The organism is Bacillus sp. TE8-1 (assembly GCF_008368855.1).
GTDB lineage: Bacteria > Bacillota > Bacilli > Bacillales > Bacillaceae_G > Bacillus_A > Bacillus_A cereus.
In genome coordinates, this window is record NZ_QPET01000036.1 from 57672 (window position 1) to 114601 (window position 56930).

Genomic DNA, 56930 nt, shown 5'->3' on the forward strand with positions numbered 1-56930 from the left:
TAACACCAAACGGTGTAATCGATAAAGAGGCTACTTATGATGAGTTCTTAGAAAATGAGGAACTTCAAAAACAAGTAGATGCAATGTACAAAGGTCAATAATATATAATGAAAAAACTCGCTCTTTTTAGAGCGAGTTTTTTTGTCGAGAAAACGTAACATCGCTGGTCGGTCAAATGAATAATTATTCAAATATAATATTAATGAACAGGAGAATTTTTTCATGTATGAAGGGATGTAATGACTTTAAGATTTAAAGAGTTAGTTGAAGAAGGGAAATGTAAGTGGAGTAATATAATCAAATCGTATTATTTTGTCATGTGAAATATGTACCAAATTTGGAGATAGAATAGTTTGCGAATGAGTTTATAAAGGTATATAGTATGGGGTGTCATAATTAGTGGATGAATCTTGGGAGAAAACAGGAAATGTTACAAATTTATTTTGTTAAATAGAAACCAAGGTCAAAATGTCTAGAAAGAAATAGTTGAATAAATACTAGCTTCAAATTATAATTACTAATATTCTTCATATAGTTAAATAAAGATAATCTATTTGAAGAAGAAAATTTGAATAGAGAGACAGACTTATAAAAAAATAAGCCTTGGATGATCAAAAGAGGTGGAGAAATGAAACAGTTCTTATTAAAGAGCAAAAGTGTGTTAAGCAATCATTTTGGATTCTTTCTGTTTGCCGTTATTTTATTGTGGCTCAAAACATATGCAGCTTATGTAACGGAATTCAATTTAGGAATTTCAAACACAATTCAAAAATTCTTGCTGTTTTTTAACCCGCTTAGTTCAGCAGTTCTATTTTTAGGACTTGCATTATTTGCAAAAGGGAAACGATCTTATATTTGGTTAATTATCATTAATTTGTTATTGTCGATTCTTTTATACGCAAACGTAGTATACTATCGCTTTTTCAGTGACTTTATTACGTTCCCGACATTAACACAAACGAATAACTTTGGAGATTTAGGTGGTAGTATTCTTGCGTTGCTACATCTTTATGATCCATTATACTTCTTAGACACGATTATATTAATTGTGTTAGTCGCAACAAAATTTGCAAATCCAAAACCAATTCGTGTTGCGAAGCATAAATTATCTCTAGTATTTGTAGCAGGTATTTTATTATTCAGTGTTAACTTAGGTCTTGCAGAGTCTGACCGTCCTGAATTATTAACAAGAACGTTTGACCGTAATTATATTGTGAAATATTTAGGTGCATACAACTACACAATTTATGATGGAATTCAAAGTGCGAAAGCATCGACAGAACGAGCATTAGCTGATGGCGATAATATGACAGAAGTACGAAATTATTTAACATCAACTTATGCAAGTCCAAACCCTGAGTATTTCGGTAAAGGAAAGGGAATGAACGTAATTTACATTCATTTAGAGTCATTCCAAAACTTCTTAATTGATTACAAATTAAATGGTCAAGAAGTTACACCGTTCTTAAACTCATTTACAAAAGATGCGAATACACTTTATTTTGATAACTTCTTCCATCAAACAGGACAAGGGAAAACATCTGATGCGGAGTTTATGTTAGAGAATTCAATGTTTGGTTTACCGCAAGGTTCTGTCTTTACAACGAAATCTCATAATACGTATCAATCAGCACCAGCTATTTTAGGACAACAAGGATACACATCAGCAGTATTCCACGGTAACTACAAAACATTCTGGAACCGTGACGATATTTATAAATCATTTGGTTTTAATAAATTCTTTGATGCGTCATACTACGATATGAATGAAAAAGATGTAGTAAACTACGGATTAAAAGATAAACCGTTCTTTAATGAATCTATTCCGTTATTACAAACGTTGAAACAACCGTTCTATACGAAGTTTATTACGTTATCGAACCATTTCCCTTATCCAATCGATAAGGCAGAAGCAACGATTGAACCAGCAACAACAGGTGATTCATCAGTAGATACGTACTTCCAAACAGCACGCTATTTAGATGAATCTGTAAAAGGCTTCATCGATTACTTGAAACAATCTGGTTTATATGATAACTCAATTATTGTTATGTACGGAGACCATTACGGTATTTCAGATAATCATAACGCAGCAATGTCAAAAGTAATGGGTAAAGAAATGAACTCATTTGAAAATGCACAGTTACAACGTGTACCATTAATCGTTCGTGTACCAGGAGTGAAAGGTGGCGTACAACATCAATACGGTGGTGAAATTGACGTTCTCCCAACGCTATTACACTTACTAGGTACAGATACAAAAAACTATGTTCAATTCGGTTCTGATTTATTATCACCAGATCATAAACAAGTCGTTGCGTTCCGTAACGGTAACTACGTAAGCCCAACAGTTACTGCACTAAACGGCAAATACTATGATACAACTACTGGAAAACCTGTAGAATTTACAGATGAAATAAAGAAAAATGAACAAATGGTTCAAAACTCACTAAAATACTCTGACCAAGTCGTAAATGGTGACTTATTACGATTCTACACACCGGAAGGATTCACTCCAGTAGATCGTTCGAAGTATAACTATAACAACCGCGATAAAAACAAAACGAAGGTAAAAACGACTCCGGAAGGGGAAGCTAAATAAATAATAAAAGGCGCTATTCATATGAATAGCGCCTTTTATTTGTAAATATACCATCATTATGAGACAGAACCAGCTGTTGCTTTTTGTTTTGCCTTTCCGAAGAAAACTACACCGACGATGATAATAATGATAAATGCCCATTTAACGAAAGGGTTACTTTCGAAAAATCCAGCGAACCATTTCTCATCTACAATCATTTTCGCGGCAGTATAAGCTAAAACGGCTGCTCCGATCGTAATAATGACAGGAAAACGATCCACCCATTTTAAAATCAATGTACTGCCCCATACGACTACTGGAATAGACACTAATAATCCGATGATTACTAAAGAAAAGTTACCATGGGCAGCTCCTGCAACAGCTAGTACATTATCAATGCCCATTAACGCATCAGCAATAATAATGGTTTTAATAGCAGACCAAAATCCTTCTTCGGCTTTAATATCATGATTTTTGCCCTCAGCGATCAGCTTGTAAGCGATCCAAATAAGAAGTACACTACCAATTAGGAGTAATCCAGGTATTTTTAATAACCAAACGACAACTAAGGTAGCGAGAGCTCTAATAGCGATTGCTCCAATGGTTCCCCAAATGATAACTTTCTTTTGTTGGTCTTTCGGTAATCTTCTTGCTGCTAACCCAATTACGATGGCGTTATCTCCGGCTAACACTAAATCGATGACAATAATGGCAAGCAAGGCAGACAAATATTCAGATGAAAGAAAATCCATATACATATCACTCCTTAAGAGTAATATGTGCTAAAGTGTTGATAATATAAAAAAGGATTGAAATTGTATATTCAATCCTTTTTTGACTGTATTCTGACATGTATGCTTTTATTTTGAATAAGTCGCTTTTGTAGTTTTTTACTTATCGCGTTTCTTTTTTTAATTGATTCCAAGCTTCTTCAGTTTGCACTATAAATACGATTATATAACATCTACTTATTTAAACTAGGTTAAAGATAGCATGTGATATTTCAAAGTTAAATTTATCCCACAGTAACGGGCAGTAGGACCCCACCTCAAAATTCAGCGAAAGCGAAGAAGTTAGGTGGGGGATCAACTGCCCGTAAAAGCCCGATTGGTGAGGGCTGATAATCAGTGGGGGATGAACAAAACCCCCACTGATTAAAGTTTCACTTTATTGGATAAAAGGGAAGGGACGTATAATATTGATATGGTGCAAGCGTGTATAGGTTTTCTCTATAAGGAAATTCTAAAAACGATAAAAAAGACTTGATAACCTACTAGAGGGAATCAAGTCTTTTTATTACATACGATTATCATGCCAGAAGTTTAATGGGAAGTGTTCGTTCTCATTATATGCTTCTAATTCATATCCTTTTTCTTTCAGTCCTTTAATAATTCCAGGAACTGCTTTTACTGATTGTGGATGAATATCATGCATAAGGATAACTTCTGTTGGATTTGTAGCACCATGTAACACGTTTTCTACAATTTTAGCAGATGCAGCATCAACTTGCATTTTGTTATATTTCCAGTCTAAAGAATCAATTGTCCAATCCCAAACTTTTAAGCCATTTTCTACAACTTTGTTGCGAAGAGCTTCGTTTAATCCTGGCATAGAGCCGTAAGATGGACGAGTTAATACTGGTGATTTACCTAAAACACCAGCGATTAAGCCTTGGTCTTCCTTCATTTCATCTACGTAATGACCTTCAGTGTAAAGTTTCTTGTAGTTATGAGTCATACTGTGCATCCCAACGTAGTGGCCTTCAGCATCTTCGCGTTTTACAAGATCAGGGAAAGCTTTTACGTTTGAACCAATTAGGAAGAATGTTGCTTTTGCATTTTCTTTCTTTAACATATCTAAAAGCTCAGCTGTGTATTTTCCAGGACCGTCATCAAATGTTAAATAAGCGACTTTTCTAACTTGCCCGTTATAATGTTTTGGAGCTTCTTTCGGAGCAAGAGATGTTTGAATCTCACTTACAAGTTGAACAGATTTTGCTTCATCCTCTGTACTAGCTAGAGCAGTATGTACTGATCCAAAAGCTACTTCGTATGTAAATAATACCCCCGCACAAACTAACATAGCCCTTTTTACTAAAGTTGTCATTCGAATTCCATTGTGCATAATTTTCCTTCTCTCTATAAAAGTTCTACTCTACTATATTAGCAATTATAGGTAGGGAAATGCAAAAAAACTTTTTTACAAGTGTAAAAAAGTTTACTCAAAAGTATGCAAGATTTTATATCAATTGCAGTTTTGAAAAATAGGATGAATTTAAACTTTATTATTTAAACTTTCAATCACCAAATCATACTTTCGTATCACTTCGTTTTCGTTCCAATTATTGATTCGAATATTTTTGATTTTTATTAAAATATTGGTAAAGAAACAATTACATGAAAAAAGGAGTGGGAATATGAATAATTATATTTGCACTACATGTGGAGTATAGTATCCCGAAAATGAAGAAGCACCTTCTCGCTGTAAAATTTGTAATGAGGAAAGACAGTATGTTAATCCAATTGGGCAGTCATGGATAACATTAGAAACAATGCAAAATAGCAATTTATACTAAAGTCCTATTGTTTATTAACTAATAGTTCTTTCAACTTAGGAAGCTTACCCTAATGAGGGATGTTAAAGGGAATATAGTAATAAAGCTTTGGAAAATAAAAAGGAGGAGATTTGCATGAAGAATTGGGTTCAATTTAGAATTGCAAGACCAACAGATAAATTTGAAAAAGTGATAAGTTTTTATGAAACAGGATTAGGTTTAAAACGTATAGGGGAATTTCACAATCATGAAGGATATGATGGGGTTATGTTTGGCTTACCAGATGAAGAGTATCATTTGGAATTTACTACACATGTTAATGGAAGTCCATGTCCGGCACCGACAAAAGATAATTTACTAGTTTTTTATATGCCTATTAAAGATGAAATTGAAAAGATAGTGAATCGATTAAGTAATATGGGCTATCATGAGGTAGAACCTGAAAACCCGTATTGGATAGAGAAAGGAACCACAATAGAGGATCCAGACGGTTGGAGAATTGTGCTTATGAATGCATCTGAATAAGAAAACTATTTTCATATGAAATAGAGTGTAACAAAATGATTTAGACATAAATCCCTACAGTGTTTGTAGGGATTTTTATATAAGAAATTTTATTGAGAGAGTTATTAAAATGTAGAAAGTATTTTGGCTAAGAACAAATGTAATAAACATAATTTATGAAGGAGGTATAAAAGTATGATAGTAAACCATTTTGAAGAGTTTTCTAAACATGTTGGAAATACACATCTCATTAAAAGTTCTTTCGTAGTTTATATCTTATTCTACGGAAAATTGATACCATCAAAAAACTGTATGTTTAACATGTATAGTTTTTTGATGGTATAGCTGTGCAATGTTTAAAAATTTCACATACCGTATTTTAAAAATAAATATAGGAAAACCAAAAAGTAATGTAGAATATATCGTACATACATATATACAGTCAACATAAAAGATAAAGAGGTGGGTATATGTTACTTGAGGAAGTAATGCGGCAACTAGAGGAATATGGAACAGAACAAAATCGAAAAACGTATAAAAACCACGGAGCGAAAGAGCCGTTATTTGGAGTTAGTTTTGCGAATTTAAAATTGTTAAAAAAGAAGATAAAAAAAGATCACGATTTAGCAGTTGAATTGTGGGAAACGAAAAATATGGACGCAATGACATTAGCAACTTATATTTTAGACCCGAAAAAAATAACGACAGAACAGCTTAATAGTTGGATTCAGGATGTTGATTATTACTGTTTAATGGATGTTCTTATGACATCTATATGTACTTCGCCAATTGCAATAGAAAGAATGGAAGAGTGGACAAAGTCTAATGATGAATGGATTGGAAGAGCTGGCTGGTCTTTATTAGCAAATATAGCGATTAAAAATAAAACGTTACATGATGATTTCTTCTCTCCGTACTTAGAAGAGATTAAAGAAAATATACATAATGAAAAAAATAGAAAAAAAGAAGCGATGAATAGTGCTTTAATCGCAATAGGAATTCGTAATGAAGACTTAGAGCGACAAGCGATTGAAATTGCAAGTGAAATTGGAAAAATAGAGGTTGATCATGGTGCAACATCATGTAAAACACCAGATGCAGAAAGCTATATAAAAAAAGCGAGAGAAAGAGCTGAAAAAAAGAAAGTGAAATAAGAAAAGAGGATCGGTTATGAAACCAATTGAAGCAGCACAAAACATAATTACATTACAATTTCCGAATTGTGATGTAGCTTTACTCGGCGGAAGCGTTGCACGAGGAGAAGCGACGAAAACATCTGACCTTGACATTGTAATAGTCGATCAAAGTTTAACTTCTTGCTATAGAGAATCTTTCTATAGTAATGGATGGCCTGTTGAGGTGTTTGTTCATAATTTCGAAACATATAAAACCTTTTTCAAAATGGATTGTGATCGAGGGAGACCGTCGTTACCACAATTAGTTTCAGAAGGGATTGCCTTAAAAGGGGAACAGGAAATTGTTGAGAAATTAAAAAAAGAAGCGAATGATTTACTACATAAAGGACCGGCTAAATGGACCGAAGAAACGATTAAGCAGAAGCGATATTTTATTACGGATACTTTAGATGACTTTATTGGTGCAACAAAAAGAGAAGAAGAATTGTTTATCGCTAATTTATTAGCCGATTTAGTACATGAATATGTATTAAGAGTAAATGGTAAGTGGCTTGGGAGTTCAAAATGGTTTATTAGAGTGCTAAAAAGATATGATGAGCAATATGCAAACAAATTTGTAGCCGCTTTTGATCATTTTTATAAAACGGGAGGGAAAAATGAATTAATTCATTTTATAGAAAAGACGTTAGAACAGTATGGTGGAAGAGTGTTCGAAGGATTTTCTATTGGTAAATAAAGAGAGGAGAAAAAAATGAATGTACCATATGTTCAATTAAGAGAATTGACACTAGATGATGTAGAAGATCGCTATCAATGGTCATTAGATAGAGATGTAACAAAGCATTTAGTTGTACCAGATCAATATCCTCCGTTCACTCGTGGAGATACGAGAAACTGGATTGAAGCTTGTATAAGCCGAAAAAATGGTTATGAACAAAGGGCAATCGTTACTGAGACAGGTATACATATTGGATGGGTAGACCTTAAAAATTTTGATAAAACAAATAAAAATGCTGAACTAGGAATTGCGATTGGAAATAAAGACTATTGGGGTAAAGGATTTGGAATGGCAGCTCTAAACAGCATGTTACAAATAGGTTTTTCTCAGTTTGAATTGGAGAAAATTTGGTTACGTGTAGATGAAGATAATACAAAAGCTAAAAAGAGTTATGAAAGTGCCGGATTTGTATGCGAAGGGTTAATGAGAAATGATCGATTGAGACAGGGAAAGTTCATTCATCGCTATCGTTACAGTATATTAAAAGAAGAGTATGAATCAAAAAATAATAACCTATAAAAATATTATGTAAATTAAAAAGGGGAAAATAAAATGATTCGATTACTTACAAAAGCGGATGCAAAAAAATATTGGGAGTTGCGTTTACAAGCACTACAAGTAAATCCAGAAGCATTTATAACGACTTATGAAGAAGCAGTACGTCAAGAAAACCCTCTTGAACGAGTTGCTAGTAATCTTTCATCCAACAGTAGTTTTACATTTGGTGCTTTTAATAATGAAAATCGTTTAGTTGGGGTTGTTACTTTATTAACAGAAGAAAAAGACGCATATAAGCATAAAGGACATATCGTTGCAATGTATGTAGATACTGAAAATCGAAGAAGTGGTCTTGCACGTGATTTAATACGTAAAGCAATTGAAAGGGCAAAAGAGATGAAGCTAGAGCAATTGAATTTAGGGGTTGTGTCAACGAACGAACCAGCCAAACGATTATATGAATCAATGGGATTTAAAACATACGGAATTGAAAAAAGGGCTATAAAAATGAATGGTGTGTATAGTGATGATGAGCATATGGTGTTGTTCTTTTAAGAGAGGAAGTTTTGTATGAAAGATCTCCATTTAGAAAGAAAAATGGACCCTCAAGTAGCGATTTTGTATGCGACGGTTGCTGATACGTTTAATAGATTGCAAAGGTTAGTCGAAGGTACTGAAGAGAACGAACTATCCTATAAAGGGTCTGAAAATAATGAAAATAGTATTGGGCAGTTACTTCAGCATTTAGCAGTTGTTGATTTACATTGAGTGTATCGTTTCAAGGGAGAAGATGTTCCGCCAGCATTTGAAAATAAATATGGTCCTATGTTAAATGAAGTAGGAGAATTACCAAGTTTAAGAAAAAACACATTGCAAGAGTTAATGCAAGATTATGAAGCAGTGCAAAAATTGTTTTATGAAGAATGTATGAAACTAACAGAAACTGATTTAACGCGGGAAGTTTTGTATGAAAAAGGGGAAACCGCGACAATAAGATGGGGAATATGGCATATAGCAGATCATAATCGGTATCATCAAACCCATATAAGTCGATTGAAGAAATTATACAGAGAATATAAACTACATATTCTTTAATTTTTTAATGAACGAACGCCCCTAAATAATAATTAAAGGAGGCGTTTGTTTTTATTCGTTCGCTTTTCTTCCCAAGCTATCATTAAATTTTTATGATAATCTTTTGGTTTCTCAATAGAAAACCAGTAAATTGAATGTGCAATAGTTGGTAACCATCTTTTATAGCGGATGCGTATATTTTCATGGTGAGTATAGTGGGGCGAGATTAAAGTAGATTTTGACCCTTGAAAATTTTGACATGTAATGGCCTCGATTTCATACCAATGCACTTTATTCCCATGTAAATCTACTACAATTCCTTCATCATCACTAAAGTGAAATGTAAGTTTGAATGTAGATTTTTCATCGCGTATACTAAAATATATGTCATAGAGATAAAAAATTAAATATAAGGGGTTTTACAATGAAAGCAATTGTTATAGGGATACTGGCATCATTTTTCTTTGCCTTTACTTTTGTTTTAAACAGGGCAATGGACTTAGAAGGTGGAAGCTGGATTTGGAGTGCATCATTACGGTATTATTTTATGGTTCCAATGCTATTACTTATTGTTATGTATAGAGGGAACTTAAAGCAACTCTTTCAATATATGAAAAACAATCCGAAAGAATGGTTAGTGTGGAGTATCGTTGGATTTGGTCTCTTTTATGCACCGCTTAGTTTTGCTGGAGCGTTCGGACCAGGTTGGCTCGTTGCATCAACATGGCAAATTACAATCGTTGCAGGGATTTTGTTAACACCATTTTTTGCGGTGGATCCACTACATAAAAAACTTCCGATGAAGGAATTAGTAATGTCGGCCATTATTTTATTCGGTGTTGTTCTCATGCAAGTAGAACATGCTTCTTCATTAGGTATTCGTGAAACCGTTTTATGTGTAGTTCCTGTACTTATTGCAGCATTTGCGTATCCTCTTGGAAATAGAAAAATGATGCAAGTTTGTAAAGGGGAATTAGATGTATTTCAGCGAGTACTCGGTATGACATTAGCAAGTTTACCATTTTGGTTTTTATTATCTGGTTACGAAGTATCAACAGGCGGATTACCGTCAAGTAGCCAAGTTTTTCAATGTTTTATTGTAGCAGTTAGCTCTGGGTTAATCGCAACAGTATTATTTTTCTTTGCAACAGATCTTGTGAAAGATGATCCGCAAAAATTAGCAACAGTGGAAGCGACGCAGTCTGGTGAAGTTTTATTTGCGCTAGTAGGAGAGTTGATCTGGTTATCTGCACCAATTCCATCATCATTATCTTGGATTGGTATGAGTCTCGTTATTATTGGAATGATACTTCATAGTTATGTGGCTGTCGTTGTAAAAAAAGAAGAAAAAATAACGGCGTAATGAGATTAGCTCTTTTTATTAAGAGCTAGTCTTTTTTCATAGAAAGGGATGAAAGTATGAATTTACAGTGTGTTAAACAAATTGAGAAAGATTCAATATTAAATGTGCTACAATATGCCGTCGGTCCAAATGAAATAAGCTTAAAGAAGGCAGTAATATTTTATCAAAGTAATAAAGGGACTTTGTACAAATATGAAGAAAAAGCTTGTCTAGGTATTGAAATAATCGGAGAAACTAAAGCACGCATATGTCATATAGCAGTGGCTCCAGATTATCGTCAAAAAGGAATTGCACTGCAAATGATTAAAGAAGTGGTAAGGATATATCAATTGACTTATATAGAAGCGGAGACAGACGATGGGGCGGTAGAATTTTATAAAAGAATTGGTTTTCAAGTTAAAAGTTTAGGAGAAAAATATCCAGGGATAGAAAGATTTCATTGTTACATGGAAAAATAGTATAAAAATATGCATATGGAGTATAGTTTGAAAAAATAGGATTTACATTTTTCTTCATTTCAAAAAACTCTCGCTCATCATTATCTACGATTTTAATAGAGTTTTGAGGCTTCAGTATAATAATATACATATTTTTGTAGTAATGAATATGATTAAGTTAAAAATTAAGAAAAATATGATAATATATTTATATAAAAGTTTAAATTTACGTGGCTAGTGGGGGAACCAATATGAAAATGAATGAAATAGTAGCAAGTACACAATTTCCAAATACAATCGAAACAATAACAAAAGATTTAAAAGCATTAGGAGTCGAAAAAGGAATGACAATTATCGTTCATTCATCACTAAGTTCTATCGGGTGGATATCTGGTGGTGCCGTTGCTGTAGTAGAAGCATTAATGAAAGTTGTTACGGAAGAAGGAACGATAATAATGCCAACGCAATCTTCGGATTTGTCCGATCCGAAACATTGGTCAAGACCACCTGTACCGGAAGACTGGTGGCAAATTATCCGAGATAACGTCCCAGCATTTGATTCACGTATAACCCCAACAAGGGGAATGGGTGAAATAGTTGAATGTTTTCGTACATATCCGAATGTAGTACGTAGTAATCATCCGTTAGGAAGTTTTGCTGCATGGGGAAAACATGCAGTAGAAATAACAATGAACCATTCGTTATCAATGAGCTTTGGAGAAGAATCTCCATTAAGAAAAATATATGATTTAGACGGGTACGTATTATTAATTGGTGTTGGATATGATTCCAATACGTCTGTTCATTTATCCGAGGTGCGTTCTGGTGCATGTGAGTTAATACAAGTAGGAGCACCTATTATAGAAAACGGTGAAAGAGTGTGGAAAGAGTTTGTTGAAATGGATTACGAATCTGAGAAGTTTGTAGAAATTGGTGTGGAGTTTGAGCGAAAAGGAACTGTAAAAAATGGGAAGATAGGGAATGCAACGTGTCGTCTAATGAAACAGCGTGATATAGTTGACTTTGGAACAGAATGGTTTCGTAAGAAAAATTAGTAAGGGATGGTTACAATGAAGGGGAAAAAGGTATTAATTACGAGCGGTGGTTGTCTAGAAAAATGGGATCAAGTACGCGGGCATACGAATATGGCCAAAGGTACAATCGGAAGGATAATCGCAGAAGAACTTCTAGCTAAAGGGGCACATGTTATATATTTACACGGTTATTTTGCGGAGAAACCGAGTGATATACATAGAGGGTTAGAATTACATCCATTTGAAGGAATCGTTGATTTACAAGATAAAATGAAAAGTATCATATCACATGAAAAGGTTGATGCAGTCATTATGGCAGCAGCTGGATCAGATTGGATTGTAGAGAAAATTTGTGATCAAGATGGTAATGTTCTTAATATGAACGGAAAAATTTCAAGTGATATAGCACCGATTATTCACTTTCAAAAGGCTCCAAAGGTATTAAAACAAATAAAAGAATGGGACCCAGAAACAGTACTTGTTGGTTTTAAACTTGAAAGTGATTTAAATGAAGAAGAACTGTTTGAAAGAGCAAAAAATAGAATGAAAGAAGCAAGGGCGAATGTAATGATTGCGAATTCACCACATTCTTTATATTCGCGCGGGGCTGTGCATTATGTAATTGGACAGGATGGTAAAGGGAAGTTGTGTAATGGGAAAGATGAAACAGCGAAAGAAATTGTCAAAAGCTTAGAGGTATTATGTAATCGTGTCACTGCTTTTTAAAATTAAGTTTTTAGATGAGAATGAATCCGCATAGTATAAGTAAGCGAAACTTTAATTGGTGGGAATTTTACTTTTACACGAATGTGAAGCGTATACCAATCAAGAGCTATACACAGAATAATTGGTGAGGAGTGGATTCTATGGAACATTTATTAAAGCAAGCTATTAAACTTAGAAATGAAAAGAAATATGCGCAGTCTAAAGAGATGCTTATAGGATTAACAAACTTTACAAAGGATGCAGAAGTACTGTATCAGTGTGCGTGGATACATGATGTAATGGGGCTAGAAACAGAAGCAGTTCCGTATTATGAGCAGGCAATCGCAAATGGACTTGATGGCGAATCGCTTTGCGGTGCTTATATTGGTTTAGGAAGTACATATCGTTGTATAGGGGAATATGAAAAGGCAATTACAGTATTAGAAGCTGGGGTGAAAAAATTCCCAGAGAACGCTCCAATGAAAGTATTTTTATCATTAGCAAAATATAACGTAAACGATCACGAATCAGCGATGAAATTATTACTTGAAACTGTCGTGAAAGTAGAGGAAGTAAAAGAATTTGAACGTGCCATTTCATTTTATAAAGACCATTTAAATGAGGTTTTTAAATAAAGGAGTGAACGTATGAAGGTTACACTATCACGAAGGCGAAAAGGTACTTGGATTGGACTCGTCTCTTTAATTATGCTATCAAACTATTTATTGTATGCCCTTCCAATTGTATCAGTTGCGCCGAAAGAAGTTGTGCTTGGGTCATTATTAGATTGCATGTTTGTCATTCCAATCATCACGTATTTCTTCATTATTCGAAAAAGATACTCGTTAACATATATAGTTCCTGTTGTAATAGCTGGTTATATTTTTGCAAGATTTATTATTCCAAGTGACTATTTACAAGCTTTTTCATTCATCTCTTATATTATTGTTGCGGCTGAAATTGCATTTGTAGGTTTAGAATTATTCCTTCTCTATAAAATTGTTAGAGTGCTTCCTAAAATAATAAAAAAATATAAAGAATATAGAAGAGAAAATTATTCCTTTTCTTATGCAATTGATGCAGCGTTTGACGCTACTATGAAAAGAGGTAAGTTAATAGATGTCATTCTAACAGAGTGTAAGTTAATCTATTATGCGTTTTTATCGTGGCGTGAAAAAGTACCAACAGGTAAATCTGTATACTCATATCATAAAAAGACTGGTGCTATAGGTGTGTATATCATGATTATTCACGCAACAGCAATTGAAAGCATTGGTTTTCATTATTTACTACATCAGTGGAATCCAGTAATAGCATGGATTTTACTTATTTTAAATGTATACGCGATGATTTATTTTATAGCTGAAATACAAGCGATGCGCAAAAATCCACTTGTCGTAACAGAAGAACAAGTAATCATTCAAATCGGATTAGGAAAGAAAATTGTTATGCCATTTACACAAATTGATAATATTGCGTTCTACAAGGGTGAATTGCTAACGGCAAAAGAAGGGAGACAGGTATTGGATGCAACTGTTATGGAGTTCATAAAAGAACCTGCTACTTTTGAAATAACATTAAAAGAGCCAGTGAAAGCGCAGTTGTTATACGGCTTTTCTAAAACAGTAAGTCGTGTTTACTTAAATGTTGATGAAGAACGAAAATTTTATGGTGCGGTTAAGGAAAAGTTAAAACATGAGTAATAGTACTGTTAGTTGCATAAAAACAAATGAGCTTCCGTTAGAAGTGAAAAAATATGAAACATGGATAGTGAAAAACTCTTTCTAAATAAGAAGGAGTTTTTATTATGTATTTGTATAAATCATTATATAAAAAACTATATACTTCTTTATTACTACATAAATGGATATAATTGAGGATAGAACTAGCATAAGGGGAAACAAAATAATGAATAAGTTACTTACATCGAAAATTGAAATTATAGAAAGAAAAATCCGGTATAACTCAACAATAGTAGATCACAATTGCTTATTACTTGAAAAGCAATCACAAAGTATCGTTTTATTTCACGAGGTGCAGTATTCATTTACAATGACTGCAAATGATACTAAGTTAATAATCCCAAAAGGGAGTTATACAATCGCATATTACTGGAAAGATCGTCCGTACAATTTATACGTATGGAGAGATATAAAAGGAAAGTATTTAGGTTCCTATTTTAATATCGTAAAAAACACACAAATAAAAGATGAAGTGGTTTCCTTTGAAGATTTAATCATCGATATTATGGTACTTCCAAATGGAGAATACTTCATATTGGATGAGGATGAATTACCAGAACCATTAGGAAATTTCGAAGGTGGTTATGTGAAGAAAGCTCTTTATGGATTAAAAGAAATCATTCAAAAAGAGCTGCCACCAATAGTTTTGGAGACAGCCAGGGTGCAGAGGAAATAAAATTTAATTACATAAATATTTTGAATGGGAATGAGTAGTCTCAAGTTATATGATCTAACTTTTTTAATAAATCTAAGGTTAGTAGCATATCTCTTGAGATTACTCTTTTTTTGTAGAAATTTCGTCGCTTAGTTATTAAATCGATTTTAAATTTATGAAATAATATTGACTGAATCAAGTTCAGTCGTTTATGATTGAATCAGATTCAGTCGTGGTGAAAACATTGTAGGAGATGACGTATGAAAAGAATATCAAAAGAACCAGATGTAAGACGCCAAGAGTTAATGGATATTGGTTTTGAACTATATATGAAAAATGGTATGAAAGGATTTGGCATAAAAGATGTTGTGAATCATGCAGGTGTAGCAACGGGCTTATTTTATTATTACTTCAAGTCTAAAGAGAATTTTGTTGATGAAGTTTTAAATGACTTTATTGTGAAAAATATGGAGTTAATTGAAGAAATACTTATTTCAAATGAACGGTCTGTCATGCAAAAGATGAAAGATTCACTAGATATATTTTGGACATTTATTGAAAAGTTAGCACCCTATAAAAATGTGAGTTCGTTTCAGACGGAACAACATTTTCAACTGGAACAGAAATTATTCGCACGTATGCAACCGTTAATTAGACAAGTAATTGAAGAGGGAGTGAAAACAGGGATTTTTTATACTGATAACTCATTATTAGCTTCTGGGTTTATTTTATACGGTCTTAGCAGTATTGCTCATTCAGAAGTAAAGTTGAATCTAGATACAAAACAAGAAATGGTTAATTTAGTATTAACTACACTACGATACAATCAAAAGGAGGGAGAGAGTATATGAAGATTATTATCGATGGAAATAATATCTCACAAGAGCAACTTATAAAATGGAAAAGAGAACGGATAAAAAAAGTATTATATATATTAGGACATAAAGAGTCTGAAATAAATGATACAGACGTCATGATAAAACAGCTAACGGAAATAAAGTTGCGATATACATACAATGAAATGTACGAAAAGTTGAAATCAAAACTTAGATTAAGTGCAATAGGTATGCGTATCTGTACTCTTTTATCTGGCGATAGACGAAAATTTTCAAAAACTAGTATTTATTTAGACGGGATTACAGCAGAAGAAGCCATACATGGAATTGATAGTTTGATGCTTGAACAATCACGTGAAAATAACAAAGTGAATTTATCTGCTTGTCCTGATCACTATGTACTAAGGCCCTTTGGGGAAAATGAATTAGAGGTTATCGAAACTACTGGTAATTCTCCGTTTCCAGTTCAATTTTTCATTGTTTTTGGTGACGAAACTGGATTGAAAACACCAAGAGATAAATCTTATCAATATCAATCAACAGGTGTTGCACGTATGAAAGATGGTACTACTATTGGTGGAGTTCGACATCAATTTAAAGATACTGATACAGGGATAGAAGTAAGTCTAGTTGTTGAGTTCCCAGCCCTTTGTCCTAATAGTCTAATTAAATCCCATCAAATGCATTTAGCGTGTGAGTTTTCTTATTGGTTACAGTGGATTAAAGATCAGAAAAAATAGTAAGTAAACGATATCGTTAAAATAAACAAAAGTAAAATGTTCAAACAAATCATATGTATGTTTTAATAAAACCTAGTTGACTTATCGGAAATATTTGTATAATATGTACTTAATTCCATAACGTATTGCTGATTGGAGAAACCGAAGGCATTTTATCTATTGATAAAATGCCTTCGGTTTTTTTATTGCATAAATACTGAATCTGTTCATTTATATGAATCATTTCAAGGAGGCGAAGAAGTGACTGTTTCAATTGATGGAGTATCAAAATATTTTTCGAAACAAACTGCTACGGTTCAAGTATTAGAGAATATTAATTTTCAATTAGAAAAAGGGGATTTCGTTACAGTAATTGGTCCGAGTGGTTGCGGAAAAAGTACATTACTAAAAATCATTGCAGGTTTAGACAGCGATTTTGAAGGTGAGATCACTATTGATAGGGAGCGTATAACAAAACCGAGTAAGAAGCAAGGATTTATATTTCAAGAGCATCGATTGTTTCCATGGCTTACAGTGGAAGAAAATATTGCAGCTGATTTGTCGTTAAAAGATAAGTATGTGAAAGATAAGGTGAGAGAATGGGTTGAAATCGTTCGGTTAGATGGCTTTGAAAAATCGTATCCGAAAGAAATTTCAGGCGGGATGTCACAACGTGTTGCGATAGCGAGAGCGTTATTAAGAGATCCAAATGTATTATTACTTGATGAACCTTTTGGAGCGCTGGATGCTTTTACTCGAAGTCATTTACAAGAAGTATTGCTAAATATTTGGGAGCAGAAGAAAACAACAATGATATTCGTTACACATGATATAGACGAAGCGATATATCTTTCAAACCGAATCATCATTATGAGTGCAAAACCAGGGAAAATACATAAAGTGATTGAAAATAATTTGCCTTATCCGCGAAATAAAACTTCTCAATCGTTCCAACAACTTCGAACGAAAGTATTACAGCAGTTTGAATATGGAGGGTTGATTCAAACAAGTATATAGGAAAAGGGTGATTTTATATGTATAAAAAATTTAAAATTCTTTCTTTTGCTTTAGCTATATCAGTATGTTTAGTAGGATGTGAAAAAAGTACAGCAAGTAGTAAGAAAGAAGATGTAACAATACAAATTGGTATACAGCAAGGGTTAAGCCCGCTATTACTAGCAAAGAAAAAGGGGTGGTTTGAAGAGGAGTTTAAAAAAGAAGGAGTTAAAGTGAAATGGACAGAGTTCCAAAGTGGACCTCCTTATTTTGAAGCAATCGCATCAAACCGATTAGACTTTGGTGAAGTAGGGAATTCTCCAGTCATTTCAGCGCAAGCAGCAGGTATTGGATTTACCGAAATCGCCAATACAAGTTATGCAAGAAAAGGAACTGGAATTCTCGTTCAAAAAGATAGCAAAATTGCGAGTGTAAAAGAGTTAAAAGGTAAAAAAATTGCAGTAGCAAAAGGAAGTAGTGCCTTTAATTTATTGTATCGAGCACTTGATAAAGAAGGGATTGATGCAAAAGAGGTAAATATCATTCAATTACAACCAGATGAAGCGCAGCCTGCATTCGAATCAGGATCAGTAGATGCATGGGCGATTTGGGACCCTTTCATATCATTACATACGTTAAATAAAGGTGCGAAGGTGATTGCAGACGGTGAAACATTAAATGTCTCTTCGCCAGAATTTTTAATTACGAGAACAAAATTTGCGAAAGAACATCCAGAATTAGTTGAGAAATTTCTCGAAGTTTATGAGAAAGCACGTGTATGGCAAGATGCTAACTTAGATGAAGCAATAAAAGTATATACTTCTGTCAAAAAGATAGATGCGGAGATCGTAAAAGAAGTGTTTAATCACGACAAACCAATTTTAGTTCCGGTAACGAAGGAAATAATAGCAGAACAACAAAAGACAGCGGATTTTCAATATAAGCTCGGTTCTATAAAGAAAGAAATTAAGGCGGAAAAAGTTGTAGATAATTCTTTCGTAGAAAAAGCATTGAAAGCGAAGTGAAAAGAGGTTTTGTAAAGTGGAAAATACGAAAGCTGTTATGAAACCAGCGAGTATAACGATTGAGAAAAACAGCGTTAAGAATGTGCGAAAGTTAAATGTAAAAGTTTTAGTAAGGGCGATTACTATACCGGTTATTATATTAATAATTTGGCAGTTAGCTGGCGTATTCGGTCTTGTTTCTAAAACAGTTTTACCAACACCATTAGATATTTTTCTAGCTTTCCAAGAGCTTATTAAAACAGGAGAGTTATTCGGCCATTTAAGTATTAGTGTATTCAGGGCTGCGGCTGGTTTCTTTATTGGTGGGGGCTTAGGAATCATTTTAGGAACGATTGTTGGATTTTCAACGAGAAGTGAGCAATATTTAGATCCATCTGTGCAAATGTTAAGAACTGTACCTCATCTAGCTGTTGCGCCACTTTTCGTATTATGGTTCGGTTTTGGTGAAACATCGAAAGTGTTATTAATTGCAGATGGTGCATTTTTTCCTTTATACGTAAACGCATTTTTAGGTATTAGAGGTGTGGATTCAAAGTTATTTGATGTTGCGAGAGTGTTAGAGTTTAGCAAAAGAAAACTAATTACGAAACTCATTTTACCATCTGCATTGCCTAACCTTTTACTAGGAGCAAGGTTATCGTTAGGTGTTGCATGGGTGAGTTTAGTAGTAGCAGAACTTATGGGATCTACAGAAGGTATTGGTTATATGATTATGGATGCAAGGCAATTTTCAAATACAGATATCGTATTTGTCGGCATAATTATCTTTGCATTTGTTGGGAAGTTTTCTGACTCTCTAGTACGTTTACTAGAAGTGAAGTTTTTAAGATGGCGAGATAATTTTAAAGGTGAGACTGGGAATTAACATATAAATTATTAGGGGTAATTTATATAGAATGTGTTAGTATACGTTTCAAAATAAATAAGGGGTGTGCAAAGGTATGGAATTATTATGGTTTATTCCGGCTTATGGAGATGGTCGATATTTAGGAACGACAAAACGAGGAAGAGCAGCTGAATATGGTTATTATAAGCAAGTTGCTGCGGCAGCTGATTATTTAGGATATACGGGTGTTTTACTTCCAACTGGTCAAGGATGTGAAGACCCTTGGGTGTTAGCTTCAGCTCTTGCTGCTGAAACAGAAAAACTAAAATTTTTAGTAGCAGTGAGGCCAGGACTAATGTCACCTACAGTTGCAGCGAGGATGGCATCTACATTTGATAGAATTTCAGATGGGAGATTGCTTATTAATGTAGTAGCTGGAGGAGATCCAGTTGAACTACAAGGAGATGGATTATATCTTGATCATGATGAAAGATATGAAGCAGCGGATGAATTTTTAAAAGTTTGGAAATCGACATTGCAAGGTAAAACGATCTCTTTAGAAGGAAAACATATTAAAGTTACAGATAGTAAAGTTGTATTCCCACCAGTTCAAACGCCATGTCCTCCTATATATTTCGGAGGATCATCAGCTGCTGGAAAAGAAGTAGCAGCTGAACATAGTGATGTATATTTAACGTGGGGAGAGCCGCCAGAGCAAGTGAAAGAGAAAATAGAAGAAGTAAGAAAACTTGCAGAAGAGAAGGGGCGTACAGTACGATTTGGCATTAGATTACACGTAATTGTAAGAGAGACAGAAGAAGAAGCATGGGAAGAGGCCGAACGTTTAATTCAATATGTGGATAATGAAACAATTGAGCTTGCTCAAAAGACATTTGCAAGATATGATTCGGTTGGTCAAAAACGGATGACACATTTAAATAAAGGTACGAGAGAGTCGTTAGAGATAAGCCCTAATTTATGGGCTGGAATCGGACTTGTAAGAGGTGGGGCAGGTACTGCACTTGTAGGCGATCCGCATACAGTAGCAGAAAGGATAAAAGAATATGAATCGTTAGGAATTGATACGTTTGTTTTATCAGGATATCCGCATTTAGAAGAAGCGTATGAAGTGGCAGAATTGTTATTCCCATTATTGAAAGACAAGAAGAAAGAAGAAAATAAAATTGTTGGTGAAATGATTGCTGATGCATATGCATTAAAAAGATAGTGAGAAATAAAGTTTCACTTATTTATTGCTTCATTTTGTTTACTGCCTGTTAATACGGGATAAAAAATCCGCAAGTTATTCGCTTGCGGGTTTTCATCGTAAATTATTAGAAAATATGGTAAAATTAAAGGGTAACTTAAGGTGCGGTTGGTTGTTCAATTATCACTTCTCCGAGTAGGAGGGGGGTGATAATACGTGAGTGAAATAGCGTTGCTACTGCAAGGTGGACTGTTTCTCGTTGCATTGTTAACGTTCGTCGTCGTTTTAATAGACAAGCTCAAAAAATAACAACCCACCTATGCCTATAGAATGTGGGTTGTTTTGTTTGTAAGAAACAAATAGGATAAATGAACAATCCAATCTGCTAAGTTACGTGGACTAGTGTGTAGCCGCACACTAGTCTTTTTTATTTATATACAATTTATAATTGGTTTATGTGATTGTATTGTTCTTTTCATACTCATTATAACACAGTGTCTTTTCATCAAGAAAGGAGACCGTATGTTCTGGTCACTATTATATAGTAGGTGCTTTTTCTTTAAACAGCCCATCCATATACTGTTTTAAACTTTGGACATAAAATTTCTGTGTATTCACATTATTTACACCGACAATGGGTGATGGAAGGTCAAATCTTTTTTCTGATAAATGAACGACAACATCAAAGATGTCAAACAAGCGAATGAAGCAAAACAGACCGTCTTTATCGCTAAGTAAAATAAAGTAATGATTTTCACTACTTGTATTTAGCGTATTCCATAAAGAACTTTTGCTTAAATCACGTACAATGCTTTTTTCTTTTAGTTCCACGAAATCTGCATTTGAGAGAATGGTAGAAATATCAATTGCATCTTGATCTTCAAAGTAGCCATCAACTGCTTGTACAGCGAATGTATAAGCCATTTTTAATATACTCATTTTATATTTACGGTTATCTAATAGTAATTCACGTTGAATAGAACTCGCTACTTTCGTTACACGTTCCTCTTTCCAAATTTCATTATGTAAGGAAATATCGTGCTTTTTACATAGTTTCATAATTAATGCATTAGAATAAAGAATTTCGTCGCTTACTTCGACAACATCAGTCTCAGCAGCCGCAAGTTCCTCACCGTGCTCATTCGTATAGAGTGGGGAATCAATTTGTCTTTTCATTTGTTCAATCTTAAATTGACTCAATTTATGCCTAATTAAAGGACGATCAATATTTGTTGTCATTTGTTCATGACAAGTATCACAAATTGAGTTTGTGAAATAATATCCACATAATATTTCTGGAATGACATATTGTTCACTAAGTTCTTTCGTATCTTTTCTGCAAATGATGCATTGTGTCATTTTTATCACCTTTACCTGCAAATTTGTATGTAATCTCATTGTAGTGTATTTATCGGTATTTTGGAATATTGTAAAGGAAAATATTATGTGAAATTCATACTTATTTTGGTACAATGAAGAGAAGTGCTAGTTTAAAGGAGGCCATTTTTTTGAAATCAAAAGTGCACTTTTGGACATTAGAAGTGCTAATGGTTGTAGGAATCATATTTATTTGCACAAAAATATCATTTTTATTTCAACCGATTGGTATCTTCATATCAACATTATTTTTCCCAATCTTAATCGCGCTTTTTTTATACTTCATATTTAATCCTGTATTAATCTTTTTGGAGAATAAAAAAGTACCTAGAAATTTAGCGATATTGCTGTTATATCTTTTTATCATAACATTAACTGCGGTTGGCGTTGGAGTAGTTGTTCCTACGATTTCACAACAGCTAATGGACTTAGTAAAAAATATGCCAGGCTACATAAAAGAGGGAAAAGTATACATACAAGAATTATCACATCATAGGTTGTTTGAATGGTTATCTACACAAAACTACGTTTCCATTGAAACAATTGAAAAAAATGCGATTGAATACTTAAAAGATATACCAAATACAATTACGTCGAGTGCAACGGCTTTATTTGGTATTATCACGAACGTTGCATTAGTTGTATTTACTGTACCGTTCATTTTATTTTACATGTTTAAAGATGGACATGCCTTTCCAGGAAAAGCGGTAAGTTTATTACCAGAGTCTTACCGTGAAGAGGGGCTTCGTATCATTAAGGAAACGAACGAAACATTATCTGCATATATTCAAGGGCAAGCGCTCGTTTGTATATTTGTAGGTGCGTTTACTTTTATCGGTTATTTAATTATCGATTTACCGTACGCTTTCGTTTTAGGAATTATCGCAGCATTTACAAACATCATTCCTAACTTAGGTCCATTTATCGGGGCAGCACCAGCTGTTATTGTAGGACTGTTCGTATCTCCGATGCAAGCCTTATACGTAATTATTATCGTAACAATTGTACAACAGTTTGAAAGTAATATTATTTCACCACGTATTATGAGCTCGAAATTAAACATCCACCCATTAACAATTATTATCCTAATTTTAGGGGTAGGAAACTTTGCTGGAATCATCGGAATGATTTTAGCAGTACCAGTTTATGCAGTAACAAAAACAGTTGTTTCGAACTTAGTGAGATTGTTTAAGACGAAGAGAAGTAACCGAAAATAGTAAAAACTGAGGAAGATACACCGCTTTTTAAGTGGTGTATCTTTTGTTTATAAATAAATAATTAAAAGCGGGTTGATTTGATTTTATTATATATTTTTTATACATCAAATTCAGTGATAAACTTGTGTGATATAAGCTCTATAAAACTATGTGGAATCCCTCTGAACTATCCAAATCATTTCCTTACAGCGTGCTATCAACATCATAATCGACTCCTTTCAATTCTATATAGTTAAACGATTAAAGGTGAGTGTAGTACTTGCTTCTACGATCTCGAATTTCATCAATAACTTGTTTATATTGTCTTTCTTGTTTTAATTCATTTTGAGATATTGTTTCTTTTTGAATCGTAATCGTTAAAAAGAAAAGGTGAAACTTCATATGTGAATTCCTCCTTTCGAATTGGAATTACAGATGACTACAGTAATGACTTTGTCTTTCTTTTACAGAATTCATAGCCTGATTAATTTGTCGTTCATGAAGCATTTCAGACTCAGAAAATTTATTTCTTTGAATGTTAATGGTTAAAAAGAATACTTTAAATTTCATAAAATAATTGCCCCTTTATAAATGATTTAGAAAAAACGAGTGTAATAAGAAATTATAGGTGACTACAGTAATGACTTTGTCTTTCTTTTACAGAATCCATAGCCTGATTAATTTGTCGCTCATGAAGCATTTCAGACTCGGAAAATTTATTTTTTTGAATGGTAATGGTTAAAAAGAATACTTTAAATTTCATAAAATAATTACCCCTTTATAAGTGATTTAGAAAAGACGAGTGTAATAAGAAGATTGACGCTCTTTTACTTCGTCCATAATATTTTGAATGTGTTGTTCACGTAAAATCTCTTTCTGTGAGAGCTTACGTTTTTGAATAGTGATTGTTAAAAAGAATGCTTTAAATTTCATGAATATATTACCCCTTTAAAATATATTTTTAATACATTTGAGTGTAGTATGAACTTTTAATGTCAGTTATTTTATCAGTCAGTTGTTTTAACTGTTGTTTACGATTGATTTCAGTTTCAGATAAAGTATTTTTTTGAAGTGCAGTCGTAAAAAAGAAAATATGAAAAGTCATAAATGAATTCCTCCTTTCGAAAAGGAATTACAGGTGATCACAGTAAAGTGCTTGGCACTCCTTAACATCATTCATAGCTTTTTCAATTTGCTCATTATGAAGAATTTCATCTTTGGAAATTGTATTTCTTTGAATCGTAATACTTAAAAACAATACGCTAATAGTCATTGAATGTTGCTCCTTTCTTAGAAAAATAATGTAAGAGACTAAAAAATCGCGCAAAAAAACCACAGGAAGATACAGTTCTCCTATGGCTGGGCGTGAAAAAGCCACAGGAAAGTATACGACCTCCTGTGGCGAATTTATGAATTAAATGAAATAAAGTACGATTTTCAATTCTCCATTAGGGTGGTCGAATTCATATTTAATTGTCCAGAAAACACAGGTGCAGTTAACGCTAAAGTTAATGCATGTAATTGTAATTTCATCATTTCCTTCGACCTCCTTTTAGAATTTTTTTCTTACGTTAGTAAGTATATACAATTAATGGATAATTGTAAACATAAAAAATGAAAATTTTTAATTTTGATTAAAATGCGTATATTTAAAAAGGGATTTGAAAGTAAATATTGTAATTAACGAAATATCGATAAAAATGGGGGATGCTAAATGAAATATATGCATCATAACATGATCGTTATGCTAACAATTTTTTTATTCATTGCGGCTTGTTCTAACGGAGAAAGAATAAAAGATATATATGATGTTAGGTCAGATGATTTTAAGAAATATACTGGGACATACGTTGGTAATAATTCAGATGTGGTTGCAATTGTTAATCATTTACCCGGTGGTGGAACAGTTCAAAGTATAAGTTTAGAAAATGAAAATATAAAAGTGAACTATGGTGCAAAAGAAAGTGGGGCTCTTACAGAAGAAATGATTGAGACGTATTGGTTTGATGAGAAGGATACGATGAAGAAGAATTTTTTCTTTAATGCTATATATTTAGTGATTTTAGTGCCAAATGCAAAAAGTTATGAGTTTCAGGTAGATAATAAAAACTTTAAGATAACGAGGGAAGAAATGTTATCAATTTTGCATAGTATATTCGATGATTTTCCAAAAGAAAAAGATATATGGGATAAAAATAAAGTTATAAAGTTCTTTAACGGCAATGAAGAAAAAATTAAAATGCTTGTGGAAGATAAAGATTTTCGGAAATCTTTATTTGCTAAATATCCAGTGAGCCAGTTGAAATAATGGAGGGGAGAAGATGGAGTTAGTATACAAAATTTCTTATCATAGAATGCAGGATTATTATTTACCTAAGTTAGTACAGGCGATTAGGCTCGTTAGTGAAGAAGATTTGTGGAAACAAGAGACCTCTGTTAATTCAATTGGTGGAATCGTACTACATATTTGTGAACATTTACAGAGAAATACAAGGCGTTATAAGGATCCCAATATAGTTTTTGAAAATGGAATTGAAGAATATTTTCCAATAAAACATTTAAGCTTCGAAACTTTGTTAAAAATTGTTGAAGAAACATTTGATGAGTGGGGAAAAGTATATATACAAGTATGGAAAGAAAAAAGGCATATTGATCTTCATAGTTTATTACATTTAGTGGAGCATACAAGTTATCATTTAGGGCAAATAGTAGATCGTACAAAGTCAATAAAGGGACAACAATTTAACTTTTGTCAAAATGGTATAAATGAAAAGAATTTGAGAACAAGAGTTGAAACCTCGAAATTTTAGAAAGAGAGTCATTCGTTTAAGAATGACTCTCTTTTTTGTAAAAGAAATTTATGGAAATAAATATATTTATGGAAATAAAGAAATTTATGTGATATGGTTAATTACATAAGTAATTAACCTAATAACCTAAGGTGGTGAAATTGTGAAACCTACTCTGGAGCAAAATAAATTAATATACTTACAAATTGCAGAAACGATTGAATCTGATATTTTAAAAGACATATTGCTTGAAGAAGAACAAGTTCCATCGACAAATCAATTTGCGAAGATGTTACAAATAAATCCGGCTACTGCAGCTAAAGGGGTGAATGTATTAGTGGATGAGGGGATTTTATATAAAAAGAGAGGGATCGGAATGTTTGTTGCAAAGGGAGCGAAAGAAGTCGTACTAAAAAAAAGACAAAATGCTTTTATGACTGAATATTTACCTAAAGTGTGGGAAGAAGCGAAAGTACTAGAAATATCAAAAAATGAATTGATGGATATGATTCAAAAGATTACGAAGGAGGGGAAAGAGGGATGATTGCACTTGAAACGAAAGAGATAACGAAAAAATATAAAAAGAAAATAGCTGTAAATGAAGTAACGATTTCATTAGAAGAGCAGAAAATATATGGTTTGCTTGGAAGGAACGGAGCAGGGAAAACGACACTATTAAATTTACTTGCAGGTCAAATTACTTCAAGTAGTGGAAGTGTATCAATATTTGGTGAAAATGTATTTGAAAATAGTAAAGCAATGCAAAATATTTGTTTCGTTAGAGTAAAAGAAGAGTCTCATTTAAGTTATAGAGTAAAAGAAATTTTTAAGATATGTAACATGTTTTATAAAAATTGGGATCAGAAGTTTGCTGAAGAACTGGCGGGTAAATTTCAGCTTAATATAACAGAGAAATACCATAAACTATCTCATGGCATGCAAACAGTTGTAGGAATTATTAAAGGGTTAGCAAGCAGAGCGACAATTACTATTTTTGATGAACCAACTACAGGATTAGACGCAGCACATCGTGAGTTATTTTATAGTTTACTACTAGAAGATTACGGGGAGTATCCCAGAACAATTATATTATCAACACATCTGGTAGAAGAAGTAACCCATGTTATTGAAGAAGTAATTATCATAAAAGAAGGTGCACTTGTTGTTCAATCAACAGTGGAAGATTTATTGCAACAAGGTCATATTATTTCAGGGCAAAAAGGTAAAGTGGAGGAGTTCTTGATTAATAAAAAAGTTATAAATAAAGAAATTTATGGGAATAAAGGTATTGCTGTTATATGGGAAGAGCTTTCTAATGAAGATTGTTACTCTCTTGAAAAAGAAGGTTTAGTAATTGATAGAATTACATTACAAAAACTATTTATTCACATGACTGGTGGTGAAGTGGAATGACGATGTTAATGAAACAATTGAGGTTACATATAAATTTTCATTATAAAGCAATTTTAATATTTTGGATTGTAGCTTTATTAATAAAAGGAGCTTTATATGCTGCTCATTTAAATGAAGCGAAAGTTGGTTATTTACCCGAAATTATCAATAATCCTTCAATTGCAATTATGATTTTTATAGTAGGGAGTGTTTTCATTGTTCAAGATGATGTATTTCGTTTAGCAGTTTCATTTGGTATAACGAGAATACAATATTTTATCGGAGCGATTTGTTATATTGTGTTGCAATCCGCATTGTTTTCATTCCTTCAAATACTGTTTTTACAAGATATAAAATATAACTTAGTAAATGTTAACTTTGGAGAGCAATTAATACAACAGTTTATTTTACAATTTTTATTTTATGTTACGATAGCATGTTTCTTTCAAGTAGTAGTAATTTTTAAGCAAAGATTTCAATGGATTGGTCTCATGATTGGTGGGTCGCTTTTCCTTTCAACAAATAGTGTGCTGTATGGAGAAGTAGGGATAAAAGGATTGTTATTTACAAATGATGTATCTTTAATAGATATCCCTTATTTTATTGTTATTTCAATTGGATTAACAATTCTTTATATCATAACTAGTAGTATATTTATTCGTAAAGTATCATTTGAACGAACAGTTTAAAATAGTGATAGATTATTTTTTTAGGGAGAAGGAAAATATATGGGAGACACGTCCTCACTAATAACCGTCTTTTTATGCATTGCACTACTAATATTTTGGCGTCGTTATCGCTCCATGCATAAGCCAATAAAGGGATCGGGAAAACGTATTTTATGGCCATTACTATTTTTAACACCAGGTATTGTATGGTTTTTAGGTCCCGTACATCCAGCTATATTGCAAGTGATTATAGCGGTATTCATTGGTGTACTTTTTGCTGTGCCGCTTATAGTATTAACAAATTATGAACGAAGAGATGATGGGAATATTTATACGAAAAAAAGTGCAGCTTTTTTAATTACTTTTATTGCACTTGTCGTTTTGAGATACGGTTCAAGAAAATATATTGTTGACTTAGATCAGCAAGCAATAGGTTTATTATTTTATGTTGTTGCAATATCGTATATTTTTCCTTGGAGAATTGCCTGTTATATAAAGTTTAGAAAAGTTTGGCGGGAAAATAATAATCATGCTATATGAAAACTTCTCATTTGAGAAGTTTTTTTATTTTTATAGGTAAGCAAAACAAGTTGTTGAAGGGCAGGCTATCATAGAATATGATACATATTATAATGAGGAAAAGTTGAGGGGATAAAAATGCGTACAATTTTACTTTTTCTAAACAACATGTCCATCGATAAAATAGAGAACATTAGACATAAACATGATCCTTTAGTTGGATTAATTCCACCGCATATAACAATCGTATTCCCATTTGAAAGTTCGATTTCAAATGATGAGCTGAAATTACATATTATAAATGTATCAAAACCGATACAGAATATAGAAATTGAATTTACGAATCAAATTACAAGTGAAAGAGAATATTTGTTTTTACGAGTTGAAAAGGGGAAAGAACAAATAGAGGAACTACATAATATTCTATATACAGGACCTTTATTACAATTTTTGAAAGAAGACATTCCGTACATCCCGCATGTAACAGTCGGAAGAAAAGAAAGTGCCGAATTAGCTGCTGAAGTAGTGAAGGAGATTCCTAGTTTTCATGGGAAGTTAAATTGTTTGATTGATAGAATAAGCGTGGAGCGAATTGGAGAGAACGGGGAATCAATTATTGAATTTGAAGTGCCATTTCTAAAAAGCTGACAAAAGTCAGCTTTTTATTTCGTAGCATGAAGTAATGCACCAATTGCACCGCTATTACCACCATCTTGTAAAAAGATTGGTGTTTTATTTTGATATTCGGTGTAGCTACTAATAATATGTTGAAGTTGTACGTTATTACATAAAGTCGAACCAATATAAATAATATGTTCAATGTTTTTTGTTTCAGCGAATTGAAGGCTTAATGCAGTAACGACTTCACCGACAAGTCCTTGTACAGTAGCTAGTATATCGGAGCTACTATTATTTGATTCTGTAATGGCTGCTTTTCCGAAGTTACTAGCAGTTAAGTTATTATCGATAGGGGAAAGAATACCACCATAAATATCTCCAACCGTAATATCTAGTTCTTTTCTAGATCCTACTTTTGTTAGAGGTATTATATCTTCAAAATGATCTATATTTGTTAACAATTTTGAGAGTCCCATAATAGTCCCACCGCCAACTCCGGTTCCACCAGCGCGAATATATTGTTCATTATAAACATAATGGATAGAAGTACCTGTACCGATATTGGTTAAAATAAAATTGTTTATAGTATGTTGTTCTTCTTTTAATATGAATTGGACACCTGCAAGAGTAGCTTCAAATTCGCTTAGCTCTATTATTTTATATGAACCTGTAAGCAGTTGCTGTAATAGTTTCGATTTACCACCCGTAATACATATTTGTTTTATGCCATTGTTGTTTTTAATCCAATCTATTATTTTATGTTGTTCATGCGAATAAAATTTTTCAAAAGTTAATAGCTTTTTTTTGTTAAAATAAGCTATTTTCGTTAATGTGCCTCCAGCATCGATACCGATAGTACGTTCCATTTTCCTGCTCCTAACTACGTAATATATTTTCCTATTTACTTAATTGGTTGAGAATAGATATTTCCAACTGATATAAGGAACATTTTAATCTGCTTGATATATTAATAGTTTTTCTATAGTTACAATAGGCTGGTCGTTTACAGTTGCAATACCTTTACCAAGAACAAAACCTCGGCGATTGCGCGTTAGCTCATAATGTAAATCAAGTTTATCACCGGAATATGCTTTTCCGTGGAATTCAATTCCATCTAAAGAGGAGAGGAATCCTAGTCCTTCAGAATCACTTGTATGTACAAATGCACTAAGCTGAGCAAGTGCTTCTACAATTAACATATGAGGCATATGTTTGTGACTATCATTTATAAACCATTCGTTATTTGTAATGAGTTTATATCCTGTAACGAATTCATCTTGTTTTACATTTGTTACTTTATCAATCATTAAAAATGGATAACGATGGGGAAGTGTGTCTTTAATATGCATATGAAAGTACCTCCAATTAATAATACCCCTGCTAAAGTTAAGCAGGGGAGTCGGAATTAATTTTTAACTAATTCATTTACTTTTTCAAGAACGAAAATGCCGCTATTTCTAATGTTTTCAACAACTTGTTGCAACACTTCTTTATCTTGAACGAGTGCAATACGTACGAAGCCTTCTCCGTGAGGTCCAAATGCATGACCAGGTGTAACAACGACATTCGCACGATCCATTAATGCATAAGCGAAGTCTAGAGAAGTCCACCCTTGTGGAATTTCTGCCCAGACAAACATACTACCAGCTGGCTTATCGACATTCCAGCCAAATGTTCGGAATCCATCGACTAAAGTATCTCTCCGTTCTTGATAAATATTGCGGTTTTTCTCACAAAATGCAGCGCCATTTCTTAGTGCTGCAGATGCCGCTTTTTGAATTGGTAAAAATACACCGTAATCGGTATTAGATTTAAATTGAGTAAGTGCACGAACAATTTCTTCGTTTCCAATCATATATCCAATACGGCTACCCGCTAAACTATAACTTTTTGACAAAGAATTGATTTCTACACCAACTTCTTTAGCACCAGGTACAGAGAGGAAGCTAATTGGCTTATTACCATCGAAATAAAATTCAGCATAAGCAAAATCATGGACAACGATAATATTATGCTTTTTCGCGAATGCGATTACTTCTTTAAAGAAATCTTCATGAGCCATTGCTGGAACGGGATTCCCTGGGAAGTTTAAAATCATCATCTTTGCTTGATCGGCAATTTCTTTAGGGATGACTTCTAAGTCTGGTAAGAAATCATTCTCTTTCTTTAAAGGCATGTAGTAAGATGTTGCACCAGCCATTTGAATACCTGTTTCATAAGCTGTATATCCTGGATCAGGAACTAATATAATATCACCTGGATTTGCATAAACCATAGGTAAATGAACGAGCCCGTCTTGTGAACCCATTAATAATAAAACTTCTTTATCCGCATTTAATAAAACGTTATGAGTGTTGTTGTAATATTCAGTTACAGCTTCGTGAAATTCTTGAATACCTGATAATGTATACCCGTAGCTCTCTTTCTCACTCGCTGTATGTACCATTGTTTCTCTTACAAAATCAGCGGGTGGCATATCAGGATTTCCGATGCTCAAATCAATCATGTTATGACCTGCTGCAATTTTTTCTTTTTTATAGGCTCCTAATTCACTAAATATAGAAGATTGGAATGCTTTCATTCTAGTTGCTAACGTGTAAGTCATCAAAACCCCTCCTAAAACAGTGCTTTCATTCTGCGTTTTTAATTATTCTGAAAACACATGTTTATATTTTATCATTTTTTTATGAAAATTAAAACGATTGACAAATTTAGAGGAAGGATTAGCCTATTTTGAAAAGTATCGATGTAAATAGCGTAGATGTGTTAATTGAAATGTCTATTATAGGATTCATTTTATATAACTTAAGGTATTTTCTAGTTTTTATTAAGTATATTTCTCATGTTTTGAATGAAAAAGAATACGAAAACAAGGGCTATTTTTGTGGCCGATTTCTAAAGTGAAATAACGCAGAAAATATTTTCTGCGTCTCCTCTGAAATGTAATCATTTCTTTTTATATGTGCATAATTTTTCGGCTGTCAAAAAGTATACATTTAATGTACCGTCGGCAACTTTTAAAGTTTGGTCCGATGTAAATGAATTACCATAATCAATGTGATATACATTAGAATTTTTGACAAATGAGCCTTTATATAAATCGTCTTTATTCTTTGTTGTCTGCATTTCTACTAAATTTTGCACAATTTCCTCTTTATTTTCTTTTTTGACAACTGTTTCAAATTTATAATATACAGGGCATTCACCTTTTTTATTGTCAACGACTTCCCAAGAACCGTATATATCGTTATTGCTGCATCCACTAAGTAGGATGATTAGTATAGGAATTGTAAGTAGAACCTTTTTCATTTTGTGCTCCTTTCTTTTAAATTTGAATAAACGTGCGAATACGATAGGGATATTATAATAAATAAAGTTTAAATTTTTTTAAAGAATTATTTAATTTCATATAAAAATTTAAGAGAAATTAAATAAGCATGAATCTAGTGTAAAGTCAGATTCATGCTAGTACTATAGCCTATGTTATGTCTTTTTTGAGGATAAATAAAGAGGAAAGCAGAATCACTATTCCATTTAATATATATACGCTTGCGATCATAAAGGCTAACGTACCTGCGCCAAATCCTGCTTTATCGAATATAGAAGCAAATGTTGCGATAGTCAAAAAAATAATGGGAGTCAGTAGTAAAAATATGAAACCTGCCACGATTCTTTTTTTAAAACTATGTCCAGATAAGGAAATGGCTAAAAAGTTTAGGATGCTAAACAGAGCAATTGCAAAGAGCAGGACAATAAATACTTCGATGCCATCAGACATTTTACCACTCCTTTTATAAAGAGTACTTTTTATAATCTATTCGAAATAAAAGGGGGATACTCCTTTAGGTAATTTCAATAAACGTAATAAATAGGCGTATTATAAAACAAAGAAGTATGGATTCAATATTAGACCCATACTTCTTTGTTTATTTTATAAATTTGCAGATTGCGAATGCTGTTTTTCATAATGTTTCTGCTTAGAAAGGGAAATAGAAATAATCAATAATGAAACGACTCCAAAGATGAGAACCATATATTGTAACCCAATTGTATCTAAGAAGAAGCCTGTGCCAAGTAAGACGATTTGGAACATAACCCTCTCAAACATATTACGGAATGAGAAGAGGCGACCGTGATAACTTTTTTCCACTTTCGTTTGGAAAATCGTCGACATAATAGGGAAGAAGCAGCCAACACTAAACCCAAACAAACCAAATGATGTAAGAGCCATCCATTTTATATCGCTAAAGAACAATGACAGATGTGCAAAAGCAGTACAAACTGCGAAGAAATATAGTAATTTTTCAGGTTTGAAATGATCAGATAGACGTTTAATTACGAAGGCACCTAACATAAATGCGACACCTTCAATTGTATATATGAACCCTTTAATCGTAGGATCATGTTGCATTTCGCTAATGTTAATAACCATTAAATTAAACCCAGCTATAAATAATAGAGGGATGATACTTAATATAAGTGCTGTAAAAGCAATAGGAATTCCTTTTAAAATACGAAATACTTCCATAAAGCTATTATCTTTTGCAGCTTGTTTACTTGGTGTTGTTGATTTCTTGTCTTCGAATTGTAGGAAGAAAGTCGAGAGGAATAATAAGGCGTATGCTGCCATTGAGAAGGCATACATGTACTGTAAACTCATCACAACTAAAAGAATTCCACCTAGTGAAGTGCCTGCAATACGAGCAATTGTACCAACATTCATATGTACACCGTTCATTTGTAATAACTCATGCTCACGTACGATGAGTGGAATTACAGATTGTAATGCAGGGAAATAAAATGCTGCTGAAATTTGAAGAGCAACCATAAATGCGATCATAAATGCGATACTTTCAAATTGAATAGCAAAAAACATGAAAATAACACTTAAAACTCGACCAAACCCAGCGTAAAGAAGAACTTTTTTCTTTTCATACTGATCGATGACACGGCCAGCCATAGGTCCAACTAGAACACCGGCTAATAGTCCGATAAATAATATAACTGATTTCATGAAATCAGAAGGGACATATTTTTGCATAAATTCAAGGTTGCCAAGAATACCAAGCCATAATCCTAGACCTGCAATAAACTCCCCAATTAAAACAATCCAAACGTTTTTATTACGCCACATAACATTAAAACCTCTCCGTCTTTTAAAATGAAAAACTCGTATATAAAACCTCCTTATTTATGTATTCTTTTCATACGAACTTTTTTAGAGTCAGAGTCTATATTACGTGTTTCATAATTGGATTTCAATCTTTTTGATTGGTCAAAAATTTGATGTGTTAATTGATGAAATAAGTGAATCAAAACGTAAAAAAATTATGATTAAAGCTAATAGAAAGTAAGGATACATATAAAAAAGCAAGAACGTATAACTACGCCTCGCTTTTCTCAAGTACAAAATTAAATATTAGATTCACTTAGCAACATTTACGCTCTTGTCCAATAGCTAAAGCGCTAAAAGATAGTGGGCCAACAACTTCTGCGCTTGCACCACTAGTAAGGTTTTCTACAGTTAATGAATATTCGTGTGTTCCACTGCTAACGTTTTGATCTATAGCTTGAAATGTTTGTACGTAGAATTGTTCAGAATCTGTAGATTCAATACCTACTTGCGCATTAAAAATTTCAATGTTATCACGGAAAATTCGGAATAAAACTTGTGAAGTCTCAGTTATACCTTCTACACCAATTGTAGCGATTAATTCTACTCGATTATTACGTGAATCTCTACTTGAAATTCTCAATTTCAAATTTGCTAAAATTGCTTTATTTGGAGAAGCTGGGAGTGCAAAAGTTGTTTCACCAGTTTTACTAATAGGTTGAGTAGCTTGGTAATCAATGATATGAGTCATATTCTTCACCTCCTCATATACTAGAATATGAAAATAGTGAAGAATTAGCTTGGACAAATACTAGATTATTTAATAGAGTCAACAACAATTATTGAAAAGAAGAAATTCACATAAAAGCATTAAGAATATATCACAATAAGATGATATGCTTCTTAATGCTTTTTGTAATTAAGCAGAGTATTCTTCTTTACGTACTTCAAAAAATTCATTACGTCGTAAGTAATTATAAATTTTCTCTGAAACCTCTTCTTCTTCAGACACCAAGAAACGATGATCAAAAGCGTAGAAAGATTGACCTTTAATTAATTTTACGTAATACATATTAAACGCCTCCTGACACTAGATTATTACTTGCTTCATATTTATGATGGCCTATATGTCTGCTAAAAATACTTGAAGTTTCAAAGGGGATAAGCAGAGGGATGAAAGAGCTTACAATTCTGTAAGGTTTATGTCACCTTTTTCGATAGTTTACATTCGCTAATTTCTTCTATACTACAAATAAGTTACATAAAATAAGGGGGTAAAAAGATGGATGAAGTAATTGGAGAAGTTGTAGCAGGTATTTGTGAGTTTGTAGTGGAAGTAACAGCGGATGCTATAGGAAATTTAGTTTCCGGAAATGATGAGGAAAAAGAAACATTATAATAATTTGTAAAAGAATAAAGTTGATCGAATTATAAAGGCTGATTTCTAAAGGGGATTCAGCTTTTTTATTTTTTACATTATATTAACTTAATTTGAATATTCATTTGTTATCATATTTAAGAAGCCTATATAAGGAGGTGAATAAACAAATATGTCGAATTCAGGGCCTGATTTATCTGTTTCTCGTTTGATTGTGGTAAATATAGAGGAAAAAGAATATCATTTTATTGTTCGTGAACATCCGATTGTAGGGAAATTTATATCGCTATTTGAAAATGGAAAAGAATATGGTTTAATAGATAAACAAATCGCTAATAAAGATAAATTTATTACATCGGAGCTTACTAAGTTAGATTATTTTAATATAGATGTTTTATATCTTACACCTGGGTGGATATGGATTGGTATGGATCAATTTGGTTTACATGCTCGTGAGGCTACTTATAACGAAGTAGATGTTATTATGAAGTTGAAAGAGGATTTATATTATATAGATATATATGAAGAAATAAAAATGTAGTAAATATTTAGTCAGGTTAGGGGGCAAGTTCCCGTAGCCTTTTTTTGTTTAATGAAATAACGTATAATCATATTATTTTGATTATACGGGAACGTGATGAGAAGTGAGATGAAAAGAGGATTTGAAAATACATGAAGAGAATTGTAATAATTATATGAGTCGTATATGTAAATAACAATAGAAAGAAGATGATAATATGAGTAAAGAAGAGCTTGTGAAAAAACAGTTTGGCAGTAATGCAGATAAATATGTAAATAGTAAAATACATGCTAAAGGACTGGATTTACAATATGTAGTTCAACAAGTTGAGTCTCGTCATAATAATCGTCTTCTTGATGTTGCTACTGGTGGCGGACATGTGGCAAATATGTTAGCACCCATGTTTGAAGAAGTAGTTGCACTTGATTTAACAGAACAGATGTTAGAAAAAGCAAAAGTTTTTATAAAGCAGAATGGGCATGAAAATGTATCTTTTGTAGCAGGAAACGCAGAGGATTTACCATTTGCAGACCATTTTTTTGATACAATCACATGCCGGATTGCAGCCCATCATTTTACGAATCCGGCTCAATTTATTTATGAAGTAAATCGTACATTGAAGGATAATGGATTATTCATCTTAACAGATAATGTTTCGCCAGAAAATAATGAATATGATACATTTTATAATTTTATAGAAAAAAAGCGAGACCCAAGTCATGAACGAGCTCTAAAAAAGACAGAATGGCTTACTTTATTAGAAAAAAACGGTTTGCAAATGCAGTCATGTCTTACTTTTGATAAGAAGTTTGATTTTGACTGGTGGTGTAATATGATGGATGTCCCTTTACAAAAGCGTGAAAAATTAACAGAATGTATGATGAAAGCACCAAACGAAATGAAGGGATATTTTAATATTCAATTTAAAAATAATAAAGTAGAATCGTTCTATACTGAAATGGCTATGTTTATATGTAAAAAAAGTACAACGTTAAAAAGATAAATGTGTTGCAGTCTTTCTGAAGTACGATATACTTAGTACAGAGAAACTGAGAATTGAGGAATAGTTATAATGATTCGTGTACGCATTGAAGGTTCTGAGGAAGAAATGCTTGAATTTATGGGGAAAATGCCAGACATTCCTGGATTTGAAAAGACACATATGAGAGAGCCGAGAAAAGGAAATAACCCGAAATACGATTCAAGTAAAAATGTACTTGCATATTTGTCTTATAAAAAGATTGAAGTCGCCAATAAATAGGCGACTTTTTTAGTTTGCGCTGTTTCACCGCCTTGTCTTTTTCACATAATAATAATAGTAGATTATGCTTAAGAGGGGTGAGAATAGTTAATAAGAAAATTATCTTTTTTGGAGATTTTGGTATTGATGACGCCGTAGCGTTAATTTATGCAAATAAAACATGTAAATTAGATATTCTAGGTATTGTTGCTGAGTACGGGAATGTATCACGAGATATCGTTACGGAAAATGTTTATTTTTTAGAAAGGTACTATGCTACACAAGTGAAAATTATTGAAGGTGCGAGTAGACCGATGACAGCTGAAGAGCCTTTGTTTTTCCCTGAAATCCACGGGGATCACGGTTTAGGTCCTATTATTCCACCTGAGATGAGAATTTGTAAACGAGAAAATTTTTGTGAATTAATCAAATTAATCGAACCTTGTCCAGAAGATATTATAATTGTGGCGACAGGGAGACTAACGACGCTTGCTACGTTATTTTTATTGTATCCAAATATAATGGATCGTATTTGTTCGTATTATATAATGGGCGGCGCTTTCCTATTTCCAGGTAATGTTACACCAGTATCTGAAGCGAATTTTTATGGTGATCCAATTGCAGCAAATATTGTTATGAAATATGCGAAAAACGCTAGCATATACCCGTTAAATGTAACACAGGGCGCGCTTATTACGCCTGAAATGGCCAATATAATAGATAAACAAGGAACTGGACAGGCGAAACTCATTAAACCAATGATTGATTTTTATTATGAGAATTTCTATAAAAAAGAATATCCGGGTATTGGTGGAAGTCCTATACACGATTTACTACCGTTTATCTCGTTTATAAATGACAGTATTTTCGAATATAAAAAATCGGCAGTGTGGATTAGTACGACAAATGATGTGACTAGGGGCCAAAGTGTAGCAGACTTTAGAAAAATAGCTGAGCCAACAAGGTTTGATGATCGGCCGATTCAAAGAATTGCTGTTGGTTTTAACTATGCAGCTTTTAAAGAAGAGTTTATGCGAACAATATTGAAGCCAGATTGTTCTTAATGTGTGTAATAACAAGTCGGATAAATCGTTAGTTCAAAAAAGGTTTAATCTGTGTGTATTATTCTCAAAAATCTTAAAGTTGAACAACATGAATAACTTATGAAAAATGTCACATAACTAATGGTAAGCAATTGTTTCTAATTATATTTTGATTGGTGAAATGTAAAGGAGGTTATTATATGATTTGGTCTTTAATCGTCGGTGGTATATTAGGATGGCTTGCGAGCTTAATTACTGGAAAGGACGTACCTGGTGGTGTAATTGGTAATATTATTGCTGGTATTATCGGTTCTTGGGTTGGTTCGAAATTACTTGGTAGTTTTGGTCCAGTCATTGGCGGATATGCAATTATTCCAGCTTTAATCGGTGCGATTATTTTAATTTTCATCGTAAGCTTCTTATTACGAGCAATGCGAAAATGAATGTAAGGACTGTTTACATTTGTAAGCAGTCCTTTTTATATGTTATGCTAGTATTATACAATCAGGAGGTGTCAGCATTGAAATCATTTACAGTAAATTTCCATCAAGAAGATAATGCAAAAGCGACAACAGTACATAAATTAAGTGAAGAGGACTTCAATAAAGCAACTGAAAAAGGTACTCGTCATTTATTTGATTTAGATACAAACGTTGGCTTCTTCGTATTCTTTGATGCAGAAGATGCAGAAGGAAATGATCAATACTTAATGTTACAATATGAAGGGGATCATGAAGAACCAACTGCATGCTACGGATTTGATTTAAAACTATACTATCAATTTTTAGCACTATACTTAAACGATCTTGAATTCCAAGGCGAAACAGATGAGGAAGAGGAAGAATACGGTCCAATTCATCATTTAGCGCATTTACTTTATCATATTGTTGAAGATGGTAAATCAATCGAAGTGTAATATACATATTTGAAGCTGCTCTTTTTGGGCAGCTTTTTTATATGACATTGAAATGGTGTACTGTAAGCTAAATAAGGTGAAATTTTAATCAGTGGGGGTTTTGTTCATTCCCACTGATTATCAGCCCTCACCAATTTAGCTTTTACGGGCAGCAGGGCCCCCACCTAACTGCTTTGTTTCCGCTGAATTTTGAGGTGGGGATCTTACTGCCCGGCAAATAGCGGGATAAATTAATAATAGAAATTTATTTATTACTTTCATGTTAGCGTCTTAAAACACCTGTTATAATGATTGTAATTAAATTCTTGGAGGCTAATTCTATGCTTGTAGATGTAAAAGCTTTTATTAAAGCTGCAGGTTTAACATGTATTTCATCATTAAGTGGAGATAACACGTTTGCTTATAATTTTGAAACAGTAAAAAACACTATCGCTACATTTTTTAAGAAGCTAAGATTTACCGTTTAATTTCATTTCAACCAGTAGGAAAAGAGTAATCACTTCCTACTGGTTTTTTTGTTTCAAGGAGCTGTTGTGACAGTATAGATAGAGGATATTATCATTGAGAAGAGAAGGTTTAAAGAAGGAGATGAATACGATGATTAACAATATAATTCCAAGTTTTTTAAAATTATGGGAAAGTGACGATTTAGAATTAGAAGTCCTTAATTAATACTATACTTCGCATCCGGTTGATTATCGAAATGAATAAAATACAATAGGGGGTAAAAATGATGAAGGTATATTTGAAAATAGTTATGTTATTTCTTACTTTTACATGCACATTTGCATTAGCAGCATGTAAAGGGACAGACGAAAAAAAGGAAGCAAATCCAGCCTCGGAAAATAATAAAAATGAACAAAGCAATTCTTCAGAAGAAAAGAAAAATCTTGAAGCAAAACCAAGTAATGAAAAAACAATAAAACCATCAGCTGAGCAAGATTCGAAAGATAGAACACTTAATCAAAAATCAATTAACCACGTTAAAGATTTGTTTGAACTAGCAAAAGAAGGAAAGGTACCTAATGTGCCATTTGGAGCCCATACAGGGGATATTGAAGAAATTGAAAAAGCGTGGGGGAAAGCAAATAAAACCGAATATGCAGGGAATGGAATGTACGCAACTTTTACAAATAAAAATGTTGTTTTCGGATTTAATAAAGGGTCACAAGTTTTTGATGTACGCTCATATCATGCAGAACTAAAATTGATTACATTACAAGAAATTGAAAAAGCATTAGGAAAACCATCTTCAGTTAAAGAGAATGGTGAAGATAAAATATATGTATACAAAGTAAATAACCAGTATGAATTGAAATTTGTCATTCCAAAATCGACTGGTAAGGTCGATCATATTTCCGTATTTTCGCCAGAGGATAGTATTAATAAAATGGCAGGATAAGAAATTAAGTGATTTCAAAAACACCTCACTTTCTTGAAGTGAGGTGTTTTTAGTTGTAAACAAGGAACGTCTCCTGTCATATAAAACATACTTTCATATGCAAAATACTTCACTTTTGTTTTTTAATATTCATCCAATAAGAAATATTGATCTACTGAAAAAGTAGTAACCTATAAATTATGTGTAGGATGGTTCACGATTTTTTTACGTTCCAAACTTTGAACAAATAGCGCTTGAACAATACCTCCAACTAATAAGAAGCTAGCACAAATATAAAACAGTATACTTCCATTTAACTTACTTAATATAACTGCACCAATAATTGGTCCACACGTTCGAGATATATCCCAGTGTATACCGTAAATTGAAAAATATAAACCACGTTTATCATGAGGTGCAATTTCTGAAACGAATCGTAATAAATGGTTTAGAGCAATACTTTCTCCAATGACTAAAAAGAGTAAGGTGAAGAATAACGACAATATCGTCGTTGAATAACTAAAGCCAACTGCAGCTATTGTATAGCAGGCGTAAGAAATAAGGATGATTTTCGCCATAGAAAATCGTTCAGACCATTTTACGAGGAAGATTTGTAGAATGATTTCCAAAATGGCTTTGCATGTTGAAATAAATGCGAGTATGAATACGAGATTAGGAAATACATGTTCTGCAAAAATACGATAATTCGTCTCAGTTTGTGCATAAAAAAAGCTAATAGGAAGTGTAGAAACCATAAGACCGAATATGGCGTAATGTTTAAAAGCAAATTGCTTTGGTGAACTTGCCTCAACTGTTTGTTTCGACTTACTTATAGGTGGAACAGTTTCTGGGAGCTGGGTCCAAACAACAACGGCATATATCGTAAGAGTTACACTTTGCACGATAAATAAATATTCTGGGTGAGTATTATAAAAACTTGCACCGATTAAAGGGCCGACTACGGATCCGATTGCTCCCATCGTTTGTAGGAGAGCAAAAATTTCTGCTTGCTGCTCTTGTTTTGTTAAATCAGCAATTTGTGCACGTTGAGCTGGAATATATAAGGAACGGCCAATACCATTAATGACATATAACAGTGCAAATATAAAAACGGATTGAGCGAAAACGAAACTACCGATTGCAACACCTTGTAGTAATAATCCGAGTAACATAATCTTTTTTCGGCCATATTTATCAGTAATTCCTCCAGCAATAAGTGTAAATAAAATGTCTGAAAGTGGCTGTAATCCGAAAATTAGCATAGTTATTATTACATTGCCGTTTAACATTTTATTGACGTAAATAATCATAATGAGAGCTAACATAGATTCAGTCGTTCGGGTTAATAATTCACCACACAATCTAATAAAAATAGGTTTATTGTAACGAAGTAAGAGATAATTCAATATTAATTCCTCCTTTCTATATTGAAATGATAAGATGAAAGGAGAGTTGGAAAAAGGGTAGAAACTATAGGGAGGATTTTTCACCTTTTAGGGGGAGTATGATGTTTATTTTAGATCAATACATTGAACTATGGATTGCTTATGGAAAAGGAAAAAAAGAGGGAGAACGATTGGAAGTAACAGTGCAAAATATATCTGGTACATTATTTTGTACAGAGCGCAATAGTAAATTAATTATAAAAAAATTAGATGAGTTAAATTGGATTAAGTGGTTTCCAGGTCGCGGCAGAGGAAATCGGTCTAAGTTAATATTTCAAAAGCACCCGATATCTTTAATTTTAGATAGAGGAAAAGAAATAACGAAAAAAGGGGATGTGAAAAGCGGAAGTATATTTGTGGAACGCTATAGCTCACATTTTCCATCGGTAAAGGGAGAATATCATTCTTGGGTGGATTCAATATTTGGTCATAAGGTTGAAATGACATCTGAAGGGAGAAGAGATGTACTCCGGTTGCAAGTACAAATGAATTTAGATATCACATTAGATCCTGTATACGCTACAATGCGCTCAGAATGCCATATGGTAAAACATATATTCGACACACTCGTGTATGTAGACGGTAATACAAACATTATAGAGCCAAGACTTGCATTTCACTGGGAATATAATGACGCTGAAAAAATATGGACGTTTTACTTACGAAAAGGAGTTCACTTTCATAATGGAAAACAACTTACTGCACATGATGTTATATACTCGTTGAATCGATTTATGAAGCTGGAAAATAATGCACACGCATGGATGTTACAACACGTTGAAAGTATCCGTTCAGTGGATGACTACGTTTTCGAAATTCAATTACATACAGAAAATCGAATGTTTTTACATATGCTAAGTGCAGAACAGTGTTCTATCGTGAATGAAGATGAAGCAGGAGGGTTAATTGGAACAGGGCCTTTTCAATTATATAAAAGTAATGAAAATCTGTTCATTTTAGAAGGACATCCTTTATATTTTCGTGAAAGACCTTTTTTAGATCGTATTGAGTTGTGGAATGTAGAACAAGGTGTAAGTACATACGATGTTTTAGTAAAGGCGCAGTATAAAGATAAAGAAAAACATAATAAAGAATTGTCTCGGCTTGAGTCGAACGTGACATATATAACATGTAATCTTACGAAAGAAGGACCAATGCAAGATGCGTTATTTCGGAAAGCGTTATATAACATCATTCATGGTTATACAATCGTTCAAGAACTCGGCGGAGAACGTGGAGAAGTGGCAAAGAAACTAATATTAGCAAATGAAAGCATAGTAGATATTGACGAAGATATCGAAAGTTTAATTAAAAGGAGTACTTATCATAGTGAAGTGCTACAACTCTACACATTTACAGGACGAGATCATGTTGAAGATGCACAATGGATACAAAAAGAGTGTGCGAAGTACGGGATTCGTGTAGAAAATAATTTTCTTGAGATAGAAGAGCTATTGGAAGTAAGTACGATACAAAAGGCCGATATGATGCATGATAGTGCCACAATAAGTGAACGAATAGAAGATAGTTTATTATATATGTTTCTTACAAAAAATAGTTTTATTCATGGACAAAGCAGCATGGACTTTCATGAAAAGTTGTCTCCTTATTTTAGACAAGAAGAATTAGAGAAAAGAGTTACACTGTTACGCGATATCGAGGATACTTTGTTACGTCAAATTCATATTATTCCTTTATATCGTAATAAACAAGAGGTAAGTACACATGAAAAAGTTCAAAATATAATGATTAATTCACAAGGTTGGATTGATTTTTATAATATTTGGTTTAAATCTTGATATATAAGGGCTTTTGCACATTTTCATAAGATGTGTAAGAGCCTTTTTTGTATGTAGGAATAGGTTTGTTTTACACATTGTTACGCTACTTGTGATAAAAGTCTATTTACAGCGTAACAGTGTTATGTTACATTGTTGTCAGGAAGGAGTGTTATACAGTTGAGTACAGATTTAATTTCAAAAAAAGATTTATTAGAACTAACTGGTATTTCATACGGACAGTTATATAGGTGGAAAAGAAAAAATTTAATTCCGGAAGATTGGTTTGTACGAAAATCAACGTTTACAGGTCAAGAGACATTTTTTCCGAAAGAAAAGATATTAGAGCGTATCGATAAAATCCAAACGATGAAAGAGGATTTATCACTTGATGAACTAGCTAACATGTTTTCACCGAGTGTGAGAGAAATTCTTTTAACAAAGGAAGACATTTTATGCAAGGGAATTGCATCAGAACCAGTTTTACAATTTTTCATAGAACAAACGAATAAAACAGCAGAGTTTCAATTTGTAGACATTCTTTATGTGTACATGTTAGAAGAATTACTACAATCAGGAGAGATTAGTTTAGAAGAAGGAAAAATGGTCTTGCAAGTTTTACGTGAAAATTATGAAGCAATGAAACATAAAACTTGTGACTTAATCATCGTCCGAAAGTTAGGGATTTCTACATGTTTATTAGTTTCAAACGTGGACGATTTAATTTTTGAAAAAGGCACCAAAATCGTTTTACGCGAAGCGATTATGAAATATACCGAAGCATTAAAAACTAAATTGTTGTAGTGGAGGAGAAAGTATGCGTACAGATAATTTGATTATAAATGGTTACGGTTCATCGAATGGTGGCGAGTTTCATAAAGTGCAATTAAACGGAAAAGGAACTGTGAATGGAAATGTTGAATGTGAGCAATTTGAATGTAACGGTTACGGTGCAGTTACTGGCGATTTGAAAAGTAGCAGTGCACGAATTAGCGGATCTGGTAAAGTTGATGGCACAGTTCATGCTGAAACGATGCGAATTGATGGAAAAGCAACAATTACGCAAAATGTAAAAGCAAACAGTTTGAAAATTGCAGGAAAAGGTACGATAGGTGGAAATGTCACTGGTGAAGAATTTAAAGTCAATGGTCAAGCTACAATTGACGGTAATTGTGAAGTGGATACTTTTTCTTCAGAAGGACAATTTACAATCGGTGGTTTATTAAGCGCAGATGAAATTAATATAAATATTCACGGTACATGTCGAGCGAAAGAAATTGGTGGTCAAACGATTAAAGTAAGACATAGATCAGGTACATTTAGTAGGCTATTTAAAACAGTATTTGGCTTGCAGTTAGAAGCTGAACTATTAGAAGGTGACAATATCGATATTGATTATGCTCACATAAGAACGGTAAGAGGAAACAATGTTACAGTAGGAGCAAACTGTGAGATTGAACTGATTGAATATACCGGTGTTCTTACTGTTGATAAAAATGCAAATGTAAAAGAAATTAAGCAGGTTTAACGGAAGGGAGAAATCAGTATGGAACATCCACATAGTCTCACAGTAAATGGTTCTGGTAATTCAGCAGGCGGAGATTATAATAAAGTGAAGATTCGCGGTGAAGGAACAATTACCAATGATATGAGTTGCAATGAGTTTAAAACGTACGGAACGAGTGATGTACGCGGTAATGTGAAAGTGAAAAACTATGTCGTGTATGGAGATAACGAAGTACAAGGAAATGTAGATGCGGAATATGTAAAAGTATATGGTAATACACAAATTCATGGTGATGCTCATATTGAAAAAACAAAAGTTAGAGGTATGATAGATATTGAAGGAAAGTTTTCAGGTGATTTCGTAGATGTAAAAGGTGCTTTAAATGTAAAGGGAGATATTGAAGTAGAAGATTTATCATTAACTGGTGGTCTTGAAAGTGATGGATTACTTAATGCTGAAAATATTCAAATCTCACTTCGTTATGAAGGCAGTAAGGTAAGAGAAATTGGTGGTAAAAAGATTACTGTTCGTAAAAAAGCGAGATTTATTCCTTTTACTAGTCATGCTGGAAACCTCCAAACTTCGATTGTTGAAGGAGATGATATCTATTTAGAACATACGATTGCTGAAGTTGTAAGAGGCAACAACGTCACAATTGGTCCTGGATGTGAAATTAGTGTTGTAGAATATCATACTAGTTTTAATCAAAAAGGTAATGCAGTCGTAAAAGAACATAAACAAATATAAGTAGTATGAGGGAGAGCAAGAGATATGGTTGAGAAGAATAATAAGCTCGGCTTTGTTGTGGCGGGCTTATTGCTAGGTATTTTAATGGCATCGATGGATAATACCATTGTCGTAACGGCGATGGGAACAATCGTTGGTGACTTAGGAGGCCTCGAAAACTTTGTATGGGTCGTTTCTGCCTATATGGTCGCAGAAATGGCAGGCATGCCGATTTTCGGTAAGCTATCAGATATGTATGGTAGAAAGAGATTCTTTATTTTCGGTTTAATTGTCTTTATGATTGGTTCGGCACTTTGTGGTACTGCTGAAAATATTACACAGTTAGGTATTTATCGTGCCATTCAGGGTATTGGCGGCGGGGCATTAGTGCCAATCGCGTTTACTATCGTTTTTGATATTTTCCCACCTGAAAAACGCGGGAAAATGGGTGGTTTATTCGGAGCGGTATTTGGATTATCTAGTATTTTCGGGCCATTACTTGGCGCATATATTACCGATTACATTAGCTGGCACTGGGTATTTTATATTAACTTACCACTTGGCATTTTAGCACTTATTTTTATTACATTCTTTTATAAAGAATCACGCGTTCATAGGAAGCAAAAGATTGATTGGTTTGGTGCAATTACTTTAGTTGGTGCAGTAGTTTCTTTAATGTTTGCGCTTGAACTAGGCGGACAAAAATATGATTGGGATTCTAGCTTTATTTTAAGCTTATTTGGTGGATTCGCTATTTTAATCATCGCATTCATTTTTATTGAACGAAAAGTAGAAGAACCAATTATTTCATTTGAGATGTTTAAGCAGCGCTTATTCGGAATGAGTACAATTATTGCTTTATGTTACGGTGCTGCATTTATGTCAGCAACTGTGTACATTCCGTTATTTATTCAAGGTGTATACGGTGGTACCGCAACAAACTCAGGATTATTACTTTTACCGATGATGTTAGGATCAGTCGTAACAGCGCAGTTAGGCGGATTTTTAACAACTAAACTTAGCTACCGAAACATTATGATTATTTCTGCGGTTATTATGCTAATTGGACTATTCTTATTAAGCACGTTAACACCAGAAACAAGTCGTGCATTATTAACAGTTTATATGATTATTATCGGATTTGGAGTCGGTTTCTCATTCTCTGTACTAAGTATGGCAGCTATTCACAACTTCGGTATGGAACAGCGCGGGTCTGCGACTTCAACGAGTAACTTCATTCGTTCGTTAGGAATGACACTAGGCATTACAATCTTCGGAATGATCCAAAGAACAGGTTTCCAAGATCAATTAGAAGAAGCATTTAAAGGGATGAGCGGGGGAATGAATACAAACGCTTTAGGGGATTCAAGAGCTATTCTATCAGAATCGGCAAGATCTCAAATCCCTCCGCAAATATTAGATAAGATTATTGACGCTCTTTCTAGTTCAATTGTTCAAACATTCATGTGGGCATTGGTACCAGCTGGATTAGCATTCATATTCATTTTCTTTATGGGAAATGAGCGCATGGTAATTAAGAAACAACAAACGAATAAAAAGAGTGAAACATCAAAAGCATAATGAAAAAGCTCCTTTCTAATTGGAAAGGAGCTTTTTCGTATGTACGGATTTAGATTAGCCTTCGATAATTTCGTATTCTTCGTCTGCTAATAGTAAAATTTGTGTTTTCTTACCTTTGTTTTGAACTTCGATTACATCGTAAGCACCTAAGTCTCTTACTTTGCTTTGAGAAGCGTTAACCATAACTTCAATAGAATCAATTAAGATATCTTCTTCAATGTATGATTCAGGCAATGCCATATCTTCAGTATCTAATACACATGCGTATAGATTTTGTAAGTTTTCAGCAGTTGGGTTTTGTTCCTCAACATCAATGATGTTTTTTACTGCTTCCATATTTTCCTCTTTTGCTTGGTATACTTTAATTTTAGCCATTGTTTTAATCTCCTTTATAACGTAATCGTAGAGGCTACACCTTATTATAACGTTTTTTTCATGAAAGATGAAATTGTTATATGTATTTATAGTAAAAATTATGTGTCCTTACTCAAAAATGGTGTGATTTCCATATAAATGTACGATTAGGTAACGATATTGCTACGTTAACGTTATATTGTCCAAGCTTTTCTTATTTTCTTCTCATATATATGTAGTAGCAATTCTATATAGAGAAGGGATGGAGTGTAAGTGGGGTGTGAACCGAAACGTAATTGTGGGTGTTGCCAAAATAGTATATGTGAGTTTTTACAAAGTCTAGAACCGTATACTAAAGTTGAAAGTATCATAATAGAAGGAAACGAAATTGCTGTATCTTATTTTCTTTCATTTAATAAGAAAACAGGTATCGTATCATTCGTACAAGAAGACAATGAGGTTATATTTGTCGATTGTTCAAAGATTGATGCAATTCGAATAGGGAAAGTATGTAGCTGCAAAACAAAAGTTAAATATATTGAAGAGGACTTTAGCTTGCTAGGAAATGTTTGCCCGCATTGTTTAACAGAGGGGAGTACAATCTTTTTCGATTTTAACAATCCTGAATTAAATGTGTCTTTCCAAGCAACAACAATTAATCCACCTAGATGTACTGAATTTACAGATGATCTCGGGAATGTAGTAAAGCAAATTACTATAGTAGGTGAGGCGAGAGTTTCTAGAGATTTTGTTCAAGTACCTGAACTGGTAGGTTTTCGATTACTTTTATCACATCCAGCTGGAGACCCTTTAAACTACGGATTATTATTTATTAATTTTCCTGATACGATTTTTATTTTTATATTGGCATCAAGCGGATACCTTTCCATTTCGAACTGTTTAAAAATAGAGGGCGGAACTGGTGATGCCGAAATAGAAGAGATGAAAAAAATGATAGAGGATGACGTTAACACGTACAAATCAGTTGTTAAATTGACTAAAGTATATAAGAACGGTGAGACGGAATCTTTTATTTATAAAAATGAGTTATAACACATGTATTTAAATGCACCCTCAAACTATTGTTGAGGGTTGTTACATAATTAATTATGTTGGTCCTTCAAACCGTTTGTTAACGGGTAAGAAATATATTTATTGTTGACTTATTTTATATGTTGATCATTTCATAGTTAGTAGATGTTATAATCATTTTATGTTTACTGATATTTTATAAATATTCGAAGTTTTAATTTAATAGTCAATTGCTTTTATGATGAACAGGTGGGTATGTATATGAATACGAATTATGGAGCGCTCATGAAAATGTTAAGAGTAGTTGATTCTAAAGAAGGCGGGAATGTAAATGATATATGAAGCGAATATACATACAAGAAAAAAACTAGTTTCTATGTTTGAGGATTTCAATAACGTTGTTTTACTTTCTTATTTACAAGGGCATATGGGTACTGCTTGGGTAAATGATCTTGAAAATCCAAAAGTAGCACAAGTTACGGTAGGGATTTTTACATTTTACGCTGGAGACCCAAATACGAAAGAAACAGAAGAGTTATTACGTAATATTCCAGAAAGAATTTTAGTTATCGTAAATAGTGAAGAGTGGAAACAACGCTTAGAAACATTCCATGAAAGAAAAATAGATAAGTTTTTACGTTATAAATTCAAACGAAATCCAGAAGTTTTTAATCATTCAAAATTAAAATCTTTTATATCAGCACTTCCAAAAGAATATGAGTTAAGAAGAATAGACGAGCATATCGCAAATAGCCCTACATTACATAAGATATCTGAAGATTTCACAAGTCAATTTCATTCGGTAGAAGATTATATAAACCGTGGTATAGGTTATAGCATTTTATATAACGGAGAAGTTGTATGCGGTGCATCCTCGTATAGTATTTATAATGATGGGATTGAAATTGAAGTTGCGACTGATCACAATCATAGAAGAGAGGGCTTGGCAACTGTAGTAAGTGCAGCTCTTATATTGGATTGCTTAGAAAATGGAAAGTATCCAAACTGGGACGCAGCGAATACTACATCTGCTAAACTAGCAGAAAAGTTAGGATATGAATTTGATAAGGCATATGATACTTATTTTGTGGATAATAGATGAGTGAAGGAGTTACATACTAAAAAATAAATGCGCCCTAGTACGTAAGTCTAGGGCGCATTTATTAGTTGGTAAATATCTTCATAACAATCATATCATATTTTATCTTTTGAATGTTTGGAATTAAAGATATTTATGTGACTTTTTGAAAAAATAAAAGAGCAGCTAGCAAAAGCCAACTGCTCCCCTCTCAGGAGGAATGGAGAAATACAATCATATTATCTATAGTATTGACGGAACATAGAGTTTTAATCAAAGCCCGATTGGTGAGGGGTTTGATTAAAACTCCCACTGATTAAAGTTTCACTTTATTATATTTACAATTTAAATAGTAGAACGTGTTTATCGTAGTTCTCCAAACACCAATTATATTTTTTTAGAATAATTGGATGGACTGCTTCTGTCGTAGTATCGACTTCAGTATATCCATATTTCTTATAAAAGTTTTCTAATTCCTCAAAAGGAAGACAATATACATTTTGTATTTGTGATTTTTTCGCAGTTTCTACTAAAAATGAAACAAGCTCACCAGCTAATTGAAGCCCTCTAAATTGAGGCAGAATAAAAATCCCGCCCATTTCTAAAGTATCTTCATCTATTTGGACTAATCGGCCAACACCTGCATACTCGTTGTTATATGTAATAATTGCAACTTTATCTCTTTTTAAATCACTTCGTACAAATCCTATTGAGTCATATTGATTATTAACCCATTCTAAATCGTTAGATGTGGCCAATTGAATACTCATATACATCCTCCTTGGAAATACTAGCGCTTTCTTCATTATATAGAACATAACATACTATATCAAAGGAACCTTGAGGTAGCCCATTTGTTTAAGTTATTAGTTAAAAGTGTGGGGTTGCTGGCATTGAAATGATGGCTTCACCAAACATAGGATAATAATCTTGTGAATTTAGTGTTACATAGTCAAAATAAAAATTAGTTCATGCGTTCGGTAATGCACGATGGTTTAAGTGTAGAGAAGATCATAGGGGTATTTTAATTAGTAGCTACTGTATTCATTGAAGTTATTAAGGAAATGTCGTAATCCCTAGCCTTAGTGATACAAATCATATTATGGTTTAGTAAAAAAACTCTTCCTGAAAAAGAGGGGGATTAAAGATAAGAGCACTTCGAAAAGTGCCCTTCAGTAAACGACTACTTATTCTAAAAAGAAAGGATGCAATATATTATATGAAGTTTAGTGTATTTAAGTATGGGTCTTTTATATAAAAGTTTTATTTTGTTCCGAATAAAAAGGCGGTTGTTTCCGCAACCACCTTTCAGTAAAACAAAGCACTTTTTATGAAATAAATTATGGATGGTCCCTAAAAAAGGTTATAGGATATACCCACATTTTTATAACTAAAGTGACGAACTCAGGTTATAAGGAAGGAACAATTATATTGTATGAAATCTATTCTAGAGTAGTCACAAAGAAAGTTGTCTTCTTATTAGAAGGCAGCTTTTTTTATTAGAAAAAGAAGTAGAAGATTAAGTTACTTGTCCAAACAAATTTTAAAAAAATACATAAAATGCTATTAGTTAGTCAATATTTTAATATTGCTAATTTTTAAGACTAAAAGGGGTGATTTTATGTGTGAATGTGAAGTTTGTAGACGAAAGAAAAATCGGGATCCATTAAACCGGGAGTTTGAGCCGAAAAAACGAGTTCATGAGCCAAAAAAAGAGGATTGTGAGCCAAAAAAAGAGGATTGTGAGCCAAAAAAAGAAGATTGCGAATCATTAAATGATTATTCGTTTAGTAAAAATGCAAATTTTTTAGAGGCAGCTATACAAACAGATGAAATCGATCAAATTTCTGAGGAATATATTGAAATAGTTGATTCAGCAGATGTACAAGTTACTACTACAGATACAAAAGCTGCGCTATCTATCCAAGCGGCATTACAAGCAGCTATCGTAGTTGTAGTAAGTATTTCTATAGCAGATAGTGAAAAGGCAGATAAAATAACACAAGAATTATTTCAAAAATCAGCTATTAAACAAATTAATAGACAAAAAACATTTATTAAAAATTCTAGAAACGTAACCGTAACAACTACTGATACAGATATTGCAGTGAATATTCAAATTCTCCTTCAAATTTTATTAGCTTTATTAGTTAAACTAAACATTTTATAAAGTGTCTATCCTATTGATATTTAGCTATAAGTTTTCACTCTAAGTAAATGTTTTTTGTTGTAATACGTGGTACAAGCTTGGAGTTTTTATTATGACTGAATTAATATTCAAGATTAATGGTAAAGCAAGTGTGGAAAACTACAAATAAAGATAAAATACATGATTTAACAGTAATGAAACTTATATTTATGTGAAGTGAAGGAAAGCTGTCTTCTTATTAGAAGTCAGCTTTTGATTTTATTAGCAAAAAGAAGTGAAAATAGAAGATTAAGTTACTTGTCCAAGCAATTTTTATTTCATTACATATAATGCTCGTAGATATTTAAAATTTTTATAGAAAATTGATTGGAGTGAATATTGTAAATGGATGATTTAAACAAATTTTCTTCCTTTAAGTTTGATAAGGATCAAAAGAATATAATTATAGACCTTTTACTCTCAGATATTTTTAATAGGCATGGGATAAATGAAGAAAAATTAAAAAATTTATCACCAGAAAAAAAGCAGCAAATTAAAAGTATTGTTTCTGAAATACAATCACAAGTTAATAATTATTTAGATTGAAAGGGGGTGAACGCATGGACAAAACATGTCATTCAGATGAAAATAAAAAGTGGAGTGCATTAGATTCCTCAAATCCTCATCCATCTTTTAAAAATGCTAGCGTTTCAGAAGCAGCTGCGCAAGAAAGTAAAACGTATCAAATTTCTGAAGAATCTATTACAATTGTAGATTCAGCAGATGTAGAAGTTACTACTACAGATACAAAAGCTGCTTTATCTATTCAAGCAGCATTACAAGCAGCTATCGTGGTTATAATAAGTATTTCTATAGCAGATAGTGAAAAAGCTGACCGTGTAGCACAAGAATTGTTTCAAAAATCATCTATTAAACAAATTAATAAACAAGAAACTGTTATTAGAAATTCTAGAAATGTTACAGTTACGACTACGGATACAGACATAGCAGTAAATGTTCAAATTCTTCTCCAAATTTTATTAGCTTTACTAGTAAAATTAAATATTTTATAAAATGTTTAACTTGTTTTTATCTAGTGATTCTTACAGGTGAATATTCACTGTTTTAATTATAGTACAGGCTATAAATATTTATCATAACTGGACTAATATTCAACATCACCAAAGTATGAATGTAAACAAACAATGTGATGGAAAATAAAGTTTGGTTATTTTATGAAAATGTAAAAGCCATTTCCTTTATTGGATTTGGCTTTTCAATTTTAAACAGTATGAATTTGAAAAGATTATATTAAGATAAAGAATTAAAATATAATGATACAAAATACTTATAAAATTATTCGTGTTTTAGAAAAATAATAAGAAAAAGGTGTTTAAAATAGAATCATTTTCATTAACAGTTCAAGTTTTGAAGAATAGTGCATACAATATAAAGTGTTTTCCTTTCTTCATTTAAGTTTTACGTATATAATTTAAAAGTACTATTTTTATTTTATTATTTTATATTTATAACAGAATAGAGGTTTAAAAATGGGTGTTAAAATCATTACGGATAGTGCGGCGGATTTACCAGTAGAATTGCTGCAAGCATATGATATTGATTTAATTCCACTCCGTGTATATGATGAAGCAGAAACAGAGTATTTAGATGGAGTAACATTAGAGTCAGTTACATTATTGCAAAAAATGAGAGAAGGCGCTGTTTATAGAACGTCATTGCCTTCACTTGAAACGTTCCAAGAAAAATTTGTTTCTTATGCAAAAGAAGGTAATCCTTGTATATATTTAGCTTTTTCATCTGAACTGTCTGGTACATATCAATCATCAGTTGTCATTAAAGAGGAAGTAAAAGAAACATATGCTAACTTAGATTTAGAAATTATTGATACGAAATGTGCTTCGCTTGGTCAAGGTCTTGTCGTTTTAGAAGCTGCTAAAATGGCAAAAGACGGCGCATCAAAAGAAGATATTTTAAAGCGTGTTGATTTTCTAATGAGCCATATGGAACATATCTTCACTGTAGCTGACTTACAGTACTTAGTGAGAGGTGGACGTTTAAGTAAAGTCGCAGGATTTATCGGTGGTTTACTAAACATTAAACCGATCTTAAACGTGGAAGAAGGAAAACTTGTACCACTTGAAAAGGTACGAGGGAAAAAGAAAGTATTAAGCCGTATTGTTGATATTATGGAAGAACGTGGTAAAGACCTTAAAGGTCAAACAATCGGTATGACTCACGGTGACGATTTAGAAACAGCGGAAGCATTAAAATCATTAATTACGGAAAGATTTGGCTGTGAAGTATTTATCGTAAATACAATTGGTGCAGCAATCGGTGCACATACAGGACCTGGCGTTATAACGTTATTTTTCTTAAATGAAGTAGAGTAAAGGATTGATCTTTTGATCAATCCTTTTTTATTTTTTAATCTGTGATAATCGGTCGATATGGTATTGATGAAGATAAAATCTTTGAAGTTTTCCTATATCAAATGCAATCTTGTAGAGGGATTATTTTTTATATGTGTAATGATACTTAATGGTAGAAGAAAAGAGTATAAATAAGAATATATTTATAGGAATTTAAATATTTGAAGATATCGAAATTTTTCCATTTCATATATAATTGTGTGTGGAGAAATATCTGTAACTATTTGTAAAAATAGGAGGCGGCTATAAAAATGCAAGAAAGTGCTAGATGGGATTTAAATCGCTTGTATTTGAATGAGGATATTCTATTTCCGATTTTGGAGTTGAAAGAGCAATATTTTGTAACAAAAGATGTAGAGATTCTTTCAAAGCTTATACAAGCTATTGAAAAAGCAGAATACTATTTGTACTGTCGATCGGTTGAAGAAAGTGTTCCATCTGACCTTACTAAATTGACCGTGAAAGTGAAGGAACTAAAAAGTGAATTACAGCAAGTAATAAAACATAATGAAGTGGAAACTTCAGATAATACTAAGTTAATAAAAGATGAACTTAATGCGTGGGAAAATATGTACATACAATTACGGGATAGGATAGAAATAGAGCACAATAATAAACTATTATCCTTTGGACAAGCAAATACTATTGCAATGAATAGTGATAATGAAAAGGAAAGATTAGAAGTATTCGATTCATTAACATGTGCTTTACATAAGGAAAAAGAAATCTTTGCTACTGTATTAAATCAAGTAGGGAGATTGCGTAATGCAAAGAGTAATGAAATAGAAGATAGAGAGATTTTAACACAATCTTTTCATGCGAATGGCATTTCAGAAACTGTATTATTCCAAATGTGGAATGTGACAGAAGAAAACCTTGATAAATTAGTAAGTGCTTTAAACGTGTATAAGAAAGGGAAAGCTTCGATTACATGGCATGAACTTATGACAGTAAAGGAAAGTAATGAGGTCATGATTCCTTTTTCAGTAGCAGTACAAAACGTTTATGATGCATGTAAGAATATTGATCAAGAATTAGCAGAATTTGCACGTAATGCGATAGAAAGTGGATGGATAGATGCTGAACCGAGAGAGAATAAACCACCAGGTGGGTTTTGTGCTCCATTTTTCAGTGAGAAAGAATCGAGAATCTCCATGCGTTATGATGGGAGTATAGATAGTGTAAGAGTGCTCGCTCATGAATTAGGACATGCTTGGCATTTTTATAATATGAGTTTTGAACAATCTACATCTTTTTTAGATGATTATTTGCCGATGAGTACGGCTGAATCAGCATCTATTTTCTTTGAAACGGTACTCTTAAATTATCTAATTGAAACAACGGATAGTAAAGATATGAAAAAGTCATTACTTAGCTGGAAAATAAGAAATAGTTTTAATTATGTAATGGCAATACGAGCATCGTATCAGTTTGAAAAAACATTTTATGAAAAATGTAAAGAGGGTCCATTAAGTGCTGATGAAATTGAGAAATTATCTATAATGGCACAAAAAGAAGCTTATGGAAAAGCTTTAAGTGAATACCAGCCGTTTGTATGGATGAAATATATTCAATTTTATATAGCAGATGTTCCTTTTTACAATTATCCATACACGTTTGGATATTTAGTAAGTTTTAGTTTATTAGAAATAGCTCAAGAAGGTAAAAGTACTTTTCATTCGAAATATAAAGAGTTCTTACGAGAAACAGGAAAGGCTCCAGTAGAGGAGCTTATGAAAAAACATTTTGAAATAGATATAAGAAATTATGAATTTTGGAATAAAGCTTTTATTCAAATTTCTAAAGACATTGATGAATATTTGCAGCTTATATAAGGGGAGAGTATAGTGGATCAACAGTTTATAAAAGGTATACCTTTTTCAACTTTAGAATATGCAAAAGCTATAAGTTTATTAAAAGGTTGGGTACATGAACAACAAGAGAAACCAAGGTTTGTAGTAACTGCAAATCCTGAAATTGTTATGTCTGCAAAGGAAAATACGGAAAAATCAAAGGAGTTTAAAAAGATGT

General features: G+C 32.8%; 69 protein-coding genes and 2 pseudogenes (2 of these 71 cut by a window edge). 51 read left to right on the forward strand and 20 right to left on the reverse strand.

All coding sequences use genetic code 11. The features are described 5' to 3' along the window. Both DN404_RS27640 and ltaS read left to right on the forward strand, forming a co-directional pair. Positions 1–101: the end of an ABC-F family ATP-binding cassette domain-containing protein gene (locus DN404_RS27640; protein WP_000633864.1), read on the forward strand. Its footprint begins 1525 nt before the window's first position; 101 of the gene's 1626 nt are visible here — the last part of the coding sequence; its start codon lies beyond the left edge, outside the window; its stop codon occupies positions 99–101. Between the two features lie 527 nt (positions 102–628). Then, on the forward strand, positions 629–2602 hold the full coding sequence (gene ltaS, locus DN404_RS27645) for a lipoteichoic acid synthase (RefSeq protein ID WP_000808770.1): 1974 nt from the start codon (positions 629–631) through the stop codon (positions 2600–2602). Between the two features lie 56 nt (positions 2603–2658). Here the strand turns inward: ltaS and DN404_RS27650 are convergent, their stop codons facing one another. Next, on the reverse strand, positions 2659–3333 hold the full coding sequence (locus DN404_RS27650; RefSeq protein ID WP_149215719.1) for a TerC family protein: 675 nt from the start codon (positions 3331–3333) through the stop codon (positions 2659–2661). Between the two features lie 544 nt (positions 3334–3877). Beyond that, a complete protein-coding gene (locus DN404_RS27655; protein ID WP_000551452.1) occupies positions 3878–4705 on the reverse strand; it encodes a peptidoglycan-N-acetylglucosamine deacetylase in 828 nt (275 codons plus the stop codon). Positions 4706–5270: 565 nt separating this feature from the next. Between DN404_RS27655 and DN404_RS27665 the strand changes: the two genes are divergently transcribed. The 20 genes and pseudogenes from DN404_RS27665 to DN404_RS31100 all read left to right on the forward strand — a co-directional run bounded on the left by DN404_RS27665 (position 5271) and on the right by DN404_RS31100 (position 20979). Continuing rightward, positions 5271–5660, forward strand: a complete 390-nt coding sequence (locus tag DN404_RS27665) for a VOC family protein (RefSeq protein ID WP_149215720.1) — start codon at positions 5271–5273, stop codon at positions 5658–5660. Between the two features lie 449 nt (positions 5661–6109). Next, complete coding sequence (locus DN404_RS27670; RefSeq protein ID WP_000923471.1) at positions 6110–6793, forward strand: DNA alkylation repair protein; 684 nt, start codon at positions 6110–6112, stop codon at positions 6791–6793. Between the two features lie 16 nt (positions 6794–6809). Next, positions 6810–7570: pseudogene (locus tag DN404_RS27675) on the forward strand (nucleotidyltransferase domain-containing protein). Then, the gene (locus DN404_RS27680; RefSeq protein WP_001102498.1) at positions 7527–8072 is read left to right on the forward strand and encodes a GNAT family N-acetyltransferase; all 546 of its coding nucleotides are present in this window, start codon (positions 7527–7529) and stop codon (positions 8070–8072) included. The pseudogene DN404_RS27675 and the gene DN404_RS27680 overlap by 44 nt, the downstream one beginning before the upstream one ends. 33 nt (positions 8073–8105) lie before the next feature. Further along, a complete protein-coding gene (locus tag DN404_RS27685; protein WP_000620314.1) occupies positions 8106–8606 on the forward strand; it encodes a GNAT family N-acetyltransferase in 501 nt (166 codons plus the stop codon). 15 nt (positions 8607–8621) lie between these two features. Continuing rightward, positions 8622–9146: pseudogene (locus DN404_RS27690) on the forward strand (DinB family protein). 403 nt (positions 9147–9549) lie between these two features. Continuing rightward, positions 9550–10488 (forward strand): DMT family transporter, encoded by a 939-nt coding sequence (locus DN404_RS27700; RefSeq protein ID WP_000644585.1) that lies wholly within the window; start codon positions 9550–9552, stop codon positions 10486–10488. Between the two features lie 56 nt (positions 10489–10544). Beyond that, positions 10545–10946, forward strand: coding sequence for a GNAT family N-acetyltransferase (locus tag DN404_RS27705; RefSeq protein ID WP_001053115.1), 402 nt, complete (start codon positions 10545–10547; stop codon positions 10944–10946). 230 nt (positions 10947–11176) lie between these two features. Further along, positions 11177–11980: an AAC(3) family N-acetyltransferase gene (locus tag DN404_RS27710; RefSeq protein WP_000783346.1), complete on the forward strand. Its 804-nt coding sequence runs from the start codon at positions 11177–11179 to the stop codon at positions 11978–11980. Positions 11981–11995: 15 nt separating this feature from the next. After that, complete coding sequence (locus DN404_RS27715) at positions 11996–12685, forward strand: phosphopantothenoylcysteine decarboxylase domain-containing protein (protein ID WP_000676721.1); 690 nt, start codon at positions 11996–11998, stop codon at positions 12683–12685. Positions 12686–12825: 140 nt separating this feature from the next. After that, complete coding sequence (locus DN404_RS27720; RefSeq protein ID WP_000400636.1) at positions 12826–13299, forward strand: tetratricopeptide repeat protein; 474 nt, start codon at positions 12826–12828, stop codon at positions 13297–13299. A gap of 12 nt (positions 13300–13311) precedes the next feature. Next, positions 13312–14367 (forward strand): hypothetical protein, encoded by a 1056-nt coding sequence (locus DN404_RS27725; protein ID WP_059303724.1) that lies wholly within the window; start codon positions 13312–13314, stop codon positions 14365–14367. 205 nt (positions 14368–14572) lie between these two features. After that, a complete protein-coding gene (locus DN404_RS27730) occupies positions 14573–15082 on the forward strand; it encodes a ribonuclease FAU-1 family protein (protein WP_001037874.1) in 510 nt (169 codons plus the stop codon). Positions 15083–15321: 239 nt separating this feature from the next. Next, complete coding sequence (locus DN404_RS27735; protein ID WP_000822633.1) at positions 15322–15912, forward strand: TetR/AcrR family transcriptional regulator; 591 nt, start codon at positions 15322–15324, stop codon at positions 15910–15912. Next, a complete protein-coding gene (locus tag DN404_RS27740) occupies positions 15909–16637 on the forward strand; it encodes a hypothetical protein (RefSeq protein WP_000691333.1) in 729 nt (242 codons plus the stop codon). The genes DN404_RS27735 and DN404_RS27740 overlap by 4 nt, the downstream gene beginning before the upstream one ends. 312 nt (positions 16638–16949) lie before the next feature. Next, a complete protein-coding gene (locus tag DN404_RS27745) occupies positions 16950–17633 on the forward strand; it encodes an ABC transporter ATP-binding protein (RefSeq protein ID WP_406909033.1) in 684 nt (227 codons plus the stop codon). 17 nt (positions 17634–17650) lie between these two features. After that, entirely contained in the window at positions 17651–18637 is a 987-nt protein-coding gene (locus DN404_RS27750) for an aliphatic sulfonate ABC transporter substrate-binding protein (protein ID WP_149215721.1), read from the forward strand. 16 nt (positions 18638–18653) lie between these two features. Then, positions 18654–19502, forward strand: a complete 849-nt coding sequence (locus DN404_RS27755; RefSeq protein WP_000432131.1) for an ABC transporter permease — start codon at positions 18654–18656, stop codon at positions 19500–19502. A gap of 76 nt (positions 19503–19578) precedes the next feature. Beyond that, entirely contained in the window at positions 19579–20691 is a 1113-nt protein-coding gene (ssuD, locus tag DN404_RS27760; protein WP_000422247.1) for an FMNH2-dependent alkanesulfonate monooxygenase, read from the forward strand. Positions 20692–20886: 195 nt separating this feature from the next. Beyond that, a complete protein-coding gene (locus tag DN404_RS31100; protein ID WP_001289320.1) occupies positions 20887–20979 on the forward strand; it encodes a putative holin-like toxin in 93 nt (30 codons plus the stop codon). A 228-nt stretch (positions 20980–21207) separates the two neighbouring features. On the opposite strand, the gene DN404_RS27765 is transcribed toward DN404_RS31100, so the two are convergent. After that, positions 21208–22029 carry an HNH endonuclease gene (locus DN404_RS27765; RefSeq protein WP_000189709.1) on the reverse strand — a complete coding sequence of 274 codons (822 nt, stop codon included), beginning with the start codon at positions 22027–22029 and terminating at the stop codon, positions 21208–21210. Positions 22030–22178: 149 nt separating this feature from the next. On the opposite strand from DN404_RS27765, the gene DN404_RS27770 reads away from it, so the two are divergent. After that, positions 22179–23264, forward strand: a complete 1086-nt coding sequence (locus tag DN404_RS27770; RefSeq protein ID WP_000837892.1) for an AI-2E family transporter — start codon at positions 22179–22181, stop codon at positions 23262–23264. A gap of 240 nt (positions 23265–23504) precedes the next feature. On the opposite strand, the gene DN404_RS27775 is transcribed toward DN404_RS27770, so the two are convergent. The 6 genes from DN404_RS27775 to DN404_RS27800 are packed head-to-tail and all read right to left on the reverse strand — an operon-like array spanning position 23505 to position 24516. Further along, positions 23505–23645, reverse strand: coding sequence for a YrzI family small protein (locus DN404_RS27775; protein ID WP_000668497.1), 141 nt, complete (start codon positions 23643–23645; stop codon positions 23505–23507). A gap of 27 nt (positions 23646–23672) precedes the next feature. Then, positions 23673–23813 (reverse strand): YrzI family small protein, encoded by a 141-nt coding sequence (locus DN404_RS27780; RefSeq protein WP_149215722.1) that lies wholly within the window; start codon positions 23811–23813, stop codon positions 23673–23675. Between the two features lie 52 nt (positions 23814–23865). After that, positions 23866–24006: a YrzI family small protein gene (locus tag DN404_RS27785; protein ID WP_000669805.1), complete on the reverse strand. Its 141-nt coding sequence runs from the start codon at positions 24004–24006 to the stop codon at positions 23866–23868. A 26-nt stretch (positions 24007–24032) separates the two neighbouring features. After that, positions 24033–24176: a YrzI family small protein gene (locus DN404_RS27790; protein ID WP_000668963.1), complete on the reverse strand. Its 144-nt coding sequence runs from the start codon at positions 24174–24176 to the stop codon at positions 24033–24035. Positions 24177–24204: 28 nt separating this feature from the next. Next, positions 24205–24348, reverse strand: a complete 144-nt coding sequence (locus DN404_RS27795; protein ID WP_000142708.1) for a YrzI family small protein — start codon at positions 24346–24348, stop codon at positions 24205–24207. 27 nt (positions 24349–24375) lie between these two features. Next, positions 24376–24516: a YrzI family small protein gene (locus DN404_RS27800; RefSeq protein WP_149215728.1), complete on the reverse strand. Its 141-nt coding sequence runs from the start codon at positions 24514–24516 to the stop codon at positions 24376–24378. A 441-nt stretch (positions 24517–24957) separates the two neighbouring features. Here DN404_RS27800 and DN404_RS27805 point away from each other — a divergent pair, with 441 nt between their 5' ends. The 7 genes from DN404_RS27805 to DN404_RS27835 all read left to right on the forward strand — a co-directional run bounded on the left by DN404_RS27805 (position 24958) and on the right by DN404_RS27835 (position 29259). Continuing rightward, on the forward strand, positions 24958–25551 hold the full coding sequence (locus DN404_RS27805) for a DUF4825 domain-containing protein (protein WP_000876539.1): 594 nt from the start codon (positions 24958–24960) through the stop codon (positions 25549–25551). A 13-nt stretch (positions 25552–25564) separates the two neighbouring features. After that, positions 25565–26053 (forward strand): DinB family protein, encoded by a 489-nt coding sequence (locus DN404_RS27810; RefSeq protein WP_000424646.1) that lies wholly within the window; start codon positions 25565–25567, stop codon positions 26051–26053. 142 nt (positions 26054–26195) lie between these two features. Continuing rightward, positions 26196–26576, forward strand: coding sequence for a GntR family transcriptional regulator (locus DN404_RS27815; RefSeq protein WP_000805190.1), 381 nt, complete (start codon positions 26196–26198; stop codon positions 26574–26576). Beyond that, on the forward strand, positions 26573–27445 hold the full coding sequence (locus DN404_RS27820; RefSeq protein ID WP_000560928.1) for an ATP-binding cassette domain-containing protein: 873 nt from the start codon (positions 26573–26575) through the stop codon (positions 27443–27445). Before DN404_RS27815 ends, DN404_RS27820 begins: the two co-directional genes overlap by 4 nt. Continuing rightward, positions 27442–28113: a DUF4052 domain-containing protein gene (locus tag DN404_RS27825; RefSeq protein ID WP_044306581.1), complete on the forward strand. Its 672-nt coding sequence runs from the start codon at positions 27442–27444 to the stop codon at positions 28111–28113. The genes DN404_RS27820 and DN404_RS27825 overlap by 4 nt, the downstream gene beginning before the upstream one ends. A gap of 39 nt (positions 28114–28152) precedes the next feature. After that, a complete protein-coding gene (locus DN404_RS27830; RefSeq protein WP_000502964.1) occupies positions 28153–28632 on the forward strand; it encodes a CcdC family protein in 480 nt (159 codons plus the stop codon). Positions 28633–28749: 117 nt separating this feature from the next. Then, positions 28750–29259, forward strand: coding sequence for a 2'-5' RNA ligase family protein (locus DN404_RS27835; RefSeq protein WP_001259210.1), 510 nt, complete (start codon positions 28750–28752; stop codon positions 29257–29259). A 14-nt stretch (positions 29260–29273) separates the two neighbouring features. On the opposite strand, the gene coaW is transcribed toward DN404_RS27835, so the two are convergent. From coaW to DN404_RS27875, 8 genes are all read right to left on the reverse strand, one after another. Beyond that, positions 29274–30095, reverse strand: a complete 822-nt coding sequence (gene coaW, locus DN404_RS27840; RefSeq protein WP_000442501.1) for a type II pantothenate kinase — start codon at positions 30093–30095, stop codon at positions 29274–29276. A gap of 84 nt (positions 30096–30179) precedes the next feature. After that, on the reverse strand, positions 30180–30578 hold the full coding sequence (locus DN404_RS27845) for a 3-hydroxyacyl-ACP dehydratase FabZ family protein (RefSeq protein ID WP_000547648.1): 399 nt from the start codon (positions 30576–30578) through the stop codon (positions 30180–30182). A gap of 56 nt (positions 30579–30634) precedes the next feature. Next, positions 30635–31834 carry an LL-diaminopimelate aminotransferase gene (locus tag DN404_RS27850; RefSeq protein ID WP_000222701.1) on the reverse strand — a complete coding sequence of 400 codons (1200 nt, stop codon included), beginning with the start codon at positions 31832–31834 and terminating at the stop codon, positions 30635–30637. A gap of 341 nt (positions 31835–32175) precedes the next feature. Continuing rightward, positions 32176–32538: a hypothetical protein gene (locus tag DN404_RS27855; RefSeq protein ID WP_000757017.1), complete on the reverse strand. Its 363-nt coding sequence runs from the start codon at positions 32536–32538 to the stop codon at positions 32176–32178. A 169-nt stretch (positions 32539–32707) separates the two neighbouring features. After that, positions 32708–33007: a hypothetical protein gene (locus DN404_RS27860; protein ID WP_001279462.1), complete on the reverse strand. Its 300-nt coding sequence runs from the start codon at positions 33005–33007 to the stop codon at positions 32708–32710. Positions 33008–33160: 153 nt separating this feature from the next. Next, on the reverse strand, positions 33161–34363 hold the full coding sequence (locus DN404_RS27865; RefSeq protein WP_000269261.1) for an MFS transporter: 1203 nt from the start codon (positions 34361–34363) through the stop codon (positions 33161–33163). Between the two features lie 295 nt (positions 34364–34658). Further along, positions 34659–35093 (reverse strand): exosporium protein ExsC, encoded by a 435-nt coding sequence (exsC, locus tag DN404_RS27870; RefSeq protein ID WP_149215723.1) that lies wholly within the window; start codon positions 35091–35093, stop codon positions 34659–34661. A gap of 168 nt (positions 35094–35261) precedes the next feature. Continuing rightward, positions 35262–35414: a YqbF domain-containing protein gene (locus DN404_RS27875; RefSeq protein WP_000291905.1), complete on the reverse strand. Its 153-nt coding sequence runs from the start codon at positions 35412–35414 to the stop codon at positions 35262–35264. Positions 35415–35892: 478 nt separating this feature from the next. On the opposite strand from DN404_RS27875, the gene DN404_RS27880 reads away from it, so the two are divergent. The 8 genes from DN404_RS27880 to DN404_RS27915 all read left to right on the forward strand — a co-directional run bounded on the left by DN404_RS27880 (position 35893) and on the right by DN404_RS27915 (position 40841). Further along, positions 35893–36261 carry a hypothetical protein gene (locus DN404_RS27880; protein WP_000071478.1) on the forward strand — a complete coding sequence of 123 codons (369 nt, stop codon included), beginning with the start codon at positions 35893–35895 and terminating at the stop codon, positions 36259–36261. A gap of 196 nt (positions 36262–36457) precedes the next feature. Continuing rightward, positions 36458–37243, forward strand: a complete 786-nt coding sequence (locus DN404_RS27885) for a class I SAM-dependent methyltransferase (protein ID WP_000031301.1) — start codon at positions 36458–36460, stop codon at positions 37241–37243. Between the two features lie 69 nt (positions 37244–37312). Continuing rightward, positions 37313–37501, forward strand: a complete 189-nt coding sequence (locus tag DN404_RS27890; RefSeq protein ID WP_000621873.1) for a DUF3970 family protein — start codon at positions 37313–37315, stop codon at positions 37499–37501. Positions 37502–37578: 77 nt separating this feature from the next. Continuing rightward, entirely contained in the window at positions 37579–38544 is a 966-nt protein-coding gene (locus tag DN404_RS27895; RefSeq protein ID WP_001223682.1) for a nucleoside hydrolase, read from the forward strand. Positions 38545–38723: 179 nt separating this feature from the next. Next, positions 38724–38966 (forward strand): GlsB/YeaQ/YmgE family stress response membrane protein, encoded by a 243-nt coding sequence (locus DN404_RS27900; RefSeq protein ID WP_000638306.1) that lies wholly within the window; start codon positions 38724–38726, stop codon positions 38964–38966. Between the two features lie 77 nt (positions 38967–39043). Next, complete coding sequence (locus tag DN404_RS27905; protein WP_000834883.1) at positions 39044–39439, forward strand: hypothetical protein; 396 nt, start codon at positions 39044–39046, stop codon at positions 39437–39439. A gap of 320 nt (positions 39440–39759) precedes the next feature. Further along, positions 39760–39906: a hypothetical protein gene (locus DN404_RS27910; protein ID WP_000959548.1), complete on the forward strand. Its 147-nt coding sequence runs from the start codon at positions 39760–39762 to the stop codon at positions 39904–39906. A 263-nt stretch (positions 39907–40169) separates the two neighbouring features. After that, positions 40170–40841 (forward strand): YjgB family protein, encoded by a 672-nt coding sequence (locus tag DN404_RS27915; RefSeq protein WP_002204763.1) that lies wholly within the window; start codon positions 40170–40172, stop codon positions 40839–40841. 170 nt (positions 40842–41011) lie between these two features. Here the strand turns inward: DN404_RS27915 and DN404_RS27920 are convergent, their stop codons facing one another. Then, a complete protein-coding gene (locus tag DN404_RS27920) occupies positions 41012–42226 on the reverse strand; it encodes an MDR family MFS transporter (protein WP_001108463.1) in 1215 nt (404 codons plus the stop codon). 101 nt (positions 42227–42327) lie between these two features. On the opposite strand from DN404_RS27920, the gene DN404_RS27925 reads away from it, so the two are divergent. The 5 genes from DN404_RS27925 (at position 42328) to DN404_RS27945 (ending at position 47857) form a co-directional block, all read left to right on the forward strand. Beyond that, entirely contained in the window at positions 42328–44064 is a 1737-nt protein-coding gene (locus DN404_RS27925; protein WP_016122689.1) for an ABC transporter substrate-binding protein, read from the forward strand. A gap of 159 nt (positions 44065–44223) precedes the next feature. Then, positions 44224–44847 carry a YhbD family protein gene (locus tag DN404_RS27930; protein WP_000102241.1) on the forward strand — a complete coding sequence of 208 codons (624 nt, stop codon included), beginning with the start codon at positions 44224–44226 and terminating at the stop codon, positions 44845–44847. 13 nt (positions 44848–44860) lie between these two features. Beyond that, a complete protein-coding gene (locus DN404_RS27935) occupies positions 44861–45571 on the forward strand; it encodes a bactofilin family protein (protein WP_001258384.1) in 711 nt (236 codons plus the stop codon). Between the two features lie 18 nt (positions 45572–45589). Continuing rightward, entirely contained in the window at positions 45590–46297 is a 708-nt protein-coding gene (locus tag DN404_RS27940; RefSeq protein ID WP_000400908.1) for a polymer-forming cytoskeletal protein, read from the forward strand. 24 nt (positions 46298–46321) lie between these two features. Then, a complete protein-coding gene (locus tag DN404_RS27945; protein WP_000229616.1) occupies positions 46322–47857 on the forward strand; it encodes an MDR family MFS transporter in 1536 nt (511 codons plus the stop codon). Positions 47858–47911: 54 nt separating this feature from the next. Here DN404_RS27945 and DN404_RS27950 read toward each other — a convergent pair whose 3' ends face one another. Beyond that, positions 47912–48232 (reverse strand): hypothetical protein, encoded by a 321-nt coding sequence (locus DN404_RS27950; RefSeq protein WP_001062733.1) that lies wholly within the window; start codon positions 48230–48232, stop codon positions 47912–47914. A gap of 252 nt (positions 48233–48484) precedes the next feature. Between DN404_RS27950 and DN404_RS27955 the strand changes: the two genes are divergently transcribed. Together DN404_RS27955 and DN404_RS27960 are read left to right on the forward strand one after the other, a co-directional pair. Then, a complete protein-coding gene (locus DN404_RS27955) occupies positions 48485–49264 on the forward strand; it encodes a BC_2878 family exosporium-associated protein (RefSeq protein ID WP_078187068.1) in 780 nt (259 codons plus the stop codon). Between the two features lie 310 nt (positions 49265–49574). Further along, a complete protein-coding gene (locus DN404_RS27960) occupies positions 49575–50345 on the forward strand; it encodes a GNAT family N-acetyltransferase (protein WP_149215724.1) in 771 nt (256 codons plus the stop codon). 314 nt (positions 50346–50659) lie between these two features. On the opposite strand, the gene DN404_RS27965 is transcribed toward DN404_RS27960, so the two are convergent. Then, on the reverse strand, positions 50660–51091 hold the full coding sequence (locus DN404_RS27965; protein WP_000027163.1) for a GNAT family N-acetyltransferase: 432 nt from the start codon (positions 51089–51091) through the stop codon (positions 50660–50662). 851 nt (positions 51092–51942) lie between these two features. On the opposite strand from DN404_RS27965, the gene DN404_RS27970 reads away from it, so the two are divergent. The 6 genes from DN404_RS27970 to DN404_RS27995 form a co-directional block, all read left to right on the forward strand. Continuing rightward, entirely contained in the window at positions 51943–52491 is a 549-nt protein-coding gene (locus tag DN404_RS27970; protein ID WP_016122685.1) for a spore coat protein, read from the forward strand. Between the two features lie 363 nt (positions 52492–52854). Continuing rightward, entirely contained in the window at positions 52855–53055 is a 201-nt protein-coding gene (locus DN404_RS27975) for a spore coat protein W (RefSeq protein WP_000342253.1), read from the forward strand. Between the two features lie 14 nt (positions 53056–53069). Further along, positions 53070–53522, forward strand: coding sequence for a spore coat protein (locus DN404_RS27980; protein ID WP_000361676.1), 453 nt, complete (start codon positions 53070–53072; stop codon positions 53520–53522). A 477-nt stretch (positions 53523–53999) separates the two neighbouring features. Further along, positions 54000–54860 carry a DegV family protein gene (locus DN404_RS27985; protein WP_000538278.1) on the forward strand — a complete coding sequence of 287 codons (861 nt, stop codon included), beginning with the start codon at positions 54000–54002 and terminating at the stop codon, positions 54858–54860. A 290-nt stretch (positions 54861–55150) separates the two neighbouring features. Continuing rightward, positions 55151–56734, forward strand: coding sequence for a M3 family metallopeptidase (locus DN404_RS27990; RefSeq protein WP_001158169.1), 1584 nt, complete (start codon positions 55151–55153; stop codon positions 56732–56734). Positions 56735–56746: 12 nt separating this feature from the next. Then, positions 56747–56930 carry the start of a WecB/TagA/CpsF family glycosyltransferase gene (locus DN404_RS27995; RefSeq protein ID WP_006922103.1) on the forward strand. Its footprint extends 566 nt past the window's final position, so only the first 184 of its 750 coding nucleotides appear in the window; it begins with the start codon at positions 56747–56749; the stop codon falls past the right edge of the window.

What these genes read in the sequence shown, in the direction of transcription:
- ltaS (WP_000808770.1), top strand. Translation starts at nt 629, where the DNA reads ATGAAACAGTTCTTATTAAAGAGCAAAAGTGTGTTAAGCAATCATTTT.
- DN404_RS27650 (WP_149215719.1), bottom strand. Translation starts at nt 3,333, where the DNA reads ATGGATTTTCTTTCATCTGAATATTTGTCTGCCTTGCTTGCCATTATT.
- DN404_RS27655 (WP_000551452.1), bottom strand. Translation starts at nt 4,705, where the DNA reads ATGCACAATGGAATTCGAATGACAACTTTAGTAAAAAGGGCTATGTTA.
- DN404_RS27665 (WP_149215720.1), top strand. Translation starts at nt 5,271, where the DNA reads ATGAAGAATTGGGTTCAATTTAGAATTGCAAGACCAACAGATAAATTT.
- DN404_RS27670 (WP_000923471.1), top strand. Translation starts at nt 6,110, where the DNA reads ATGTTACTTGAGGAAGTAATGCGGCAACTAGAGGAATATGGAACAGAA.
- DN404_RS27680 (WP_001102498.1), top strand. Translation starts at nt 7,527, where the DNA reads ATGAATGTACCATATGTTCAATTAAGAGAATTGACACTAGATGATGTA.
- DN404_RS27685 (WP_000620314.1), top strand. Translation starts at nt 8,106, where the DNA reads ATGATTCGATTACTTACAAAAGCGGATGCAAAAAAATATTGGGAGTTG.
- DN404_RS27700 (WP_000644585.1), top strand. Translation starts at nt 9,550, where the DNA reads ATGAAAGCAATTGTTATAGGGATACTGGCATCATTTTTCTTTGCCTTT.
- DN404_RS27705 (WP_001053115.1), top strand. Translation starts at nt 10,545, where the DNA reads ATGAATTTACAGTGTGTTAAACAAATTGAGAAAGATTCAATATTAAAT.
- DN404_RS27710 (WP_000783346.1), top strand. Translation starts at nt 11,177, where the DNA reads ATGAAAATGAATGAAATAGTAGCAAGTACACAATTTCCAAATACAATC.
- DN404_RS27715 (WP_000676721.1), top strand. Translation starts at nt 11,996, where the DNA reads ATGAAGGGGAAAAAGGTATTAATTACGAGCGGTGGTTGTCTAGAAAAA.
- DN404_RS27720 (WP_000400636.1), top strand. Translation starts at nt 12,826, where the DNA reads ATGGAACATTTATTAAAGCAAGCTATTAAACTTAGAAATGAAAAGAAA.
- DN404_RS27725 (WP_059303724.1), top strand. Translation starts at nt 13,312, where the DNA reads ATGAAGGTTACACTATCACGAAGGCGAAAAGGTACTTGGATTGGACTC.
- DN404_RS27730 (WP_001037874.1), top strand. Translation starts at nt 14,573, where the DNA reads ATGAATAAGTTACTTACATCGAAAATTGAAATTATAGAAAGAAAAATC.
- DN404_RS27735 (WP_000822633.1), top strand. Translation starts at nt 15,322, where the DNA reads ATGAAAAGAATATCAAAAGAACCAGATGTAAGACGCCAAGAGTTAATG.
- DN404_RS27740 (WP_000691333.1), top strand. Translation starts at nt 15,909, where the DNA reads ATGAAGATTATTATCGATGGAAATAATATCTCACAAGAGCAACTTATA.
- DN404_RS27750 (WP_149215721.1), top strand. Translation starts at nt 17,651, where the DNA reads ATGTATAAAAAATTTAAAATTCTTTCTTTTGCTTTAGCTATATCAGTA.
- ssuD (WP_000422247.1), top strand. Translation starts at nt 19,579, where the DNA reads ATGGAATTATTATGGTTTATTCCGGCTTATGGAGATGGTCGATATTTA.
- DN404_RS27765 (WP_000189709.1), bottom strand. Translation starts at nt 22,029, where the DNA reads ATGACACAATGCATCATTTGCAGAAAAGATACGAAAGAACTTAGTGAA.
- DN404_RS27775 (WP_000668497.1), bottom strand. Translation starts at nt 23,645, where the DNA reads ATGAAGTTTCACCTTTTCTTTTTAACGATTACGATTCAAAAAGAAACA.
- DN404_RS27780 (WP_149215722.1), bottom strand. Translation starts at nt 23,813, where the DNA reads ATGAAATTTAAAGTATTCTTTTTAACCATTAACATTCAAAGAAATAAA.
- DN404_RS27785 (WP_000669805.1), bottom strand. Translation starts at nt 24,006, where the DNA reads ATGAAATTTAAAGTATTCTTTTTAACCATTACCATTCAAAAAAATAAA.
- DN404_RS27790 (WP_000668963.1), bottom strand. Translation starts at nt 24,176, where the DNA reads ATGAAATTTAAAGCATTCTTTTTAACAATCACTATTCAAAAACGTAAG.
- DN404_RS27795 (WP_000142708.1), bottom strand. Translation starts at nt 24,348, where the DNA reads ATGACTTTTCATATTTTCTTTTTTACGACTGCACTTCAAAAAAATACT.
- DN404_RS27800 (WP_149215728.1), bottom strand. Translation starts at nt 24,516, where the DNA reads ATGACTATTAGCGTATTGTTTTTAAGTATTACGATTCAAAGAAATACA.
- DN404_RS27805 (WP_000876539.1), top strand. Translation starts at nt 24,958, where the DNA reads ATGAAATATATGCATCATAACATGATCGTTATGCTAACAATTTTTTTA.
- DN404_RS27810 (WP_000424646.1), top strand. Translation starts at nt 25,565, where the DNA reads ATGGAGTTAGTATACAAAATTTCTTATCATAGAATGCAGGATTATTAT.
- DN404_RS27820 (WP_000560928.1), top strand. Translation starts at nt 26,573, where the DNA reads ATGATTGCACTTGAAACGAAAGAGATAACGAAAAAATATAAAAAGAAA.
- DN404_RS27825 (WP_044306581.1), top strand. Translation starts at nt 27,442, where the DNA reads ATGACGATGTTAATGAAACAATTGAGGTTACATATAAATTTTCATTAT.
- DN404_RS27830 (WP_000502964.1), top strand. Translation starts at nt 28,153, where the DNA reads ATGGGAGACACGTCCTCACTAATAACCGTCTTTTTATGCATTGCACTA.
- DN404_RS27835 (WP_001259210.1), top strand. Translation starts at nt 28,750, where the DNA reads ATGCGTACAATTTTACTTTTTCTAAACAACATGTCCATCGATAAAATA.
- coaW (WP_000442501.1), bottom strand. Translation starts at nt 30,095, where the DNA reads ATGGAACGTACTATCGGTATCGATGCTGGAGGCACATTAACGAAAATA.
- DN404_RS27845 (WP_000547648.1), bottom strand. Translation starts at nt 30,578, where the DNA reads ATGCATATTAAAGACACACTTCCCCATCGTTATCCATTTTTAATGATT.
- DN404_RS27850 (WP_000222701.1), bottom strand. Translation starts at nt 31,834, where the DNA reads ATGACTTACACGTTAGCAACTAGAATGAAAGCATTCCAATCTTCTATA.
- DN404_RS27855 (WP_000757017.1), bottom strand. Translation starts at nt 32,538, where the DNA reads ATGAAAAAGGTTCTACTTACAATTCCTATACTAATCATCCTACTTAGT.
- DN404_RS27860 (WP_001279462.1), bottom strand. Translation starts at nt 33,007, where the DNA reads ATGTCTGATGGCATCGAAGTATTTATTGTCCTGCTCTTTGCAATTGCT.
- DN404_RS27865 (WP_000269261.1), bottom strand. Translation starts at nt 34,363, where the DNA reads ATGTGGCGTAATAAAAACGTTTGGATTGTTTTAATTGGGGAGTTTATT.
- exsC (WP_149215723.1), bottom strand. Translation starts at nt 35,093, where the DNA reads ATGACTCATATCATTGATTACCAAGCTACTCAACCTATTAGTAAAACT.
- DN404_RS27875 (WP_000291905.1), bottom strand. Translation starts at nt 35,414, where the DNA reads ATGTATTACGTAAAATTAATTAAAGGTCAATCTTTCTACGCTTTTGAT.
- DN404_RS27880 (WP_000071478.1), top strand. Translation starts at nt 35,893, where the DNA reads ATGTCGAATTCAGGGCCTGATTTATCTGTTTCTCGTTTGATTGTGGTA.
- DN404_RS27885 (WP_000031301.1), top strand. Translation starts at nt 36,458, where the DNA reads ATGAGTAAAGAAGAGCTTGTGAAAAAACAGTTTGGCAGTAATGCAGAT.
- DN404_RS27890 (WP_000621873.1), top strand. Translation starts at nt 37,313, where the DNA reads ATGATTCGTGTACGCATTGAAGGTTCTGAGGAAGAAATGCTTGAATTT.
- DN404_RS27900 (WP_000638306.1), top strand. Translation starts at nt 38,724, where the DNA reads ATGATTTGGTCTTTAATCGTCGGTGGTATATTAGGATGGCTTGCGAGC.
- DN404_RS27910 (WP_000959548.1), top strand. Translation starts at nt 39,760, where the DNA reads ATGCTTGTAGATGTAAAAGCTTTTATTAAAGCTGCAGGTTTAACATGT.
- DN404_RS27915 (WP_002204763.1), top strand. Translation starts at nt 40,170, where the DNA reads ATGATGAAGGTATATTTGAAAATAGTTATGTTATTTCTTACTTTTACA.
- DN404_RS27925 (WP_016122689.1), top strand. Translation starts at nt 42,328, where the DNA reads ATGTTTATTTTAGATCAATACATTGAACTATGGATTGCTTATGGAAAA.
- DN404_RS27935 (WP_001258384.1), top strand. Translation starts at nt 44,861, where the DNA reads ATGCGTACAGATAATTTGATTATAAATGGTTACGGTTCATCGAATGGT.
- DN404_RS27940 (WP_000400908.1), top strand. Translation starts at nt 45,590, where the DNA reads ATGGAACATCCACATAGTCTCACAGTAAATGGTTCTGGTAATTCAGCA.
- DN404_RS27945 (WP_000229616.1), top strand. Translation starts at nt 46,322, where the DNA reads ATGGTTGAGAAGAATAATAAGCTCGGCTTTGTTGTGGCGGGCTTATTG.
- DN404_RS27950 (WP_001062733.1), bottom strand. Translation starts at nt 48,232, where the DNA reads ATGGCTAAAATTAAAGTATACCAAGCAAAAGAGGAAAATATGGAAGCA.
- DN404_RS27960 (WP_149215724.1), top strand. Translation starts at nt 49,575, where the DNA reads ATGATATATGAAGCGAATATACATACAAGAAAAAAACTAGTTTCTATG.
- DN404_RS27965 (WP_000027163.1), bottom strand. Translation starts at nt 51,091, where the DNA reads ATGAGTATTCAATTGGCCACATCTAACGATTTAGAATGGGTTAATAAT.
- DN404_RS27970 (WP_016122685.1), top strand. Translation starts at nt 51,943, where the DNA reads ATGTGTGAATGTGAAGTTTGTAGACGAAAGAAAAATCGGGATCCATTA.
- DN404_RS27975 (WP_000342253.1), top strand. Translation starts at nt 52,855, where the DNA reads ATGGATGATTTAAACAAATTTTCTTCCTTTAAGTTTGATAAGGATCAA.
- DN404_RS27980 (WP_000361676.1), top strand. Translation starts at nt 53,070, where the DNA reads ATGGACAAAACATGTCATTCAGATGAAAATAAAAAGTGGAGTGCATTA.
- DN404_RS27985 (WP_000538278.1), top strand. Translation starts at nt 54,000, where the DNA reads ATGGGTGTTAAAATCATTACGGATAGTGCGGCGGATTTACCAGTAGAA.
- DN404_RS27990 (WP_001158169.1), top strand. Translation starts at nt 55,151, where the DNA reads ATGCAAGAAAGTGCTAGATGGGATTTAAATCGCTTGTATTTGAATGAG.